This window comes from Paenibacillus sp. FSL R7-0128 (assembly GCF_038002245.1).
GTDB lineage: Bacteria > Bacillota > Bacilli > Paenibacillales > Paenibacillaceae > Paenibacillus_AQ > Paenibacillus_AQ silagei.
On the sequence record NZ_JBBOCD010000001.1, the window covers coordinates 7,606,613 to 7,662,932 of the forward strand.

61 protein-coding genes and 4 pseudogenes (2 of these 65 cut by a window edge) are annotated in these 56,320 nt (G+C 46.8%); 17 read left to right on the plus strand and 48 right to left on the minus strand.

From position 1 onward, the window contains the following. The 8 genes and pseudogenes from NST26_RS32635 to NST26_RS32670 form a co-directional block, all read right to left on the minus strand. Positions 1-2,120, minus strand: partial view of an ATP-binding response regulator gene (locus NST26_RS32635; RefSeq protein WP_340980893.1) — the 5' portion only. Its footprint begins 994 nt before the window's first position; 2,120 of the gene's 3,114 nt are visible here — the first part of the coding sequence; its start codon is at positions 2,118-2,120; the stop codon falls past the left edge of the window. Between the two features lie 238 nt (positions 2,121-2,358). Further along, entirely contained in the window at positions 2,359-3,120 is a 762-nt protein-coding gene (locus NST26_RS32640; RefSeq protein ID WP_340957042.1) for a DUF3600 domain-containing protein, read from the minus strand. After that, positions 3,107-3,694 carry a sigma-70 family RNA polymerase sigma factor gene (locus tag NST26_RS32645; protein ID WP_036722972.1) on the minus strand — a complete coding sequence of 196 codons (588 nt, stop codon included), beginning with the start codon at positions 3,692-3,694 and terminating at the stop codon, positions 3,107-3,109. The genes NST26_RS32640 and NST26_RS32645 overlap by 14 nt, the downstream gene beginning before the upstream one ends. A 152-nt stretch (positions 3,695-3,846) precedes the next feature. Next, a complete protein-coding gene (locus tag NST26_RS32650) occupies positions 3,847-4,515 on the minus strand; it encodes a hypothetical protein (RefSeq protein WP_155991243.1) in 669 nt (222 codons plus the stop codon). Between the two features lie 177 nt (positions 4,516-4,692). Continuing rightward, on the minus strand, positions 4,693-6,072 hold the full coding sequence (locus NST26_RS32655; protein WP_036722975.1) for an FAD-binding oxidoreductase: 1,380 nt from the start codon (positions 6,070-6,072) through the stop codon (positions 4,693-4,695). A gap of 223 nt (positions 6,073-6,295) precedes the next feature. After that, the gene (locus tag NST26_RS32660) at positions 6,296-7,783 is read right to left on the minus strand and encodes an aldehyde dehydrogenase family protein (protein ID WP_340958188.1); all 1,488 of its coding nucleotides are present in this window, start codon (positions 7,781-7,783) and stop codon (positions 6,296-6,298) included. Then, positions 7,775-8,857: pseudogene (locus NST26_RS32665) on the minus strand (5-methyltetrahydropteroyltriglutamate--homocysteine S-methyltransferase); the annotation flags it as partial. The gene NST26_RS32660 and the pseudogene NST26_RS32665, both read right to left, overlap by 9 nt. Before the next feature lie 104 nt (positions 8,858-8,961). After that, positions 8,962-10,170, minus strand: coding sequence for a TerD family protein (locus NST26_RS32670; protein WP_340980723.1), 1,209 nt, complete (start codon positions 10,168-10,170; stop codon positions 8,962-8,964). A 303-nt stretch (positions 10,171-10,473) separates the two neighbouring features. Here NST26_RS32670 and NST26_RS32675 point away from each other — a divergent pair, with 303 nt between their 5' ends. Together NST26_RS32675 and NST26_RS32680 are read left to right on the plus strand one after the other, a co-directional pair. After that, entirely contained in the window at positions 10,474-10,713 is a 240-nt protein-coding gene (locus NST26_RS32675) for a hypothetical protein (protein WP_209869054.1), read from the plus strand. A 55-nt stretch (positions 10,714-10,768) separates the two neighbouring features. Continuing rightward, positions 10,769-12,196 (plus strand): MDR family MFS transporter, encoded by a 1,428-nt coding sequence (locus NST26_RS32680; protein ID WP_339252500.1) that lies wholly within the window; start codon positions 10,769-10,771, stop codon positions 12,194-12,196. A gap of 109 nt (positions 12,197-12,305) precedes the next feature. On the opposite strand, the gene NST26_RS32685 is transcribed toward NST26_RS32680, so the two are convergent. Continuing rightward, positions 12,306-12,665, minus strand: a complete 360-nt coding sequence (locus NST26_RS32685) for a MerR family transcriptional regulator (RefSeq protein ID WP_339252502.1) — start codon at positions 12,663-12,665, stop codon at positions 12,306-12,308. 132 nt (positions 12,666-12,797) lie between these two features. Here NST26_RS32685 and NST26_RS32690 point away from each other — a divergent pair, with 132 nt between their 5' ends. Continuing rightward, positions 12,798-13,436: a nitroreductase family protein gene (locus NST26_RS32690; RefSeq protein ID WP_339252504.1), complete on the plus strand. Its 639-nt coding sequence runs from the start codon at positions 12,798-12,800 to the stop codon at positions 13,434-13,436. A 16-nt stretch (positions 13,437-13,452) separates the two neighbouring features. On the opposite strand, the gene NST26_RS32695 is transcribed toward NST26_RS32690, so the two are convergent. Continuing rightward, positions 13,453-13,788 carry a winged helix-turn-helix transcriptional regulator gene (locus tag NST26_RS32695; RefSeq protein ID WP_036722981.1) on the minus strand — a complete coding sequence of 112 codons (336 nt, stop codon included), beginning with the start codon at positions 13,786-13,788 and terminating at the stop codon, positions 13,453-13,455. Between the two features lie 105 nt (positions 13,789-13,893). On the opposite strand from NST26_RS32695, the gene NST26_RS32700 reads away from it, so the two are divergent. Continuing rightward, positions 13,894-14,277: a RidA family protein gene (locus NST26_RS32700; RefSeq protein WP_076085715.1), complete on the plus strand. Its 384-nt coding sequence runs from the start codon at positions 13,894-13,896 to the stop codon at positions 14,275-14,277. A 47-nt stretch (positions 14,278-14,324) separates the two neighbouring features. Here the strand turns inward: NST26_RS32700 and NST26_RS32705 are convergent, their stop codons facing one another. From NST26_RS32705 to NST26_RS32715, 3 genes are all read right to left on the minus strand, one after another. Next, positions 14,325-14,651, minus strand: coding sequence for a hypothetical protein (locus NST26_RS32705; RefSeq protein ID WP_339252508.1), 327 nt, complete (start codon positions 14,649-14,651; stop codon positions 14,325-14,327). A gap of 92 nt (positions 14,652-14,743) precedes the next feature. Then, positions 14,744-15,184 (minus strand): hypothetical protein, encoded by a 441-nt coding sequence (locus NST26_RS32710; RefSeq protein WP_339252510.1) that lies wholly within the window; start codon positions 15,182-15,184, stop codon positions 14,744-14,746. A 30-nt stretch (positions 15,185-15,214) separates the two neighbouring features. After that, the gene (locus tag NST26_RS32715) at positions 15,215-16,012 is read right to left on the minus strand and encodes an APH(3') family aminoglycoside O-phosphotransferase (protein ID WP_340980725.1); all 798 of its coding nucleotides are present in this window, start codon (positions 16,010-16,012) and stop codon (positions 15,215-15,217) included. Between the two features lie 79 nt (positions 16,013-16,091). Between NST26_RS32715 and NST26_RS32720 the strand changes: the two are divergent. After that, a pseudogene (locus NST26_RS32720) lies at positions 16,092-16,232 on the plus strand (GyrI-like domain-containing protein); the annotation flags it as partial. Here the strand turns inward: NST26_RS32720 and NST26_RS32725 are convergent. Further along, a complete protein-coding gene (locus tag NST26_RS32725; protein ID WP_340980726.1) occupies positions 16,206-16,862 on the minus strand; it encodes a nitroreductase family protein in 657 nt (218 codons plus the stop codon). The pseudogene NST26_RS32720 and the gene NST26_RS32725 overlap by 27 nt on opposite strands. 111 nt (positions 16,863-16,973) lie before the next feature. On the opposite strand from NST26_RS32725, the gene NST26_RS32730 reads away from it, so the two are divergent. Beyond that, positions 16,974-17,336 carry a winged helix-turn-helix transcriptional regulator gene (locus NST26_RS32730; protein WP_340980727.1) on the plus strand — a complete coding sequence of 121 codons (363 nt, stop codon included), beginning with the start codon at positions 16,974-16,976 and terminating at the stop codon, positions 17,334-17,336. A 179-nt stretch (positions 17,337-17,515) separates the two neighbouring features. Here the strand turns inward: NST26_RS32730 and NST26_RS32735 are convergent, their stop codons facing one another. From NST26_RS32735 to NST26_RS32790, 12 genes are all read right to left on the minus strand, one after another. Then, positions 17,516-18,436, minus strand: a complete 921-nt coding sequence (locus tag NST26_RS32735) for an MBL fold metallo-hydrolase (RefSeq protein WP_340980728.1) — start codon at positions 18,434-18,436, stop codon at positions 17,516-17,518. A gap of 25 nt (positions 18,437-18,461) precedes the next feature. Continuing rightward, entirely contained in the window at positions 18,462-19,508 is a 1,047-nt protein-coding gene (locus tag NST26_RS32740; RefSeq protein ID WP_340980730.1) for an ABC transporter substrate-binding protein, read from the minus strand. A 27-nt stretch (positions 19,509-19,535) separates the two neighbouring features. Beyond that, a complete protein-coding gene (locus NST26_RS32745) occupies positions 19,536-20,228 on the minus strand; it encodes an ABC transporter permease (protein WP_340980731.1) in 693 nt (230 codons plus the stop codon). Between the two features lie 4 nt (positions 20,229-20,232). Further along, positions 20,233-21,072 carry an ABC transporter ATP-binding protein gene (locus NST26_RS32750; protein ID WP_340980732.1) on the minus strand — a complete coding sequence of 280 codons (840 nt, stop codon included), beginning with the start codon at positions 21,070-21,072 and terminating at the stop codon, positions 20,233-20,235. 29 nt (positions 21,073-21,101) lie between these two features. Beyond that, entirely contained in the window at positions 21,102-21,785 is a 684-nt protein-coding gene (locus NST26_RS32755; RefSeq protein WP_209869093.1) for a Crp/Fnr family transcriptional regulator, read from the minus strand. 327 nt (positions 21,786-22,112) lie between these two features. Further along, positions 22,113-22,586: an EVE domain-containing protein gene (locus tag NST26_RS32760; RefSeq protein ID WP_339252516.1), complete on the minus strand. Its 474-nt coding sequence runs from the start codon at positions 22,584-22,586 to the stop codon at positions 22,113-22,115. Between the two features lie 169 nt (positions 22,587-22,755). After that, a complete protein-coding gene (locus NST26_RS32765; protein WP_339257668.1) occupies positions 22,756-23,172 on the minus strand; it encodes a hypothetical protein in 417 nt (138 codons plus the stop codon). Between the two features lie 217 nt (positions 23,173-23,389). After that, the gene (locus NST26_RS32770) at positions 23,390-24,691 is read right to left on the minus strand and encodes an XRE family transcriptional regulator (RefSeq protein ID WP_339252517.1); all 1,302 of its coding nucleotides are present in this window, start codon (positions 24,689-24,691) and stop codon (positions 23,390-23,392) included. A 103-nt stretch (positions 24,692-24,794) separates the two neighbouring features. Next, positions 24,795-25,127, minus strand: a complete 333-nt coding sequence (gene csaA, locus NST26_RS32775) for a chaperone CsaA (protein ID WP_339252519.1) — start codon at positions 25,125-25,127, stop codon at positions 24,795-24,797. A gap of 31 nt (positions 25,128-25,158) precedes the next feature. Continuing rightward, positions 25,159-25,482 carry a putative quinol monooxygenase gene (locus tag NST26_RS32780; RefSeq protein ID WP_209869100.1) on the minus strand — a complete coding sequence of 108 codons (324 nt, stop codon included), beginning with the start codon at positions 25,480-25,482 and terminating at the stop codon, positions 25,159-25,161. A 100-nt stretch (positions 25,483-25,582) separates the two neighbouring features. Further along, complete coding sequence (locus NST26_RS32785) at positions 25,583-26,434, minus strand: SDR family oxidoreductase (RefSeq protein ID WP_339252522.1); 852 nt, start codon at positions 26,432-26,434, stop codon at positions 25,583-25,585. Between the two features lie 242 nt (positions 26,435-26,676). Then, on the minus strand, positions 26,677-27,243 hold the full coding sequence (locus tag NST26_RS32790) for a TetR/AcrR family transcriptional regulator (RefSeq protein WP_339252524.1): 567 nt from the start codon (positions 27,241-27,243) through the stop codon (positions 26,677-26,679). A 339-nt stretch (positions 27,244-27,582) separates the two neighbouring features. Here NST26_RS32790 and NST26_RS32795 point away from each other — a divergent pair, with 339 nt between their 5' ends. From NST26_RS32795 to NST26_RS32810, 4 genes are all read left to right on the plus strand, one after another. Further along, positions 27,583-28,122 carry a PadR family transcriptional regulator gene (locus tag NST26_RS32795; protein ID WP_339252526.1) on the plus strand — a complete coding sequence of 180 codons (540 nt, stop codon included), beginning with the start codon at positions 27,583-27,585 and terminating at the stop codon, positions 28,120-28,122. An 11-nt stretch (positions 28,123-28,133) separates the two neighbouring features. Then, the gene (locus tag NST26_RS32800) at positions 28,134-28,952 is read left to right on the plus strand and encodes an SDR family oxidoreductase (protein WP_339252528.1); all 819 of its coding nucleotides are present in this window, start codon (positions 28,134-28,136) and stop codon (positions 28,950-28,952) included. An 85-nt stretch (positions 28,953-29,037) separates the two neighbouring features. Beyond that, positions 29,038-30,108 carry a bifunctional transcriptional activator/DNA repair enzyme AdaA gene (locus NST26_RS32805; RefSeq protein WP_209869115.1) on the plus strand — a complete coding sequence of 357 codons (1,071 nt, stop codon included), beginning with the start codon at positions 29,038-29,040 and terminating at the stop codon, positions 30,106-30,108. Further along, positions 30,092-30,871 (plus strand): isocitrate lyase/PEP mutase family protein, encoded by a 780-nt coding sequence (locus tag NST26_RS32810; RefSeq protein WP_339252531.1) that lies wholly within the window; start codon positions 30,092-30,094, stop codon positions 30,869-30,871. Before NST26_RS32805 ends, NST26_RS32810 begins: the two co-directional genes overlap by 17 nt. A gap of 141 nt (positions 30,872-31,012) precedes the next feature. Here NST26_RS32810 and NST26_RS32815 read toward each other — a convergent pair. Next, positions 31,013-31,183: pseudogene (locus NST26_RS32815) on the minus strand (winged helix-turn-helix transcriptional regulator); the annotation flags it as partial. On the opposite strand from NST26_RS32815, the gene NST26_RS32820 reads away from it, so the two are divergent. Beyond that, positions 31,107-31,487, plus strand: coding sequence for a RidA family protein (locus tag NST26_RS32820; protein WP_339257670.1), 381 nt, complete (start codon positions 31,107-31,109; stop codon positions 31,485-31,487). The pseudogene NST26_RS32815 and the gene NST26_RS32820 overlap by 77 nt on opposite strands. Positions 31,488-31,614: 127 nt before the next feature. Here the strand turns inward: NST26_RS32820 and NST26_RS32825 are convergent, their stop codons facing one another. From NST26_RS32825 to NST26_RS32835, 3 genes are read right to left on the minus strand one after another with little or no spacing between them, the layout of a single operon-like run. After that, entirely contained in the window at positions 31,615-31,959 is a 345-nt protein-coding gene (locus NST26_RS32825) for a putative quinol monooxygenase (protein WP_339252533.1), read from the minus strand. 9 nt (positions 31,960-31,968) lie between these two features. Further along, positions 31,969-32,964, minus strand: a complete 996-nt coding sequence (locus tag NST26_RS32830) for a helix-turn-helix transcriptional regulator (protein WP_209869123.1) — start codon at positions 32,962-32,964, stop codon at positions 31,969-31,971. 44 nt (positions 32,965-33,008) lie between these two features. Further along, positions 33,009-33,506: a DinB family protein gene (locus tag NST26_RS32835; protein WP_339252536.1), complete on the minus strand. Its 498-nt coding sequence runs from the start codon at positions 33,504-33,506 to the stop codon at positions 33,009-33,011. A gap of 192 nt (positions 33,507-33,698) precedes the next feature. Here NST26_RS32835 and NST26_RS32840 point away from each other — a divergent pair, with 192 nt between their 5' ends. Further along, positions 33,699-34,295 carry an MBL fold metallo-hydrolase gene (locus NST26_RS32840; RefSeq protein ID WP_339252538.1) on the plus strand — a complete coding sequence of 199 codons (597 nt, stop codon included), beginning with the start codon at positions 33,699-33,701 and terminating at the stop codon, positions 34,293-34,295. A gap of 237 nt (positions 34,296-34,532) precedes the next feature. Here NST26_RS32840 and NST26_RS32845 read toward each other — a convergent pair whose 3' ends face one another. After that, entirely contained in the window at positions 34,533-35,477 is a 945-nt protein-coding gene (locus tag NST26_RS32845; protein WP_339252540.1) for an MBL fold metallo-hydrolase, read from the minus strand. Between the two features lie 188 nt (positions 35,478-35,665). Between NST26_RS32845 and NST26_RS32850 the strand changes: the two genes are divergently transcribed. Continuing rightward, on the plus strand, positions 35,666-36,079 hold the full coding sequence (locus NST26_RS32850) for a MerR family transcriptional regulator (RefSeq protein ID WP_339252542.1): 414 nt from the start codon (positions 35,666-35,668) through the stop codon (positions 36,077-36,079). Positions 36,080-36,263: 184 nt separating this feature from the next. Here NST26_RS32850 and NST26_RS32855 read toward each other — a convergent pair whose 3' ends face one another. The 7 genes from NST26_RS32855 to NST26_RS32885 all read right to left on the minus strand — a co-directional run bounded on the left by NST26_RS32855 (position 36,264) and on the right by NST26_RS32885 (position 45,341). Beyond that, the gene (locus tag NST26_RS32855) at positions 36,264-38,432 is read right to left on the minus strand and encodes a U32 family peptidase (protein WP_340980734.1); all 2,169 of its coding nucleotides are present in this window, start codon (positions 38,430-38,432) and stop codon (positions 36,264-36,266) included. Positions 38,433-38,599: 167 nt separating this feature from the next. Further along, on the minus strand, positions 38,600-39,142 hold the full coding sequence (locus tag NST26_RS32860) for an alpha/beta fold hydrolase (RefSeq protein WP_339252546.1): 543 nt from the start codon (positions 39,140-39,142) through the stop codon (positions 38,600-38,602). A gap of 177 nt (positions 39,143-39,319) precedes the next feature. Beyond that, positions 39,320-41,911 (minus strand): FtsX-like permease family protein, encoded by a 2,592-nt coding sequence (locus tag NST26_RS32865; RefSeq protein ID WP_340980735.1) that lies wholly within the window; start codon positions 41,909-41,911, stop codon positions 39,320-39,322. Further along, the gene (locus tag NST26_RS32870) at positions 41,908-42,591 is read right to left on the minus strand and encodes an ABC transporter ATP-binding protein (RefSeq protein WP_036723022.1); all 684 of its coding nucleotides are present in this window, start codon (positions 42,589-42,591) and stop codon (positions 41,908-41,910) included. Before NST26_RS32870 ends, NST26_RS32865 begins: the two co-directional genes overlap by 4 nt. Before the next feature lie 24 nt (positions 42,592-42,615). Then, positions 42,616-43,554: a VanZ family protein gene (locus NST26_RS32875; protein ID WP_339252550.1), complete on the minus strand. Its 939-nt coding sequence runs from the start codon at positions 43,552-43,554 to the stop codon at positions 42,616-42,618. A gap of 101 nt (positions 43,555-43,655) precedes the next feature. Then, positions 43,656-44,657: a sensor histidine kinase gene (locus tag NST26_RS32880; RefSeq protein WP_339252552.1), complete on the minus strand. Its 1,002-nt coding sequence runs from the start codon at positions 44,655-44,657 to the stop codon at positions 43,656-43,658. Further along, positions 44,658-45,341, minus strand: a complete 684-nt coding sequence (locus NST26_RS32885; RefSeq protein WP_339252554.1) for a response regulator transcription factor — start codon at positions 45,339-45,341, stop codon at positions 44,658-44,660. Between the two features lie 222 nt (positions 45,342-45,563). Here NST26_RS32885 and NST26_RS32890 point away from each other — a divergent pair, with 222 nt between their 5' ends. Then, on the plus strand, positions 45,564-46,406 hold the full coding sequence (locus tag NST26_RS32890) for a sialate O-acetylesterase (protein WP_339252556.1): 843 nt from the start codon (positions 45,564-45,566) through the stop codon (positions 46,404-46,406). A gap of 149 nt (positions 46,407-46,555) precedes the next feature. Here NST26_RS32890 and NST26_RS34145 read toward each other — a convergent pair whose 3' ends face one another. The 7 genes from NST26_RS34145 to NST26_RS32925 form a co-directional block, all read right to left on the minus strand. Next, positions 46,556-47,242 (minus strand): CD3324 family protein, encoded by a 687-nt coding sequence (locus NST26_RS34145; protein ID WP_445165055.1) that lies wholly within the window; start codon positions 47,240-47,242, stop codon positions 46,556-46,558. 11 nt (positions 47,243-47,253) lie between these two features. After that, on the minus strand, positions 47,254-47,958 hold the full coding sequence (locus NST26_RS32900; RefSeq protein ID WP_339252558.1) for a hypothetical protein: 705 nt from the start codon (positions 47,956-47,958) through the stop codon (positions 47,254-47,256). A gap of 205 nt (positions 47,959-48,163) precedes the next feature. Continuing rightward, on the minus strand, positions 48,164-48,574 hold the full coding sequence (locus NST26_RS32905) for a hypothetical protein (RefSeq protein ID WP_339252560.1): 411 nt from the start codon (positions 48,572-48,574) through the stop codon (positions 48,164-48,166). Between the two features lie 345 nt (positions 48,575-48,919). Beyond that, complete coding sequence (locus tag NST26_RS32910) at positions 48,920-49,786, minus strand: SDR family oxidoreductase (RefSeq protein WP_340980737.1); 867 nt, start codon at positions 49,784-49,786, stop codon at positions 48,920-48,922. Next, entirely contained in the window at positions 49,783-50,292 is a 510-nt protein-coding gene (locus NST26_RS32915) for a hypothetical protein (protein ID WP_340980738.1), read from the minus strand. Before NST26_RS32915 ends, NST26_RS32910 begins: the two co-directional genes overlap by 4 nt. A gap of 128 nt (positions 50,293-50,420) precedes the next feature. Then, positions 50,421-50,966, minus strand: a complete 546-nt coding sequence (locus NST26_RS32920; protein WP_339252566.1) for a MarR family winged helix-turn-helix transcriptional regulator — start codon at positions 50,964-50,966, stop codon at positions 50,421-50,423. Positions 50,967-51,122: 156 nt separating this feature from the next. Further along, complete coding sequence (locus NST26_RS32925; protein WP_339252568.1) at positions 51,123-52,028, minus strand: helix-turn-helix transcriptional regulator; 906 nt, start codon at positions 52,026-52,028, stop codon at positions 51,123-51,125. Between the two features lie 73 nt (positions 52,029-52,101). On the opposite strand from NST26_RS32925, the gene NST26_RS32930 reads away from it, so the two are divergent. Beyond that, positions 52,102-52,635, plus strand: coding sequence for a dihydrofolate reductase family protein (locus NST26_RS32930; RefSeq protein ID WP_339252570.1), 534 nt, complete (start codon positions 52,102-52,104; stop codon positions 52,633-52,635). A 158-nt stretch (positions 52,636-52,793) separates the two neighbouring features. Here NST26_RS32930 and NST26_RS32935 read toward each other — a convergent pair whose 3' ends face one another. Further along, positions 52,794-53,906, minus strand: coding sequence for a serine hydrolase domain-containing protein (locus NST26_RS32935; RefSeq protein ID WP_339252572.1), 1,113 nt, complete (start codon positions 53,904-53,906; stop codon positions 52,794-52,796). 158 nt (positions 53,907-54,064) lie between these two features. Between NST26_RS32935 and NST26_RS32940 the strand changes: the two genes are divergently transcribed. Continuing rightward, positions 54,065-55,000: an AraC family transcriptional regulator gene (locus NST26_RS32940; RefSeq protein ID WP_339257672.1), complete on the plus strand. Its 936-nt coding sequence runs from the start codon at positions 54,065-54,067 to the stop codon at positions 54,998-55,000. A gap of 61 nt (positions 55,001-55,061) precedes the next feature. Here the strand turns inward: NST26_RS32940 and NST26_RS32945 are convergent, their stop codons facing one another. Both NST26_RS32945 and NST26_RS32950 read right to left on the minus strand, forming a co-directional pair. Next, a complete protein-coding gene (locus tag NST26_RS32945; RefSeq protein WP_339252573.1) occupies positions 55,062-55,466 on the minus strand; it encodes an effector binding domain-containing protein in 405 nt (134 codons plus the stop codon). Further along, positions 55,463-56,044 (minus strand): MerR family transcriptional regulator, encoded by a 582-nt coding sequence (locus tag NST26_RS32950; RefSeq protein ID WP_339252574.1) that lies wholly within the window; start codon positions 56,042-56,044, stop codon positions 55,463-55,465. The genes NST26_RS32945 and NST26_RS32950 overlap by 4 nt, the downstream gene beginning before the upstream one ends. Before the next feature lie 196 nt (positions 56,045-56,240). Here NST26_RS32950 and NST26_RS32955 point away from each other — a divergent pair. Continuing rightward, a pseudogene (locus NST26_RS32955) lies at positions 56,241-56,320 on the plus strand (sialate O-acetylesterase) (its annotated part continues 189 nt past the right edge of the window); the annotation flags it as partial.

A 56,320-nucleotide genomic window follows, 5' to 3' on the forward strand; every position in this document is an offset into this window, starting at 1 on the left:
CGGTCGGAATCCATCTTGAAGAACCTTGCCGGTGTCTCATCACTCAGAGGGTTTGCGTTGTGCATTTTCATTGGAACAGGTTCTTGAATTGCCACAGCAGATATGGGTAACGGTTCAAAAGATTTCGCCGGCGCACTCTCCGCCTCCGCTTCCAAGCCTGCCAGTTGTAAAGAGAAGCTGAATTGCGAACCTTCTCCTTTAATGGAGGTTACATCCAATGTGCCCCCATGAAGCTCCGCCAGTTGTTTGCTTATACTCAGCCCTAACCCGAAGCCGCCTTCAATCATGGTCTCCGTTGTGTTGGCTTGCTCGTATGGATGGAATAGGCATTTAAGCATGTCCTCATCCATTCCAATTCCGGTGTCAGCAACAACGATATAAGCCCTCCCGTCGTTTACATAAGCCGAAATCAAAATAAATCCATCATTTGTGTATTTCACAGCATTATGAAGTAAATTAAAGAGGATCTGAATAATCCGGTTCTCATCTGCATGGACCAGAGGAAAATCTTTAGGAATTTGATTTGTAATTTGTATAGATTTCACCTCTGCATTCAATTGCAGCATATCAAGTACTCCCGTCACGATCGGCTGGATCGGTATAACCTTTTTGCTGATACGGGGATTGCCTTCCCGCAGGCTCATCACATCAATCAAATCGTTTAATATCAAGGTTAGCCGGTGCCCTACAGAAGAAACAGTTTCAAGCTCTTTGATGCTTCTTGCCTGCATTACATGCTGTTCCCGTTTCATAACAGATTGTGATAGGTTGAGCATGCTGTGCAGCGGATTTTTGAACTCATGTGAAACATTCGCCAGGAATTGATCCTTATGATCATTCATTCTTTGCAAGGTTGTTGCTAGCTCATTCGTGTTTTCGTACATTTTAAAATAATTCCTAAACCATACTGAGGCCAAACACCCCATTGAAATAATCAAATCAAACGGATAATAGAGAAGATTATAACCGCCCTCCCGCCAGAAGAGCATCCAGATCACATGATGGATCAACGCAAGGATGGAGAACAACAATAACAGATTCCCTCTCATATCCTTGACCACTGTTCTACAGATCGCAATCGTTGCAACGACTCCAGCAGTACCGCCTAGCAGATTATACACAGGGAAGATGCTGGTTAACTGATATGTATCCAACAATAGCGTAATCCCTGCGGTCCCCAAGATCAGTGCCCTAAATACAGGATATATTCTGTGCCAAAGAGCTAGTTCGCGATGATTCGTACACTCCAATAATGCATAGGCTCCAACTAAAAAAGCTACATTGGATAGCCGGAAATCCCATACGTTGCCGATATAAATGATTTGATGGAACAGCTTCTCATCACTGCTTAACGCACCGCTTAGTGTGAAAGAGAATGTCAGCAAAGAGAAATACAGCAACTTTGTCTGCTTGTTACCCAATACAAATAATATAAACGCATAGGCAGAATGGATCAGAAAGATAACCGTTGTCAGAACCTGCATAGATACCGAAAGTTTCATCTCCTGGATAATTGCTTCTTCTGTCCCGAATTTAATAGACCGGACAATGCCACCGCTCCGGCTATCCACATAATTGGACGCTTGAATTACCAATTCGATTACACCATCTTTGTCGGCCCTAAAGGTTGTAGAATACGGAAGATTCTTAGCGATAGAGATTTCTTCTGAATCTGCTACCCGCCCGGATTTAGCCAGTAACCGGCCGTTTACGTATACTTCCGACGAAGTGCGTATACTTGGCACACGAATACTATAGTTGAGATCCTGCTGCGGATTCACATATATTCGTAAGCGGTACGAGCCGAATCCATATGGAGTAGAGGTCCCGGGATGCACAGCTTGGTTCCATCCCCCTGGAACTTGAATCATCCTTGGCTCACTCAAGGCCAAGCCCTGCTGCTTTTTGCCATCCTTGAACCAATATGAGGAATACAATTCCCATTCCCCGTCAAGCAAAACAATCTGCCCGTCTTCTGCATTCCAATTACGCAAATGGAGTTCCCCGTTTTTTATCGAATCCTGTTGTAAACCGCCAAACAACTCCATCCATAATAAGCGTGAGCCTGATAGAACAACTAATAGTAACCCCAGGAATAAAAAGATGTACTTCATTTTCATTTGGTGACCCCATGAAAAATTAGCCAAGAGTATCCCTCTCCTACTCATTTCTTCTTCTTTATCTATCGGCTTCATGTAGTTTTTTGCTAAGAAATTTTGTAGCACAAAAAACTCGCAAAAGCCCATTTACGCACCCTCCCGACCTACCCTGCTCTATGGTCAGTTTGCTGATAAATAAAGCTCCTGCGAGTTTTGGTTTATAATGACTGATTTTTAAGCCATGCTGAGAGAGTAAGGGTTAAGAGCTCGGTTTCATCATTGTGTCTATCTTATCAACGTAAGGAGTGAGCACCTCCAATAACTTCTCTTGCTTTTGTATTTCTTCTGTCGACAACCGATCCATATGAACACTTCCGTCTGCATCAGTTACCTTGGCATCATAGCTTTTCAACTCATTTATTATGGATTCAAGCTCCCTATACTCCTGTTTAGTGAGTCTCTGTTCAGCCTTCTCAAGCAAGCTATCCCAGAAAGCGCCACGATCTGTGCCAGATACCTTTGCCTTGGATTTATCCGTTTCGTTCATTTTCTTGAAATACGGTTCAAGCTCCACCAGTAATTTCTTGTAAGCCTTCTGATCTTCTGCATTAAGCCGTTCTATGTGAAAACTCCCCTTGGAATCTGCCGCAAGCAGATTGTAATCGCCTAATTCCTTCAATAAGGACATAACCTTGGCAGCTTCTTCCTCGCTAAAATTATGCTTCAACCTCTGCAGCTTGGCCTCTAACTCCTCATATTTCTGCTGGCTTAGGCCAATCGTAGCAGCTGCTTCTTTCGAACCATACATACTATCCGCCAGATAATGATATCCGGCAAACGCTCCAGTAGGAATTAATAAAGTAGCTGCCAAAACGCCTGCTACGATCAACTTCTTTTTCATTCGTTTTCCCCCTTGTCCGGTTACGGTCTGATTTAGTATTCTCTCCTTCAGTTCCGGTGTGGCATTTAAATTTCTGGCCTCTTCCTGCAGAACTGTTCGCAGCTTTTCATTGAAATTCATGCAGATCCTCCACCTTTCCCTTAAAAAGAGTCTGATTCTCTGGCTTCTGACGAAGCTTGCGCAGTGCAGCATGAATACGGGATTTCACGGTACCTAGAGGAATCCCGAGGATTACGGCACTTTCCTCCTGCGATAATTCATTTAAATAATGCAGAATAATCACCTGCTTCAGCTTATACGGAAGACTATCTACGCTAGCAAGCAAGGAGTGGTTAGAGATCTTGTCGACAATCTTACTTGTGAATTCAGGCTCCACCACCAAATTGACCTGCTCTGCCTTCTTAAGAATTCGGAGATGCGTCCATCTCTTTCTCCGGTAGGCATGAATTTGTCGCACTGTTATTCCCATAAGCCAGGGTCTAAAGGGACGACTGATGTCAAAATGGTCAAGAGATCTGCGCATTTGAATATAAATCTCCTGAACGATATCATCCACCTCAGTTGTTTCGCGAACGAGGAAATGAACGGTTTGATATACATCCCTAATCGTAGCTTCATATAGCTCACTAAATGCTTCACGACTGCCGGCTAGCGTAAGCGTAATGAGCTGAGAATATTCTTTTGGATGCTCCATTCATCACCCCTCCCTTCGGTCTTACACTATATATTGGGGAATAAAGAATATTTCGTTCGATTTTTCTTCGGAAAAATACGGAATAAACCGATCAAAGTCCACTAAGGATTTTGATCGGTTTAATGTTGTCTGCCTAATGTTCACATTCCCCGTTAGTTGAGCAACAAGCTCTCGAAATGTATTATCAGTGAATCCAACGGATTCCCGATTTTCACATTTAATTCTTGCTCAACTTTAACGGCTGATTCCACCATAGATAATTGTGCAACAGAAATTTTCTTGTTTTTTTCTGATGCAAGTATCCCCTTTATGTACTTTGATAATTCTTCAACGTATTGCTCATTTTTACCTTGCATGATTAGCTCAAATGTATTCTCTATGACACGTGCCTCAATATGAATTGGCTTATCCTGTATAGAAGCAAATTCATTAAGCCTGCTCATTGTCCCTGCGACGGTTGCTGGATTAGTGAATAATAGAACTTGTGGTTCTGTAATACTGCAGACCGAACTAAAGAAAGGCTCATCAATTTTTATTATGGGAATAGATGTATGAAGCCGGTTTTCTTCAAGAAGAGCAATATAATTAGTACATGTGATAAGAATAGCCTCAACATTTGCTTGTGATATCCATTCTATTTGTTCGATGACTTTATTTTTGGCTTGTCCTTCATCGAAATTTTTATCTGATGTAATTCTACTCATCAAACCAGGATCCACAAAATGAACCAATTCCAACTCATCAGAGGTAAGAGCGTTTTGAATATACTGGATATTTGAATAGTGGGCGTGTAAACAAGCAATCTTCTTTTTCTTCATGATTTTATCTCCTTAAACCCGTACTTTGAGCAGTCCCGCTCCTTAATGATATCATGTTTCTCCAAAAAACTGCCCGTTTGCTTAATGATTATTAACAAAGATACGACCCGATTTAGTGTACTACGCTCCAGCCGCATCTTTGTTGATTAGTTTTCTAAACTCACCGTGGAGAACATATTGTCATTTTCTGATCTGTTTACCGACTGGAATACTCTGAGCAAAACGAAACACATTATGAGGATCGTACTTTCGCTTCACCTGCTTCAATCGGCCAAAGTTCTCGCCATAGTACGCCTTGGGCCAGTTCTTAATCTGCAAATCGGGAAAATTCACATAATCCCCTTTAACAAAGGGACGCAACGCTCTGCGGAACCTTTCCACCCACTGAATATTCCGCTCCTGCTCCCTGCTGTTTCTCCACCGGGCTGACAGTTCGTAGATTGTCTCAGCCTTCCGGTGAGGATAGGCCGTTTCAGCAGGCGATACTCGACTCACCGCGCTTCCTGCACCACCTAAGCTCTGGCTCCACACGCTAGAGTGCCTGTTGGGTGCTTTAGATAAAAAGTCGCGTATAATTCGTACTCCTTCAGGCGGCAATGGTTGGAATCCGTAGGCCCCGGTTATTTTAAACTTTGGTTCCAAATTCAGGTCCGCTTCGGCAAAAAATTTGGTCGCTTCAATAAAAGGCACTGTCTTCACCATCACCTTCACCGGAGTGCCTGCTCGCAAGAGCGGTCTAATCAATCGGCGCAGCTCCTCTGCACCGCCAAGCAATTGCCCGGTAGATACAATGGTGCCCACTTGTTTGGCAGACACCTCGATGGTTGAGGTTAGACGGTTCGTGACAGATGGGGCCCAGCGTTGCCATGCCGGGAACACCTTCTCAAGATCACGCCATTTCCACGTAATACTGTATATAGAAACTGATGAAATCGGTCTAACCCGAAATGTATATTCTGTAGCAGCGCCAAAGTTCCCTCCCCCTCCGCCTCGTGATGCCCACAACAGATCGGAATGCTTTTTCCTGTTTGCCACAATCGTCTTTGCCCCATATCGCCCCGAAGCTACGACCATCTTCACTTGCTTCAAGTTATCGCACGTAAGTCCAAATTTACGGGAAAGTAGTCCAATGCCCCCTCCAAGGGTAAGCCCCGCTACGCCTACATCCGGAGCAGTCCCCGCCGGAATTGCCACCCGCTTATTCCACAGCTTTTTGTACACACGGGCAAGCGGATTACCCGTTTGGACAATGGCCACTCTGTTTTTCCGATCAACCCTAACCTTATTCATCTCGCTCACATCGATAATAATACCGCCACTTACAGCCGAGAAGGCTTCATAGCTATGCCGTCCACTACGTACCCGCAGCCGTATGCCCCGCTCACGTGCCCATTTGACTGCGTTGATCACATCCTGAGTTCGTTGGCAAAAAACAATGACCCTTGGAAATTTAGAGAAGCGCCTATTGAACTCCATTCTAGCCGTATTGTACGACGGATTGCCTGGAATAACGATCCTTCCGGTTAACCGCGTACTTCTCTTTTTCAACTTTTGTGCCATCTATATTACACCATCCCTACACATGACATAAGCATTTCTCATCAGCTTATGTCTATGTTGGGAGATCTGTCCTAGTAACGGCAAACGCCCAGTTTGCAGCAGCTTTCCTATATCGTTCGTAATGCTGGTCTACCGGGTAACTCACTCTAGTTGCCAACGCAAAAAACACCTCCAAGGATCTCTCTATCTTACGACAGAGCTCATTCTCTTGAAGGTGTTTTGTTCACTCTGGGATATAAGGAAGATCCAGTGTCTTCGGAACATTGATCACATGCAGCTCTGTATACGTACGGATGCCCTCTGCGCCGTATTCACGGCCGATACCGGACTGCTTGAAGCCACCGAACGGGAACCGGACATCGAGCCCTTGCACAGCAGCTGTATTGATCATGGTCGTGCCCGCTTCGAGCTGACGTGCGACCAAGACGGCATCCTCTTCCCGCCCCCACACCGAGCTCGTCAATCCATAGATGCTCTCATTGTGCAGATGAATGACCTGCTCTACATCGTCGAATGGCAGAATTGGAACGGTAGGACCAAACTGCTCCTCCACCACAATCGGATCATGGTAATCGCAGTCCAGAACAAGCGTAGGCTGCAGGTAATACCCTTGTTCAAACCGCTGCTGATCCAGAATTTGGCCGAGCGGAATGACCTTAGCTCCGCGCTGGCGCGCCCCCTCAATCAGACCCTGCACGTAATTCTTCTGCTTCAGGTTATTCACCGGACCTACTGTCGTATTGGCATCAAAGGGATCACCGATGCGAATCCAGCGGTTAGCCGCCTCGATATATTTTTCAACAAAACCATCATAGATAGAACGGTGTACATATACACGCTTGGCAATCATACAGATCTGGCCTGTCGTCAGGAAGTTAGAAATAACAATCCGGCGCATGGCCCGCTCATCTTGAACATCAAAGCTATCCAGGAAGATCGCCGCATCATTGCCGCCCAGCTCCAGCGTCATATCCTTAATCGTTTCCGAAGCCGCTTTGATGATGTGCTTGGCTGTTGCGGTTCCGCCTGTGAAGGCGATTTTGCCGACAAGAGGATTACTAGTCAGTTCAACGCCCACATCCGCATCCCCATGAACGACATTGATGACACCCGCCGGGAACTCACCTGCGATCAGCTCTGCTACCTTCGCCGCCGCCAGCGGCGCAAACGGACTCGGTTTGAGCACAATCGTATTGCCCGCAAGTAAGGCAGGAGCAATTTTAATCGTAGATAACGCAATCGGATAGTTCCATGGACTGATCGCTGCCACCACACCCATTGGATCATAGGACAGGATGGTTTTACCATGGTCATGCTCCTGGACCTCTTCCTGTAGAACGGATGCAGCTTCATTACAAGCGAACTCCATCCACATTAACGAGACATAAATCTCACCATGGGCATCATATAGGGGCTTGCCATGCTCTCTGGACAGCAGATGGACAATTTCATTCTCCGCTGCTCTAATCTTCTCTATTGCCTTACGCATCCGGGTAATACGTTCATCAATCGAGGTCTTCTTCCATATTTTAAAAGCTTCTGCCGCCGCTTCAATCGCTTCCACCGCTTGTTCCTTCGTAGTGACAGGGAAATAGCCTACGATTTCAGCCTGGTTCGCCGGATTCTCTTTGGCTGACTGCGAAAGGGAGGGCACATGGTGACCATTAATGAAGGCCTCCACAACAACGGTCTCTTGGTCTGCCTTCCACACTTCTTCGGCAATTTCCTTCACATAACGAAGCTTGCGCCACTGTTGTTCTTCCGTAAGAATATTGCCTTCCTCTGTAGAGGAGAACCCGCATTGCGGGCTCAAGCACAGCTGCTCAAGGGGCACATAGGTTGCTGCTTCGGCAATCCGGGCTTTAATATGCTCTTTATCTTCTAGTTCGCCTGTTTTGGATGTGAGCAGACCCAGCACGATTTTCAAATCCGGCCGGTTCACATATTTCAGTGGCTCGAAGCTGCCTGAACGCTCATCATCAAATTCCAGGAATAAGCCATCTACGTCTAAGCCTCCAAAAATGACCTCAGAAGCATAATCATAACCACCGGTTGAGAAATAGTTGGATTTATAGTTCCCCCGGCAAATGTGCATCGTCACCACTAGGTCTGCCGGTTTATGGGCCAAGGTTTCGTTAATCATGCGCTGCATGATTTTGAGCTCTTCCGCCGGTTCCAGCCCCTTTGCACGCAGCTTATCGTGACCCGCTTCGGAGAACAGGTCGGCCCAGGCTGTATCATCCAGTTGCAGGTACCGGCATCCGGCATCATAGAACGCTTGAATGGCTTTTTGGTACGTCGCAATCGTATCTTGAAGGAATTGCTCCCGGTCGTTATAACTATTGGCCCCAGGCTCCAGCCGGTAGATCAGCATGTTGGGACTTGGAATGGTCTGCTTCGCTACGGCGTCACCTGCATGCTTTAGCAAAAACTCAAAATGCCCGATAAAGGGGTGGCTGGAGAAATCTACTTTACCCACCACACGAATGCCACCCTTACGGGTCTGCATATTATGGAACTTGGGCCCGTCGATCTCCTCATACAGCTCTACGCCGTCTAGGCCGCCCAGAAAGTCAAAATGCCACCAGCTTCTGCGGAATTCCCCATCCGTCACTGCGAATACGCCATTCTCCTTCTGCTTCTCAATAATTCGGATAATCTCTTGATCTTCCACCGCTTTTAAGGATTCATATGTGATGTTGCCTGCTTTATATTGTTCACGCGCCTGGCTTAAGTTCGCCGGACGCAGGAAGCTGCCTACATGGTCATTGCGAAAAGGTATCATCGCTACATCTCCTTACAACTTTTTAGTGTACTGAGTATAGCATGAGGGCAAAGAATGCAGGTTATATGAAAAAGGCATGATTGGTCATAGCTTTTCGCGATAACCTATTTATAATCATTTAAAGGTCCTTGATCCATTATCACTTCTACCATATTGGAGTCCCCTACCTTAAGAATCGGCCTATACTCTGAATTTGGACTACTGTAAAGCTCTAGCGGACTAATAATTACGCCATTTGGCGTATTATGAAGTATCCCGGGTACACAGGTATAGATCGTATCATTATTATTTGCATTCTTGGCGGAGATCGTAACTGAGGTTCCATTATGATTATCTATACTCATGGACACCTTATATCTGTAAAATGAACCGGTTCCATTGGATTGCGCTGAATAAACTACAGGAACAACCGCAAGAACATCATCTCTTAGTCTTAACTTGATGACCTCTGTCTTCTTTGATTTTTTACCTCTCCCCACATCGCCCATATGCTCAACTGTCCCTTTACCATAATTTTTGAGGGGAGGTGTTCCCGTTGCACCAAACATAGCTACATCAATCTGCTTTCCATCCTTTGTATAGACTAAAGCATAAATGTCATAATCCGTTCCAGTCTCCCAAGATACCGTAGCCGTAATTTCTGGTGTTTTCTCAATGATAACCGGCTTCTGCCCTTTATCGAGATTGATCTTCCCCTTTACCTTCTCAAGGTTGATGGACATAGCCGAACCAGGTTCCTTTGATACAGGCTCTTGAATGATCTGAGGTTTAGAATGCTCACTTGGCTCATCCGCTTCTACTTCAACACCATAGTTTTTGCATAACCCTTCAAGCCCGGAATCAAATCCGCGCCAGATTGATTTTACCTTGGTCTGACCGTTCCTTAGATATAATTCAAGCACTACAATTCCATTCTCGTTCGTGAAACTGGATGGGGATAAGTGAATGATCGTATTTTGCGTACATATCTCTGCTTCCAGATTCTTCACATTCGCGAATCCTGTGCTGTTATCCTCTGTCAGAGTTACAGCTATTTTGGTTATACCTTCAGGGACCTTATCCATGTCGAAATTCAGCTTATAAACTTTGGTATTACCGGCTTGCTCGGCTGGTAAAAGCGTGGCTACACCTGAGGAACTTGTGGGCTGATTATAAAAGATGATTCCGCTATCTCCTTGCACCTTATCAGCATCCGTTAAGAGGAAGGCTGTTAAAGAAACGTCTACCAGAGTAGAGATTTCGTGGCTAATCGTAATGCTACCTTTTGCGGCACTTAAAGTTGTATTTGCTCCCATTTGCAGAAATTGATTCACTCCAACCACTCCAATCCATTTAATGGCTCGTGCTGTCTCAATAATATTAACACAGGGAGGAAATACTTGGGATATAAAACTATAAAGGGCCCCGTTGAGTTAACCGGCACGTTATAATACTCCCCTAATCGCGTCCCGTCAAGAAATAATTTGAGAATGAGCGGCATAGCGAGGGAGACCCCCTTATGTTATTAAAATAGGAATGGATTTCCGAGTATGCAGAGTGATATCGCTTTTTCCATTTGAGACGGTGTCACGTAAAATAGTCTTCAGATTAATGAGAAATACGGAAGGGAGATCTGTATGAATAGCGTGGACAAAATCAGATTTTTACTCTTTTTCGGCGAAGAGCCCGAGGCAGATTGTTACGGGTATATGGAACGGAATCAGGATGGCCATAGAATCGCCCTCTACAATAGTAATGGTGAGGAGATCGATATGTATGGCGGACATCAATTTGTCAGGGTACAGGCGCTTGGCAAATTTGATGATGAAGACCGCGATAATTTCTACTCCTTGTTAGAAGGTGATGGTGTAGGATAATCAGCACAATCAGACAGGTGAAGATTTGATAATGAATATTCTCTGGAGGTGGAAGATGGACGAACAGGTTCAAGAGACAAGCAGAATGAAGAGTGGGGCGATGCTAGCCGCCCTGCTCATCGGTGCGTTTATTGCATTCCTTAACGAAAATTTACTTACTAATACTTTTCCCGGATTAATGCGTGAGTTCAACGTTACCGCTTCAACCATACAATGGTTATCTACCGGTTATATGCTGATGATCGGCATACTGGTGCCGGTGACCGCATTGCTGCAGCAATGGTTCACGACTCGCCGGATGTTTATGTCCGCAATGACGTTATTTTTAGCAGGTACCTGCTTGTGTGCAGTCTCCCCTGGATTCGAAGTCTTGCTGATAGGCAGGGTTGTTCAGGCTTGCGGGACAGGATTATTGATTCCGCTGATGATGAATACAATTCTTGCCCTCTATCCTCCAGAACGCAGGGGGGCTGCCATGGGTCTCATGGGGCTTGTCATCATGGTCGCCCCAGTCATCGGACCGGCTTTGTCAGGTTTAGTTATCGATACCTTGGACTGGCGGTGGCTGTTCTACATGGTGATTCCTGTCGTGTTGTTTTCAATTATTTATGCATTCATAAATTTAAAGAATGTTACAGAAATAACAAAACCACGGGTCGATCTTCTATCCATTGTGATGTCAACCATCGGGTTTGGTTTTATCACCTACGGTTTTAGCCAGACCGGTGTCGGGGCTAGTCCTGGGAGTTACAGTTTGATTGCTATAGGCGGGCTCTTCTTGCTCTTACTTATTTGGCGGCAACTCAAAATTAAAGAGCCTTTGATTGATCTTTCCGTATTCCGGTATCCCGCTTTTTCTTTGGTAGCTGTATTGATAGTGGTGCTCATGATGGTTTTATTCGCCACCACGACATTGCTGCCGATCTATATGCAGGATGTGATGCAGTTAACGGCCTTCGGGACAGGGTTACTTCTGATGCCAGGCTGTATTTTGAACGCAATACTGATGCCTGTAACGGGAAAATTGTTCGATAAATTCGGGCCGAGATTCGTCATAATGCCCGGACTGCTCATGATCGCCCTATCACTGTGGCTGTTTGCCGGTATCGATAGCGATACAACCCGAGGCTCCGTTCTGTTCAATCATGTTCTATTATTCTTAGGCATATCGTTTGTCGTCATGCCGGCTCAGACAGCAGGAATGAATCAGCTTCCGCGTCACCTGGTCCCCCACGGCACAGCCATCTACAATACGCTCCAACAGATTGCCGGAGGAATTGGCATCGCTTTGTTCGTCGGCATCATGTCATCCAGAGCCAATCGTTATCTTCACCATTCACCTGATCCCGCTGCGATTCAAGATAGAGCACACAGTATTGTTGCCGGTTTGCAAACGGTTTTTGGGATTGAATGTATTCTCACAATTCTTGTTTTGGTGCCAAGTTGGTTTATCAATGGCCGTCGTCTTGAAAGGACTCATTAAAACTTATTTTTTATCTCACTACGTAGCATAGAGCCTTCACTAACATAAAAGTGGCGGCTCTTTTTACTATGCTTTTATCGGGCATACTGCTAATACAAAATAAGCACCATTATTGCGATTTACATCCGGTCTGAAAATGCGCTCTGCCCTCCAGCACATCACCCAAAAACTTTTGGGATGCATTCAACTTGGCTTCTAACTCCTGGATTTCTTTGATTTTCTCCTTTACCAATGCTTCCTTCTTAATATACGAGCTCTCATTGATAAGTAAAACTAAGTCCTGGATCGTTAAACCTAAAGTAAGTAGCATTCTCACATCCTGCAAATAGGTGACCACTCCTTCATTGTATACGCGGTAATTATTTTCATCCCTCGAAATAAACTGTTCAGGAATCAACTGTTTACGTTCATAGAAGCGCAAGGTGGATATGGGTAATTCCGTCAGCCTGGAAACTTCATTCGCTCTCATATTCTGCTCCTTCTAAATCAATCATTCATTTATATTTGCTATAAACCAAGGTTCATAGTTCAAAATAAAAATATGATAACCCGGGGCAGCGCTACTGTCAAAATAATGGGTTACATCAGAAGGAGTGCATTTATGCTGGAATCTATTCAAAATAATGATTTTGTCAACATTCTAACCGGCCGCCGTTCCATACGACAGTACGATGAGGACGTCAAAATTTCGGAGGAAGAGCTGCACGCTATGATTCAAGAGGCAAGCCTTGCGCCCTCTTCTGCGAATATGCAGCCATGGCGTATAATCGTGGTTCACTCCCCTGAAGGGAAAGACAAGCTTCGGCCTCTGGTCCAGTTCAATACGCGGCAAAATGATACATCTGCGGCGATGCTCATCATTTTGGGAGATACGCAGAGCGATTTATATGTAGAGAAAATCTATGATACTGCTGTGGAGCAAGGAAAAATGCCCAAAGACATACGCGACAAGCAGGTTGCGCAAATTCTGGGCATGTATCCGCAAATACCTAGAGAATTAAAGGTCGAAATTTCCAAAATTGATGCAAGTTTATTCGCGATGCAACTGATGCTGGTAGCCCGTGCTCATGGGTATGACACCAATCCGATGGCAGGCTTTGAACGTGATCAGATCGTTAGCGCCTTTGATCTGGACGAGCACAGGTATGTTCCGGTCATGATCTTATCCATCGGCAAGGCCAAAGATGAGGGCCATGAGTCCGTGCGCCTGGGTAGCGAGGAAATTACCTTTTGGCGCTAATGTGAATGTATGAACCTTACCGGTTCTGTGCTCCCCACTCGCACAGCTGCTCCAACACAGGTAGCAGTGTCTGCCCTTTCGGTGTCAGCGAATACTCCACTTTGGGCGGAATCTGCGGATACTCCACGCGCTTCACCAGCCCGTCAGCCTCCAATTCCTTAAGCTGCGCGCTGAGAACCTTGTATGTCACCGCTCCGAGCTGTCTATGCATTTCATTGAATCGAATCGAGGGTTTGGCGGACAGCAGATACAGAATCGCCATCTTCCACTTCCCGCCGATCACCGACATCGTATAACCGAATGGTGTGTCTTGGATCACCGTCTCCTTGCCCTTCAAATCTGAAATGCCCATGTTCACGCTATCCTTTCGGATAGTAGCCCACTTCTTTGTGCGTACTATCCCTTTATTTTTGCTCAGTCTATAATAGCTTTACTTTGAAGTAAAGGGGCTAAAGCAATGACAACCATCCGAACGTACAACCATACCCTCTGGGATCACGGGATTTCGCAGGGGTACCTTGTCGACAACACGCTGTATATCTCGGGACAGTTCTCCCATGATGCGGAGGGCAGCTTCGTTGGAGCAGGCGATATTCAGGCACAGATGACACAGACGCTGAAGAATTTGGATACCGTGTTACAAGAGTTCGGAGCAACCAAGGATAATCTGGCTTACGTGGAGCTGTATCTGACGAATGCGCAAGAGCACGGGGAAACCGCGATCGGACTGTTCAAAAAGTATGTCGGAGAGCATCGGCCGGCGGGGAGCATGATCGGGGTGACTTACCTGGCATTCCCGGAACAGTGGGTAGAGGTACGGGCTGTGGCGCATGTTGGTTAAGAAAAAGAGGTAGGGTTCAACTAAACAACGCTACTGGCAGAGTAATGTCAGTAGCGTTTTAGAATTTGCGGAATCTCTCCATCAGAGTAGTAGCGGATGGCCTTACCCGTTTTTCCAGCATACTCAATCTCATTTCTTGTGCTGTTGCCAATGTAGCCATTTACATCAATCACGAAGATTTCGTCAGAAAGATCAATCTTTCTAAAATGCAGATCTCCCAGTAACTCCGCTTGTTCTTCCGTGATTTCAAAACCTTCAGATTGTTCAAAGAAGGCTACACTAATCACTATGTTTCCTTGTAGTGTAAGAAATGCATTAGCCTGTTCAAATTGCTTCTTGAATTTTGTAGAACCGCATAATGTAATTATTTTCATAAGCATATCCTTCCTGAGCCGTTTTAGATGTTTTTCAGGTAACCCGTACACTATTCGAATTCTTGCTGAAGCTTGGTTAACCACTTGCCCAGTTACGGAAAATCCAACTCCTCATCGAGGATACGGAATATCTCCCTACTCCGCACCGGATAACGGGCATCCAGTTCCTCCCACTTCCGCTTCGGTAAAATCAAAAATTCGTGCGTATCCGAAAAATATGAGGCCTCAAAAAGCCGGATTTCGTATTTGTCCCGGATCAGCTCCTGAAAGCCGCGAATCGTGATGTAGCGGTCATCTCCGCTAAAGGTAAGCGCAATCGAATGCATCTGTCCATTGTAGGTAACATCCAGTCCTTTGTCCGTAGGCGTCACCTCGACCGTTTCATCGGGAAGCTGTTTACCGAACAAGCGGACGATCTCCTCGTCCTCCTCTCCCCAATCTACAATGACGCTGTTCGCAAAAACAAATTGCTGCAGCTGTTGCTCATCTCCTTCGAATAGCAATGTCAGCTCGCTGTCGCTTGGCATTCTCATCCCCGTATCCTCCTTGTGTTCACTTAATGATCAGGCCCAAACCAAATGCTCTACAACTTGGTAGAATCTTATTTTTGCATAATCAATCTCTGATACACCATAGGATGAAAAAAATAACTTGACCCATTGCTCGCCGAAGTTTCTGATAATGCTCTTCTCAGCTACTGCCAAATCGTAATAACGCTCCGCAATCCCGCAATTTCCCAGATCGAAAAATCCACTTATAGAGTCATTAGCAATAATGATGTTTGGCAGGCTGTAGTCACCATGTGTGAATACTAAATCTTCTTTGAGTTCCCGAGAATAATTGTTGACTTCAAGCAGCAACTTTTCAACATTGTCCTCACCAAATCTTCTGTGCAGCTCCTTTGAATCAAACTTAATCCCTCTACTCAACTTGTACTGAATAGTGCTCATCAGCTGTTCAAATGAATGATCAAAAGGACAATCTTTAATTGAAACTTCATGAATTCTCCGAAGACCTTGTGCCAATAAAGAGATCATTTCTTCTGTATTTGAAGAATATTGCATGTTGGAAGCTTCAACGCCTGGCAATTCAAGTGTTAATAAATACTCATAATTCCCGATCAAACCGAAATCAATAACCTTCGGAACAGGTAACTTATTGTATAACCACAATAACCTTTGGGCTTGTCTTTCTAAAGATTCGGCCTTACCGACTTCCTGAATTTTCAAATACTTATTTAATCCACTTTTACTCTGAATATAATAAGTCCTAGCCGTATTTACCCAAATCAATGAAGTTGCGTCATCTCCAACCAACTTAAGGAATTCAAAGGGTACTGCATCTTTTTCTCCAAAACTCATAATGTTCGCCTCTATGGCTCAATCAATATCGTTTCAAAATACATATCATATTCCTGCAAACTTAGGCCCCAACGATAACGTTAATGCTTGGCAGCGCTTATATACAGAATGGCTTCCTACATCTGGATACGAGCTTGCCAATCTTCCTTGTATAGAGAACTATTTGGCTCCAGGAGATAAAATAGAGCAGGAATTATGGGTTCCCATCATTGCCAAGTAGCAACGAAGGTACCCTATCTATAAACGTTATATCCTCAATATCATGTCTTACAGTGGAATGACCCTCTTGAATCCCTCTGCCCACACTTAATAACATAATATCTTCATAGTGCTGGGGAATATTGAGCTCTTCGAAAAGAGCAGCTTTATCATAACCTGACATCGTGATGGTCTGGTAACCTTTTTCGTTCAAAATAAGGACTAAGGTCATTGCAGCCAGACTGCCATCGCGGACCAACTCTTTTAAATAATCTTGCTTAGACATGTTTCGATAATAACCAATGGCTGCATTTGTTAAATACGTTTTAGTCTCTTGAGTGAAATAACCTTTCTCCAAAGCCTTGTCTTGAATAGCATAGATATTCTCAGCATGAAAAGTACGGTAATCCCCCAAGATCAAAATCAAATAGCTGGAGGTTTCAACCTGCTCCTGGTTATATGCAAGTGGTTTAACTTTGGCGCGCAACTCCTTATCTTCAATGAGTAAATAACGTGTACTCTGAATGTTATTTCCGTTGGGTGATTTGGCAGCCAGTTCAATCGAATCAAGTATTTCCTTTCTTTCAATCGTATAGTTAGGATCATAATGTCTGACTGATTTCCTTTGTAAAATAATATCTTGCAGACTCATTTTAACGCCTCCCATATCTTAGATTTGTTATAATCATATTATCTGGAGCGTATACAATTGAAAATACTGCACTTTATAGTCACTAGGTTACTTCAAAGTAAGGAGGATCTCATGAATACAATAAATACAGGATTTGATGTGGTACAAAATATCATTAGTGGTAAATGGAAAAGCATTATTCTGTATCAATTAGGATATGAGCAAAAGCGTACAAAAGACTTACTCAAGATTTGTGAAGGCGTCTCACATAAAGTTTTAAACGAACAATTAAAGCAAATGCAGCAGGATGGATTAGTGCATCGCGCGGTATATGCAGACGAGGTTCCCATTAGAGTAGAATACTCAATATCAGACTATGGCCGGACATTCCTTCCATTATTAAAAGAAATGTGTGATGCTGGCGACAACCATCTTAAAAGAGAGGGGATCCCCGCAGGTAATAATACAATCTGTGAACATTCTAAATCACTGTGATCGATAACCATGAAACCCTTTTAAGACCTTACTTAAATGAAAACAGCACCATACTCTTCACTAATGAAGAACATGGCGCTGTTAATATTTAATATTTCGCAGTTATGCGACTGAAGAGACATTGGTAGCTAGATTTAGTATCATCTTTGGGTTACCTACGTTCCTTATCTGATTGTCCGCTACTTTAATTCGAAGACCATCAAGTCACGGCCGACTGTGATCGGACCGGCGTAAATTCCGGCCATCCCCTCGATATACGCTTCCTCGGCCGCCTTATTCGCCACCGGGGCAGGAATATGATGCGTGAGCAAGAGATGCTTGACTCCCGCCCGTTGCGCGATTCCCGCTGCTTCCAGCGTCGTTGTATGATACTTCGCGGGATTTGACAGCGCCTTCCCGTGCTTCGGATATTGCCTGATCAGGGCGTCAAGCCACGACTTGTTGTACGCTTCGTGAACAAGCAGATCTGCCCCGGCCGCATGCTTCTCCGTGTTGGTCACCGGAATCGTATCACCGGAGATAACAACCGTCTTGCCGTTATACTCGAACTTGTAAGCGATAGCCGGATAGACCGGGCGATGGTCCACTTCAAAGGCGGTAATTCGGATGCCGTCCTTATCATAGATAACACCTTCGTTGCATTCCGTATACTCGATTAGTGAGCCCGCTTCATCCGACAGGTTATAGCTGATTCTTAGATTGACGTCGAACTCAAAGGACTCCCGCATTTTGCCGATGATCGTCTTCGTCGTCTCTGGTCCGTATACCTGCATGGGCACTGAACGACCTTCGAAGACATGCTTTGCAGTAATATGTGTGCGCCAGCTCGTGATGAACAAGTCGAAGAATCCGCCGTTATGATCATAATGGTGATGGGTAAACAGGACATCCGATATCCGCTGAGGCATGATCCCCGCTTTGATCAGTTGGTCCACCGTAGAGCCCCCGCAATCGACGAGGAATGTCTTATCTCCCGCGAGCACCGCTGCTCCGGGCTTCGCTCGCCCATAGAAGGCACGGGGAGAACCCGTCCCAAGCAGAACGACGGTCAGGTCCGGGTGGTAGTCTGGCCTCAGATTCATTTGTGGCTGGATATACATCGCTGTCAGTCCTCTCCTCTACGTTTTATTTGCCTTCTTGTATCTCCTTCAACAGCGACAGATCGTACAGGCCTGCCAGATCCAATCCCTCTGCTCCGACTCCCTTGATATAACCGGCATCCACCGCAACCTGCGCCATTAACTTCAAGGCATCTTGGTCGATGTTCATCGTCAGATGTAAATGGGACAGCGTGGCCTTGATCAATTCAGCGTCCAGGCCCTTGCCCGTCAGTTCCTTTAACTCATCGCTGACGAGAGAATACGTATCATCAGGACTATCCTTAATGAACTTGATAGCGTCCTCGTTGGCCAGAAGAACGGATTTGGCCAGATCCCTATGATCCTTCAAGAAGCCGTCGCCAGATACGATAATCGTAAGTGGATAATTCCCCTTGTTCGGCGGAATCTGATCCCAGTCCATGACGATATCACCGATGCCTTCGTTCATGATCTGAGTACCCCACGGCTCCGGCAATAGCGCCGCATCTACCTGGCCTTGCTTCATGGCTGTCAGTGTATCCGCTGGAGCCATTGCAATAAGCTGAACTCCGCTCTTGTCTGCCGACACCTGTAGACCCTGCTCCTGAAGAAGAAGACGCAGAGAGATTTCGTTCGTGCTCCCCTTGGTCGGGATGGCAACCAGCTTGCCAGCCATTTCCTTGACACTTGTTACACCGGAGCCCTTCCTCGCCACTAGTACGGCGCCGCCGTTATTTGCTCCTGACAGAATCCTGATATTCTTGCTCCTTATATATTGGTTGATTACCGGGCTTGGCCCGACGTAGCCGATGTCGATCTGGCCTGTCGCCATTGCGGTCGAGAAGTCAGAGCCGTTGCTAAAGCCCTGAACTTCGATCTTCACATTAGCGCCAAGACGCTCTTGCAGATAACCCTTCTTGATCGCTACAAAGGCCGGGGCATGGGTCACGTTCTTGAGCACGCCGAGCTTCACCGTAATGGGATTGTCCGACTTGGAGCTGCTGTTACTCCCCAGGCCAGGGGTGCCGCAGCCGGACAACAGAGTCAGAATCAAGACAATCATAAGACTCAAATAAGCCACTTTTCTATACATGCATTTTTCCCCTTTTCCTAGTTGAGCTTAAGTTTTGGCAGTATTTAGACCGTACTGGGTCCAGATCCTGTCCTCTATACGTTTGAAGACGAGGTGGTCGGAGATCGTGCCCAGAATGGCGATCACCAGCACGATACAGAGCATTAGCGAGGTGTCACCCAGGCTTCTCCCCTCCTCCAACAGCTGCCCCAGACCGATTCCGCGCGCAATGAGCTCACCGGAGACGAGTGCCCGCCAGGCGAACGCCCAGGCCATGCGCATGCCTGTAATGAGCTGCGGTATGGCTGCGGGGATCATCACTTGGTACAAAAGCCGGAACCCGCGGCCTGTTCCGAACATTTGCGCCGACTGCAGATAGATGGGAGGAATGTTCTTGATCCCGCTCCTGCTCGCAATCGTCATTGTCCACGTCGCCCCAATCGTCGTAATGAACACTACGGCGAAGTCATTCAGGCCGAACCATATAATGGAAAAAGGCAACCAAGCGATACTCGGAACCGTCTGCAGCGCAACGACGACAAATCCGAATGTCTCGTCCAGCAGCCGGCTCCGGGCGAACAGGACACCGAGTGTCATGCCGATGACGCACGAGAGGACAAACGCAATGAGGATTCGCCTCAAGCTGCCGAGCGTCGCTTCAAGCAGCTGCCCATTCGCCATTCCCTCGTAGAACGTATGAACCGTCTGCAGCGCTGACGGGAATCGCCAGCCCCAATCCATTGCTCTATATGCCGTCTCCCAGATTATCAGCAGTAGGATAAGAAAGAGGGCTTTTCTCCAAAATGTAGTCATTGCCGTATTCCTCCTTCGCCACTTTCTCCAGCTCAGCGGCCAACGTATCCATGATCTGACTCTCGATATGGTGCAGCAGGGAATCACCAGGCTCTCGCGGCCGTGCCGCCTGTACGCGGAACTCCTTCTTCATCCGTCCCGGCCGGGTGGACATGACAAGCACTCTGTCTGACAGTGTGACCGCCTCCCGGATGTTATGCGTGATGAACAGTATGGTCTTCCGCGTGTTCAGCCAGATCTGCTCCAATTCCTTATGCAGCAGTAGCCTCGTCTGTTCATCCAGTGCAGCAAACGGCTCATCCATGAGCAGAATCTCAGGGTCCATGACGAGCGCCCGCGCTATCGCAACCCTCTGCTTCATCCCGCCCGAAAGCTCATGGGGGTAGCGGTCTGCGAACTTGCCTAAATGAACTGTCCGGATCTGCTCCATGGCCCGCTCACGGCGCTCCTTCTTTGGGATTCCCTTTTGCTTAAGGCCAAATGCGACGTTCTCCAGCACGGTAAGCCAAGGATACAATGCATGGTCTTGAAATACGACGATCCGATCAGGCCCTGGAGCCGTGACTTCCTTTCCGTTTGCTTCGACACGGCCGAGATCCGCCCGCTCCAGCCCCGCCACCAAGTTAAGCAGTGTAGACTTGCCGCAGCCGGAAGGGCCGAGGATCGAGACGAACTCCCCCTTTCCAACCTCGAAGTCGATGTCCTGCAACGCAGTGTAGCCCGCTCCACCCCGTTGGCCGAACGTCTTACCTACTCCTTCTACCTTGATCATGTTCCCGCCCCCCATGGCTCTCTTCATCGTTACAAGTGCTGCTGGAATTCGTCTGTATCGTGGATGACAACCCTCTTCTTCTCATAGCGGATGCTGCCTTCGTCCCGCCATCGGCCTAATGTCTCCGTAACCGTCTGCCTGCTGCAGCCGATGACAAAGGAGAGCTCCTCATGGGTAAGCGAGAGCGTCACGACCGTCTCCTTCCCCACACGAGCTCCGAGCTGTATTAATAGTTGCGCCAGCCTCCAGGCAACCGGCCGTGAAATCAGCGTCTCTACATACCGCTGTGTCTGCAGCAGACGATGGGCGTTGGCTACCGCCAGCGCGTAAAGGGCATCCGGGTGACTTTTCAGCAGGCCGGTGAATTGGGAAGTCGGAATCGAGAGAATACAGCTGTCCGTGATACATCGTGCATAGCGTTGCCTCTTCTGCCCCGTCAGCACCTCGGCCGCACCGAATACCTCTCCTTTTTGCCGCAGGAACAAGGTAATGCTCTGGCCCTCTTGCGCAAACTGCGAGATCTTCACCAGTCCGTCCTGAACGAAATAGATCTCCTGACTTTCTTCCTCACTCCTGAAGATATAGGCGTTCTTCTTCATGCCGCGAGAAGTGCCATATTCCTGAAAGAGCTTCGCTAACGCGAGTTGCTCGGCTTCGCCGTTAACCGTTAACGCTCCTCCCCAATAGGAGGACATTCCCTCATCCTGGTCCATCGTCGCTGCACTCCTCTCTGGCTTTTGAATAATTCAAAGTTTACCTATCGGTATTTAATATTATATTTCATAGCTTATAACAAAAAAAGTCGGCAAGCCGACAAATGATCAGGTGTATCCTTGTTTATTTTGTATTTATCCGTAATCTATACATTTGCGTGGGCTGCATCACTGCTTTATGAAAGCAAAGACAGCCCCCATCTTGTCCGTTATTAATATAATGCGGGAGTTGGAGGAGCAAGTGGAGGAAGCGATGTTTTTCGCCGTCATTGAGATCAGAGCAGTAGCCTATGTAGATTAAGCAAGTCAAGTTAAAAAGGCCATCCTTTACGGGATGGCCACATGCATTGCTTCCGCGATAATCAAGAAATCTTCACGGCTTATCCCGAAGTGGCCGGTACGGAAGGGGTAGCCCCAATTCCGCTGGCCGCGTGTGAAGGCCAACCGATCCAGTAAGCCCTTGATTCCCGCCTCCTGGCAGGGAACATATTCAATATTCCTGCGGTAAGGTACGAACGTCGCGGACATCGCATATTCGTATACACGGTCGTCTATAACCCGGCCAATGGCGGTAAATGCCTGCAACGGCTCGCCGCCTCCCATCTCCATGCGGGGAGAATAATACACAAGCCAATCCCCCGGCTTCATCCTGCGCAACGGTGCTGCTTTTCCGTGACACATCTGAGCAAAGCCGCCACTAACGCCCCCCTGCGCGTGGTTCGCTGAGACGACCCCTATCCAATATGAAGGACTTCCATTTTCCGTATCCTCGAATTTACGCAGCGTTTCCTTCGTATCCATTGCCGAACGCAACTCCTTTTTACTTAAGCTGAATCCAGTATACTAAAACGCTACTGACAGCGGTTTGTCAGTAGCGTTTTAGTATTTTGAGAATTCTTGAAACTTTCCTTATCATTAATAATGGAACGCGGCTCAATCCGCCTCTCCACAGAACTGCTCCTCACAACTTCTACAGCAGCAGTCCCATATACATAAGCTCGGACGGATTAGCTGGGTTGTGGCCCAAGCCGACTCGATCTCCCGCCCGCGGAATTTGGATTTTTGATACGAGTGTTTCCAAAGTCTTCTGATACGTGCTTCCATCGTTCTCCGTCACGTTCAACACAAGGACGACGATCGGATCGAAATTGATGAGCTTTCCGGTATCCGTCACGGATATGACGATGGCAGTTGCGCTAAGCGGCACGGTGCCGCTCGATGCCAATTGCGCCTGTTTTGCCGTATCCAGACTTTGGTTGATCAGATCCCTCTGTTCTTTGGAGACCATAGTTTTCATAACCAGCCCCGACATTCCTTTGTTCATTAGCTTTTCTGCCTGCTCCAGACGATCCTGCGGTTCCTTCTTCTTTCCGAACAATCCCCACATACGCTTCACGCCTCTCCTCGTTTGATTTGTCGTTGTATTTCCAATGTATACGATTGCCAGTAAACCTGACAATAGTATCAGCGACATACAAACAAGTGAGGGATAGCGCGGGTTTTCCTTCCAATTTACGCTGCGTTTTTCCCCAAATAGGGCTTTCTTGCAAAACTGCGGGCCTCAGACGTTATTGAAGGCTCCACTTGGTTCAACATTTTTGTATTTAAACCTGACGGGAAGGCCCTCCCCCGCCGTTATTCCTTAATAGATACACCAGCTTCCGATAATACATGGACGATTCCTTATAGCGGCGGCCTTCCTCACACACGACCGCCAACGCTTCGTACAACTGCTCAAGACGCATTGAATGCTGGTTGGATTCGAAATAAGGCAAGCATTCCAGCGCGCGGTTCTGAAATCTCTCCATGTCCCCTTGGGACAGCGCCAGCTGGCTCTCATAGAAAGCCAACGCCATCTCCTGATCCGTATTGGTTCCGGATATTCGCAACCGCTCAATCCCTTGCAGGAGCAATCCCCAATTTTTCTGGGCAAAAGCGGCCTCACACCGATAAATGGTCGTAACCGGATCAAGCTTCTTCCGGGTTTCCTCCGGCTCATTGGCGATCATCGCCTCGAAACGGGCGATTTCGTCCAACGCTTTATCCAGTTCTCCAGTCATCGTCAGCATAACAATCCGGTTGTTCATAATCGTCGTGACCACATCGCCCGGTTGCTGCAAATAAACGAGATTGGCTTCGGCCATCGAAAGCGAATGCAACGCTTCCTGCACAAGGCCCATCGCGAAACAATAGCCGCTGTATGCCACATACAGGCCGGATAGACGGTGAAACAGCCGATCATCGACGACTTGCCGCATGGTCTGCTCGAATACCTGTTTCGCCTGCTCGAACTGCTTCAGCAGGATGCATGCTTCCATCCTGATATTTTGCGCCATCAACCATACTTCCGTCCCCGGTTCCACAAGCCCGCTTAAGCGGTTCACATCATTCAGCACATCGTAGTAACGGCTTTTGGAGCGGAAATACTGGATTTTGTACAGCAGAAGCGCTTTTTTTAAGGGTACCGGCAGATCAACTTCGTCGGGCCTTCCGTACTTCTCCAAATAATGATTCAAGTAGGACTGATGCAAGTAGTCGTAAGCGGTCAGATCGTTGATTTGCTGATAGTATACGGCTTTCATAAGGGCAGTCGTCAACTCTACGACGAGCGCATCATCCCGATCGTCCAGAGCATCCACGTAGCTATCGGATACCGCCCCCCCGGACATCGTCTGGAAAATGTGCTCCGCCCGCTGCAGTGCCTGCTCATCAGCAGTTGCTGCGGCAGTCAAATAGGTGACGTGGACGCCGAGACGCCCTGCGATATGCTCCGACAAATCGTCCGCCAACGGGTACCTGCCTGCCAAAATGTTGGCAAAATGGGCCTGCGTAACGAGTCCCTCCACGAGGTCTTTCCTCGATATTTGCTTCTTCTTGCACAGAAGCTCGATGCGTTCCTTGAGCATAAGATTCTCCTCTGCCCTTTCTTCAGTTATTCATATAAGCAAGTATACTATAACTTTTTAGGGATCAACATTTTAAGGCTGAGTCGCTCTTAGAGTCTTATTTTCACGCAATAGAAGTACCATTAGGTATTTCAATATCCGGCTTTAATAGAATAACATCTCCTTTTTCCGGGACTCCTCCCAACACTAATACTTCTGATTTGAATCCCGCAATGCGCCGGGGAGGGAAATTGACGATTCCTATAATTTGCTTTCCTACAATCTCCTCAGCCTTGTAACGCTTAGTTATTTGTGCACTTGAGGATTTCATCCCGATTTCCGGTCCAAAATCAATCTTAAGCTTGATCGCCGGGATCTTTGCTTCTTCAAAAAACTCCGCTTCCTTAATCGTTCCGTCACGAATATCCAGTGCTGCAAAATCATCGATCGTTGCCAACGTTTTGCCTCCTCTACTAAATTTTTTTGTTTTACTGCGCTGGACGGAATGGCTGCAGGAGCCGAATCCCTTCCTCAATGGATCCCTCCATCATGTCCAAGAGCTGGGGCACCAGTTCCTGCATCCGGGGGGCGCTCAGGTGCCGGTCGAGGGCATCCCGGTTCTCCCAGCGCTCGTAGATGATGAATGTGCCCGGCTGGCCTTCTACCTCATAAGCCTCGTAGTCAATGTTACCCGGGTCGTTGCGCGACGGGGTGACAGCAGCAGTCATAAATGCCTTCATCTCGGCTTCTCTTCCTGCCTTAGCTCTCGCCTCCCAGAGTACAGTAACGTAACGGTTCTTTGTATCGTTCATGCTAATTCCTCCTAATTTATTCACCCAAAGCTTTTGTTATCGAATTCGGATACTGTGTAATGGAGTCCATAATGATAACAGTATCTTCGTGAAACGCCCGTTACTGCAGCTTCATCTGGCTGCGGAGCATCCGGTCGAGGACTTTGTCCGGGAGAATACGGACCAGCCGGGTCAGCAGTGCCGAATCACGGCCAGCCGTATAGCGGGTGCGTGGCTTTCTTGCGTGGATTGCGCGTGAAATCACTGCTGCTACCTTCTCAGGGCGAATACCGTCCTTTGCCCATGTTTCAGCCTGAGCCTTCACGGCGTCAAACAGACGATCATGGCGCCGGTGCTGGTCCGGGGTCATCAACCTGGCCAACCGCTCCGCTGTTGTAATTCCTTGCTCCGACAGGCCAGTGCTGACCCCCCCCGGAGTGATCATGATAACCTTGATTCCAAACGAGGACATCTCCCTGCGAAGGCTGTCATTGATCGCTTCCATCGCATACTTCGCAGCCGAGTATATTCCGAATCCAGGCATGGAGACCTTGCCGCCAACGGAGCCGATATTGACCACGCGTCCGCCGCTGTTCAATAAGGCCGGGGTGAGCGCCTGAATAACTGCGACCTGTCCGATCACGCTGACTTCAATCTGACGGCGCAATTCATCAAGCGGGACCATCTCGAGAGGCGCATTAACAGCGATACCGGCATTGTTAACTACTGCCCGCAAAGGGCGGCCAAACGGATCTTGCTCCACCCGTTCGGCCAGCGTCTTAAGTGTGCCGACATTGGTAACATCGACGATCACCGGCTCGATATTATTGCGTTTGATTTTGTCGGCGTCTTCCTGACGGCGAACACCCGCCAATACGTGAAATCCTTCAGTGGCGAGCTGCTCTGCGGTAGCCCTCCCGATGCCGCTGGACGTACCTGTGACGACGACCAGTTCTTGAGTATTAAGTGACATCGTACCCCTCCTGAGTTTGATAAGATATGGTTCGCTGTATAGCACCGCTATACGTATATTATAGCGCCGCTATACAAAGTTGTCTATAGCGGTGCTATATATTTTTTCGAAGTGTTATCCTTCGGCCTGGACATTGGTTTGGCGGGCATTGCATGATGCACTCGGCGCACACGAAGTACCCTGGCAAAACATAAAAAAGATCGCCCTCCTCCTGAAGGTCCAGGTTGGATAGGCGATCTTTCTTATATATCTCCAGGCTCTGTCAAAATGATCTGCATTACGCTTTCCCGAATAAGATCAATAACGTCGGGTTGGGGCGGGGGTGACTTACGAAACTGGGCCGTCACATACAGCCAAGCGGCCGTATTGGCGGAAGCCCAGACCAGATCTGCGGCTGCTTGAGCGGACACAGCCAGTTTGCCCTCGGCGGCAACTCTCTGAACATTTTGCACTAGGGCTTGGTGCGATTGATCTGCCGCCTCGATATGGGCGCCCTCGAGCAACCGCCCCATCATCGCCGCATAAATCCGGGGACGGGCAGCCGCGAAGCGGACATAGTCATCCCATCCTTGACGAAGAGCCATCTCTGAAATGGTGGACTCCACTGCGGTAATCTTACTTTCAAATAACTGTTTGAATGCTTCCACTATAGCTGCACTCAGGAGTCCATCGGCACTGCCGAAATGGTGGTAGAGTGTAGGAGCCGTAACCTGCGCGATCGCAGTTACGGCCCGCGTCGAAAATTGGGCTCCGCCCTCCTCCTCAAGTACCTTAAGAGCAGCCGCCAATATTTTGTCATATGTGTTCATACGCCTATTATAGCAGCGCTATACTCGTATGTCCATGATGAACGCTTATCCGCTCCCGCTGAGATAGCGATAATGCGCCCAACCTATCATTGCCCCCATCTTGTCCGTTATTAATATAATGCGGGAGTTGGGGATGGATTCCAACACATGTACAAGTGCATCCGCAAGTGAGAATTGGCGGTTAAAATCTTTTCGGTTGAATGCTTATTAAGCGCGGAGGTTGTATTCGCCCAATAAAACGTTATATATCTAATGAATATATATTGACTTGATATATATCAAGATGATATATTGTGGTTGTGATATACAAATTTCCCCAACCTATAAGGAGGCCAAATTTTGAACAGTCAGGATGTTATTTTAGGCATACTTATGAAAGAAGCGTCGACTGGGTACCAAATAAAACAGTCATTAGAAAATGTATTCTCTAATTTCTATAGTTCCAGTTATGGAACGATCTATCCCACTCTTGCCCGAATGGAAAAGGAGGGGTTAATCACTAAGGAAAATGTGCTCCAGGACGGTAAGCCTAATAAGAATCTTCTAACTATAACGCCTAAAGGCAGAGAATGTTTTAACGCCTATTTACTAGGCCCGCTAGAAGCAGACAGCATCAGGAAATCCGATTTTATGATGAGGCTTTATTTTGGTGAATTCGTTGGATATGACAAAGTGATTGCTTGGTTGAAGCAAGCTCAAGAGGACTCTCATACAAAATTAGATCAATTACTTGAGCAATATTCGCTATATAAAGATGAAATGCATCCAGCACAGATCATCTGCATCCAAATTGGGATAGAAGAATACAAGGCTAAACTTACAACCATTGCTGAGGGATTGGTAAGCCTGGAGAAGTTAGTGCAAGAGCAGAATTTATAGGAGGAATGGATATGAACACAATTTTTATCACGGGTGCTTCATCAGGCATTGGGAGAGCTACAGCAAAGCATTTTGCTGAAAGAGGATGGAACGTAGTAGCCACGATGCGTTCACCTGAACAAGAAACTGAGTTTATTACACTGGATAATGTGTTAGTGCTAAAGCTTGATGTTGAAAAAGAAACTACTATTCAAACTGCGTTAGCGGAAGCGATTGAGCGGTTCGGTACTATTGATGTTCTTCTCAATAATGCCGGATATGGAACAATGGGTCTAATAGAAGCCGCTACGGAGGAGCAGATTAGAAGACAGTTTGAAGTGAATGTTTTCGGTCTGATCCGTATGACTAAAGCCATGCTGCCACATTTCCGGTCTAATCAAAAAGGGATGCTGATCAACATCTCTTCTATGGGTGGGAAAGTTACCTTTCCTACGATGTCTCTGTATCATTCGTCCAAGTTTGCAGTGGAGGGTTTTTCTGAGTCCGTATCTTATGAATTAGCATCACAAAATATCAAAGTAAAGTTGATTGAACCCGGTGCTATTCATACGGACTTTGGTGGAAGATCGATGGAATTCTTTTTTGATGATGCGTTAACAGACTACAAGCTATTTACTGCTGCGTTTCGGGCTAAATTGGGTGATATGGAAAAACAACCGGCCTACGCCTCGCCTCCAGAAATGGTTGCCGAAACCATATACCAAGCGGCCACAGACGGCACAAGTCAATTCCGGTACATCGTCGGAGATGATGCAAAGATGCTCATTCAGATGAAAGAAAATACGGATGAAGAAGAGTATTTAACTAATATCGCCCAGCATTTTTCTTGAAAAGAGAATAAGTGCCTGATTTTCGGCTATGGACGTGGTTAGCAAGAGGTATACTATACTCATCCTAAAACATGCAGGTGTAATCATGATTCAAAATGAGGAACGCAAATTAGAGTATTATAAAGCCCTTATCGAGAAAAAATCTGACTATGAAGGCGTCTTCTATGTGGGGGTCACCTCCACCGGCGTATTTTGCCGGCCTACTTGTCCAGCCAGGAAACCAAAGTACGATAACTGCGAGTTCTACGAGACAGCACAGCAGGCACTTCTAGCTTCCTTCCGCCCATGCCAGCGCTGTCGGCCCTTGTCCCATCCGAATCAAGTCTCCGATATCGTCCGGCTACTTGTCGAGGCCGTTGAGCAAAACCCGGAGAAGCGGTGGAAGGGACAAGACTTCAAGGCACTATCCATTGATGAATCGACCGCCCGCCGTCAATTTAAAAAGCGCTTTGGCATGACATTCGTTGAATATGCCAGGTCCCGTCGAATGGGATTGGCTTTGAAGAGCATCCGATCGGGGGGAAAGCTAATTGATACACAATTAGCTTCTGGCTATGATTCCAGCAGCGGATTCCGGGACGCCTTCTCCCGCATTATGGGCGCAACGCCTACGCGGTTAGATGATAGCCTTATTCTTAGAGCATCGTGGCTGGACACGCAACTCGGCCCTATGATGGCAATAGCGGACGACAATGAGCTATATCTCCTGGAATTCGTAGATCGCCGGGGTTTAGAACGCGAGGTCGAACGGTTAAGGACAAGACTACAAGCGGCAATTATACCTGGGGAGACCACCCCTATTCAGTCAATTGAGAATGAACTGAGTCAGTTTTTTGAAGGAACGTTAACCGAATTTAAGACGCCTCTCCATCTAATGGGATCTCCATTTCAGAAGAGCGTGTGGGAACAGTTAATGAAGATTCCACCGGGCGAAACCCGCTCTTACGCTGATATCGCACTGGCGCTTGGCAAGCCCACCGCATATCGTGCGGTAGCACAAGCGAATGGGGCCAATCAACTGGCGATCGTCATTCCCTGTCATCGTGTAATTAACGTCAGTGGTGAACTGGGCGGGTATGGCGGCGGAGTCGCACGCAAAGAATGGCTGCTAAATCATGAGAAAATCGGGGGTCAAAAAAATGAAAAATCAACTTGAACAGGCACAGAAGTTACACGATCTGCACAGAAGCGGCAATCCGCTAGTCCTTGTCAATGCCTGGGACGCAGGAAGCGCGCAAATTATTCAAGGAGCAGGGGGCCAAGTCATTGCCACCGGCAGCTGGTCTGTAGCTGCTGCACATGGATACGAGGATGGAGAGAAGCTTCCTTTCGACCTCGTTCTATCCAATCTTCAGCGGATAAGCAATAGCGTAGATCTGCCCATTACAATTGATATAGAAGGCGGTTATGGATCTTCTCCCGAAATGATCAAGAACAATGTGCTAAAGATCATCGGGTGTGGAGCCGTAGGAGTCAATCTTGAAGATCAAAAGATCCATGAGCCGGGATTATACGCCATAGATGAGCAAGCCTTGCGTATCGCAGCTGTGCGGGAAGCCGCTGAGCATACTTCGATTCCCCTTTTTATTAATGCTCGAACTGATGTCTTCTTAGAGACACCAACAGATGAGCATGACGAGGCTCACTTGGATGCTGTCCTTCAAAGGGTACATGCCTATACAGAGGCCGGAGCTCACGGAATTTTTGTGCCGGGTTTGTGTAACGAGAGGCTGATCGAGAAATTATGCCAGCAGTCTTCAATCCCTGTTAATGTTATGATTTCCTCGGACTCACCCCCACTCCAGAAGCTGGCATTATTAGGCGTCGCTCGCATCAGCTACGGCCCACATCCGTATTTGATCTTGATGGGTGCATTAAAACAAGCTGCTGTAAGAGCCCTAGCATTACAGGAATTGTGAATGAGGCAGGACTAATTAATCTGGTACCCTTTCCATACACTTTATAAATTGGAACTCCTATGTTGTCTATGAAATCCCCAGCCCTAGCTGGTAGCCCGTGCCCATGGGTATGATTTTGGCGCTAATGTGAATGTAGGAACCTCACCGATTCTGTACTCCCCACTCGCACAGCTGCTCCAACACAGGTAGCAGGGTCTGCCCTTTCGGTGTCAGCGAATACTCCACTTTGGGCGGAATCTGCGGATACTCCACGCGCTTCACCAGCCCATCAGCCTCCAATTCCTTAAGGTACCTTGTCGACAACACGCTGTATATCTCGGGACAGTTCTCCCATGATGCGGAGGGCAACTTCGTCGGAGCAGGCGATATTCAGGCACAGATGACGCAGACGCTGAAGAATTTGGATACCGTGCTACAAGAGTTCGGAGCGACAAAGGATAATCTGGCTTACGTGGAGCTGTATCTGACGAATGCGCAGGAGCACGGGGAAACCGCGATCGAACTGTTCAAAAAGTATGTCGGAGAGCATCGGCCCGCGGGGAGCATGATCGGGGTGACTTACCTGGCATTTCCAGAACAGTGGGTAGAGGTTCGGGCTGTGGCGCATGTAGGTTAAGAAAAAAGAGGGGACCTCCTAACCTTTGATCGCAAATATGGCTTCGCTTGGTGGATTCAGGATAAGCCTTAGAGCTATTTCTGAAATAGGAAACACACTCCCGCCCGGGTCCTATCAAATACTAGGACTAACTGGCTGTGCCTGTTTGGTTATTCCTGAACATCGATACGTCTAACCCCTTCCCGCCAACGGGACGGAGTCTAACCTGTTCTGCGCCTGCGATTAAAGGACGTGCGCGTTGAATAACGGCCAGCACTTCTTCGTTCTTGAGAGAGCCGGCATGAGCCTCTCCATCGCTCCACAGCTCCGTGACCCAGATCGTATCGGGATCATCTACGGATTCATTGATAATATAGAGCTCACAGCCCGCCATATCCTTCAAGCTACGCGAAGCTTCCAGCAATATTAGAACGAGTTCATCCCGTTTCCCGGGGCTGGCCGTCAATTTTCCGTACATCGCAAATTTGCTCATACCCACTCTTCATCCCTTCTGATCCTCTGATTTTATTTGCATCGCTTCGTAGTGTTTAAACATTTCGAGGCTGACCTCAGCCATTCGATCAATTAGTATTTGCGGCTCAAGTATCTTGAGTGACTTCCCATACGGAAGAAGAAAGTACGGAACATATGTTTTTAGCGACAGTTCCCCCAGCTTAAAAAGAGCTTCGCCGGGCCGCCTGCGTTCGATCAGCGCATGACCGAACAGCCAATGCTTGCATAGCTCGTTAAGCGCATGTTCGTGTCCCTGAAGCCTTACGGTGACTAGCGTCTCAGCTTCGAGCGAATCCGGAAGTAAAGAATGCAAGAGGAAATCCCTCGCGGAAAAGGCAGCTGGACGTTCGAAGCGGGTATCCGCCGCCTCCAAACGGATAATGCGATCCACCCGGAAGCTTCGGATCTCTTGCCGCAACCGGCAAAACCCTGCAACGTACCATAGTCCCTTCCAATGCACGATGCCGTAGGGGTCGAGGACTCGATGGCTTGGAGTAAGCTCCGGTCCTTTGGCATAGTCCATGTTCAGCGACTCTCCCCGGGCTATGGCCTCCTCTAACCCTCTGAGCAATTCAATTTCTCTCGCGTCCGTGGGTGTTTGGATGACGGCAAGCCCGCTGCTATGTCTATTAATCCGCTCAAGCTGCTCTTCATTCGTGTATCGCTTCAGCTTATCGACCGCTCGGGAAAGCGCATCCGTGAACGGATAGCCCGCTTCCCGTGCGAAGACGGATGCATGTACGAGCGCCTTCTGCTCTTCGGAATCGAAGAGCAGCGGAGAATCAACGAATTCACCGAGAAGCCGGTAACCGCCGTTCGGACCGGCATCGGCAATAATAGGGGCTCCGCTCGCGCACAATGAATCAATGCACCGGTATACAGTGCGAACATGAATCTCCAAATCGTCCGCAAGCTGCTGCGCCGTCACCCGCTTTCCCGAACGAAGCAACCATAGTATGGACAGCATATTATCCGCTTTTGACAAACCGTTCTTCACTCCCTAGACCATTTATTTCATTGTAAAGGAACTTAGATCAGAGGCGCTATCCCTTTCTCGACCCAAGTATCGTAAGTCGGACCGTAAACATTAGGCGTTCGAAGTCCGGCCTGGCGCATGAGAACGGTCATCTGTCCGCGATGATGCACTTGGTGCATAATTGTATAACGAAGGGAGCTTCCGTTCAGCCAGGCTTCCTTCTCAATCATGACCGACTCGCGCAAGGATTCGTCATTCCACTGCGTTCGAACCGCGTTCAGCAGATTATTGCTGATCCGCCGATACTCCGAAGCTATAAATGCAGCAGAATCCGGAGCTTCTTCGCCTCTGGAGGGAGCTTCGAACGCGAGCCCCAAAGATGTCATGTAGTGCAGCGATCGAACCAGATGCCAGGAGATTTGTCCCAGCGTTCGTCGGCCTTCGATAACCTCCTGTCCAAGAGAATCATCCGTAAGTGCATCCAGTACGGAAGCGGTTAATTCCGCCTCGCTAGTCCATTCCGCAGTAAAGTCTTCAATTTTCGTAAACATTTTTGTTCCTCCATTCCATTATTGACTAACACTCGACAAGCATACAAAAAAAACACTGACAGTTACGGTCAGTGTTTTTGACTCACCCTGAAATTTTTTTGAAGTAACTGATATACAGCATGAAACCTTAGTAAATGGTACTCACAAAGCTTATGACTGAGACAATATTCCTTTAACAAACAATGAGACACTGTGCTTGTAGAACTCTTCCTCAGTGATGAGATGGGACTGATATTGCCGGTGAATCAGCTCGCTCATCTGAAATCCGTAACACATCGAGAGAAAAGACATAGCGGTAAGGCGCTCATCCTGTCTAGCGATCACTTTTTTCTTCTGCAGGCGTTCAAAATATTCAACCAGCAGGGAGTGCAGCTTCACTGGCGGATCATCCAAAAACCCAGCGTCAAATTTTTTGAAGTCGCAGCTGGCGTCTTTGCCGGTATTTCGCCGTATCGCGGTATCAGTTGGGCTAATGCCGGGTTCATCAACAAGGGTGAAGGGCTGGTGTATGACACGTTTTTCGATTTGTTCCATGCACGGGAAATGCGGGAGGCTTATAAGGAAGTAAGCAACGGCGGCTCTCCCGCATATGTGGTGAACTCGCACTATAACAGTGATCATGCCTGGGGAAACAAAGTGTTTGAAGATGCTTGCATTATTATGCACAAGGAAGCCTCCAGAGAGCGTCTCACCGAGAATATCAGCTGGATGGACAACGTCATCAGAAGAGGTAAGGATTCTCTGGAATCGACTTCGGGTGATCAGCGAGTTCAACAAGCATTACAATGACGAAATTGATTCCTTGTCCTTGACCAAGCAAATTGATATTTCCCGCTTCCTTCATTGGATTCAGCCAGAACGCTTGTATGTTAATGTCAGTTCGCTGTCGCTTGGCATCTTCATCCTAGTATCCTCCCTGTGTTCATTCATTTATATACTATATAAATAGAGAATAACCTTGTTGATCAGGACCAAACCTGATGTTCTACAACTTGGTAGAATCTTATTGTAAGATTGCCGGCTGTCTCATCTGTTGTTTTGAACAAGCATACTGTTAAAGAGCCAGCGAAAGTTCCATCTGAAATACTGGGGCAGATGCCAATCCTCATACCCTTTTAATACACCTTGCTCCAGCCAGTAAGACTCTGATTGCCCGCTTGTTACAGCTCCAGCAACATAAGCGATCATTTTCTCCAAAAAGTGTATGACATCTGTGATACGATCTGAATTAGATATATCTCCATGTCCCGGAACGACAGTGTCGATCTTGAGATCTTGCTGCATGCGTTTAAGGATGCGTATCCAGGCGTACGGATTACCGTAGGGGATGACCGGAATGGTCTTAGTCGATACCAAATCACCTGTAATCAAAGTCCGCTCCTCTGGAACGTACACCACAGCATCACTTAAAGAATGACCGCCTCCATAAGACAACACTTCGATGGTTCGCTTTGTTCCCCGAATCACGAGTTTATCATCAAAGGTTATCTTGGGGATCACCCTGCGCAGGGAAGGGACCGTATCATACAGCGCACGCTGCACGGAAAGATCATAGCCGATTCCAGTGAGCATATGAGGATCTCTTTCCTGTGAACGCATGTGATCTAGACTAGTTATTAACCTGCGAATATTTTGTTGCATGACATCAATATTCACTTCACCCATATCAGCAAGCAAATCTCTTGTCCACACGGTAGATATCAATTCGCTGCTCATAAATTCCTGATTGCCGTTGACATGATCTCCATGGAAATGTGTATTCACTACATATTTGACCGGTTTGTTCGTTAATTGTTCGGCAGTATGACGTAACAAAGCAGCAGAGTGCGGCAGGTTGGTTGTATCCACTACCACGGTTAAATCCCCAAGATCAATAATGGCTGCATTCCCCAGAGAGCCGCTGCCGGGAACCGAAATAGCCCCCCAGATACCCTCCGATGCTTGCTGAATCGTGAAATATTCGTTGTTCATTGTTACACCCCTTTAGTGTTTGTTCCTGCATTCGAATGAGTAACGTTAACTTACAAGTTAGAGTCAACTGGAAGTCAAGAGTTTATTCAGTATAAGGTTGGGGCGAAGGTACACATTGGCTTTGAGCTAACTAAAGGCTGTATAATATCTTTCAATATCAGCTTTCAAAAAGGAGGAACAGAAATCCGATGCTCACCATCAGTCAAGTGTCAGAACAAACAGGACTAACTCCGTATACCATTCGTTATTATGAAAAAATCGGCGTACTACATGAACCCATGCGTAACAATGGAGGGGCACGTGTCTACCAAGAAAGCGAGGTTTCCTACATTCAATGTCTAAATAAACTAAAAAAATTGGGCTTATCGCTTGAGGAGATTACGGAATTTACTCGTGAGGGCTGTGTCATGGATAAAATTCAACAAGGGGAGAAACCTTCTACTTATAGTCCTACTTTAAAAAAGCGGATTGAAATCCTTGAGCAGCATCTGATGGAACTGGAATCCAAGCGACAAGAAATTGATTACATGATTTCTCTAGCCGAAGAGAAACTCACCCTATACCAGAAACTTACGAAAGAAGACATAGTAAATACTAGATAATCGCCAGTACAAATAAACCCGCAGAAGCCCGTTTACGCATCGTTCCGACCGGAGTGGGACTGCCCTGCTCCTATCGTCGATATGCTGTAAATGTAAGCAACTGCGAGCTTTTCTTCGAATGACCTTCTTTCAACCTACCTACACAATCTCTTTATTATAATGCCCTCTTGTGTCTGTTTCCTGATTAAAGACAGCATGATTCATGGAGCCGTTTAATTTGCCTGCGGCCATATGAAACGGTGAAGTTTAATCTCAGCGCCTCGATTCCTTGGATGTTCGGCAGCTCATCTAACAGATTAAGCGTCTTCCCGTTAAGAAGAGTCGCTGTGCAATCCTCATGGGACAGGATCGGGAACGTTCCTTGCTCATCTTTTAACTCATAGCTCTTCGTTCTGCAGACTCTGCATTGATTCATCTTTCTCATCGGACAATATTTGGTGAACATCAAAGGGGTCTTGCCATATACGATCATTTCCAGCGCGGGATAGCCGTCATTTTCTTCAACATAGGCATTCATTAAATCTTCAATTTGGCTCTTATTCAGTTCATACGATAAAGTGACCCGCTTGGCACCTAATTTATATAATTCATAGCAGCTAGTCGCATTAATAACATTTAGAGAATAGTCCGTAACAAACGGATTGGTATCTCTATAGTGATAAATTCCGCCATATCCGCCGATCAGCAGCTGCCCTTCTTTTTCCTCATAATCATTCTGATTTCGTCTAACCACATTCTCAAAATAGATCTCCTGAATTCCACAGCTCACGCAGGCATCATACTGTTCCTGATTCGTTACAGTGGCCGTAAGGTACGGCGTTACAGGGGCAAAGCTTATTTTCTCTTTTGCGTTCGCAGTCTTGGTTCTTCTCTGCTGGCTGTTAAGCTTCAAATCATATAAGCCCAGTACAATATCTCTTCTTGCGGCGTTTAACAGTTTAGCTGGAATAAACGCATTGCATTCCTCATAATCGACCTGATTAAGCTCGAATATCGTATCATTTAATCTGGAGAATTGCTTGATGACCTGGTCTTTGGTTGTTGGATTATTAATGGCTTCGCCTAGTGTTTCCTCGCTTTCATAGGAATAATTACAGCCTAAGCCCTCCGCCTCTATGACAAGCTTTGAACCTGGATATGCATATACTCTAATATCCAGGTTGAACCGCTTAAATTCTTTTTCCAGTGAGGCTTCTAATTCTTTGTTATAGAAATAATCCTTCGTTTTATAGACTACATCTCCCACAGACATCTTTTCTTTGATTTTGATATAGCAGACATCATCCGCTTTGTTGATTAATTCGCCAGCTTTATCGTACAGCTTGGCAACCATTAGATTAACATCTTCATTGTTGTGACTGATTCGGATGGTATCGTTCTGATTCAAAGGGCGGGTAAGTGTTATTTCATAGGTATCTTTAATCATCTTGCTGATGGTTCCAATCTCATAACCAAAGTTATTAGGTCTTGAGATGTTTGTAATATTTCTCCGGTCTTCGTGAAACAAATAGCCTTTGGTAAAGGTTCTATTGAAGGTTTTTTTCAGATGTTCTTTATCTTCTGCGGTGATTTTATGATCTAAGGCCATGCGGTATTTGGATACCACATTAGCCACATACGTAGGCACTTTCATCCGGCCTTCTATTTTCAGAGAATCAATTTCTTGTAAATCATGGGTATAATCGATCGTGTTCAAGTCCTTAGTCGATAAAATATAGCTTGTCCCTAAAGAGGTGCCTGTTGTCTTATCGATGAGCTCGTAAGCCTTACGGCATGAACCCACACATCTTCCGCGATTTGCGCACCGGTACCCGGTTAATCCTGACATCAGACAGTTTCCCGAATAAGATACACATAAAGCACCGTGCACGAAAATTTCTAAAGGAATGTCAGCCACCCTTTTGATCTCTTTGACTTTTTCAATCTCAACCTCACGGGACAGAACCACTCTTTTCGCACCAAGCTCTTTAAATAATAAAGTTCCGTCTACATCGTCGATTCCCATCTGAGTGGAACAATGCGCTTCCATATCATGAAAGTTGTTAACGATATAATTGAAAGCCGTCAGGTCCTGCACGATAATGCCATCCACACCGATTTCATTTAATTTGCGGATCTGCTGTTTCATCTCTTCAACTTCGTTTTCGTACACGATGGTATTCATCGTAACATAGATTTTAATGTCCCTCAGATGCGCATACGTCACAGCCTCTTGTAACGATTCTACATCAAAATTAGAGGAGTAGGCGCGTGCACCAAATTTTTGCATGCCTAAGTATACTGCATCACAACCATTAGATATCGCAGCCTTCAAAGCTTCCATATTCCCTGCCGGCGCTAATAATTCAGTCATAAATGATCCTTACCTCCTGCTTCAATAACTGCTTAAACTTAGCACCATTGATCATAGAATAAGAACTGCACTTAAGCTGCGGCAAAAAGCACAAGCCAATGGTTTGCAGCTTGTTACGGATATATGGAGCGGAATCGGGATGGCCATATGATCGCTCTCTACAATAGTTACGGTGTAGGATAAATCTCAGTAAGCTTCGCTTTTTTCAACTTCTCCATGAGTGTATCTACGGCCTTCATTACCTCTTCTGGCTGATGGTGCGGAATCATATGCGCCGCTGTGGGCAGTACCTTAAGCTCAGCATGAGGTAGTCCGCGGTTAAGCTTAAAGCTACATAAGGCATAGACCTCGTCCTCGTAATCCGCCGGAACGGGCTCCGGCGCAAAGGTAGCCTTCATTATGCTCCGCACCATGATTTTGCCCACCAAGGGGAACAAAATGTTCATCATCCCATGTCCCACAACAGGCATCATCACCAACCGGGAGAGGGGATCTCCCTTTTCAGCCGGATACCCTTCCTTATACATCCCGCCCGCCACCGTGACCACCCCTGCCACTTGATTGGGATATAAGGACGCATACATCAACACCAATAGTGCGCTCCAGGAATGGCCGACCAGAACCGGCTTCTCCACCCCCATGCAAGAAAACAATCGGCCTCCCTTCACCTTCATCCAGATAATGAACTGGAAGGCCATTGACCCTGACAAACTTCCCCGCCGGGGGGAACCGGAGCTCCCTTTTCTTGTAGCTATAACGGTTGTATAGATATACAACAAGTAACATCACCAACGCGATGATAACGATCATTGTCCTCACGCATAGTCCTGCAAACTTAGGCAAGCATTGCAGGGTATTTTAAAGATGGTTGCTGTATCCCAAGTAAATCATATATTCTCTTGCTTTAATGCATCAATAATATTCTCCTTTTTTATTTTAGCTCCGGAATAAACAACCGCAGAGCTGACAATGACAAATACACACACAATGACAGACAGAATGCTCATCCAAGGCAGGGTGAACCCATAGCTGAATTTGTTCGCAAAGGCTCTATAGATCAGAACCATCACGGCGAAACTGACAGGAAGCCCATACAAGAGCGACTTGACCCCATAATAAACACTCTCATAGTTCAGCATTTTGGCAAACCCCTTTGGCGTCGCGCCTACGGATTTCAGCATCGCAAATTCCCGTTTGCGAAGAGCCAGCCCTGTTGAGATCGTATTAAAGATGTTCGCAACGGAAATCACAGAGATTAATACGATAAATCCGTAAGAAAAGACGTTCATCAGCAGAATCTGTTGTTCTTCTCTTATTCTGAATTGATATGCATTGTAGACATTCAGATGGGTCTCGTTCATCGCTTCAATTTCCTGCTGCGTTTTCACCGGTTCCGTGCTCTTCAAATGGAGGTACATCGGAGCGTTAGCCAGCTCCTCGCCGTCTGCCAGCCGCTTCATGACGCGTTCCGACACGATCATATTTAACCCGCCTACGCCTAACGGGCTCATCCCCATCGGTGCCTTATCCGTCAATGCGGCAATTATCACTTGATTTGTCTTCGCTTCTTCCCCGCTCGCTTTAAAAAAACTCGTTAGCTCGATAGGTTGTCCGATATTCGCATATATGGACTTCGTCTGAATATATTTCCCCGTATCTATATCTTTGTAATGAATCGTATCCATCACGATTGCGGCGGGATGATCCAGATCCGTAAGCTGTTCGTAATCTGCGTGAGCCGCTCTGGCATAGGCTTGCAGGCTCGAATCATTCAGTGCATAGAGCTTAATTTCGTAAGGGTATTTCCCGTCTTGCAGCATACTCCTATCCTGCTTAACCTTCTCCTGCAATTCGTCGGCGATGCTTGCTGCATCGACCCAAGCGTTCCTGACTATTTCATGACTCACGTTGTATTCCGTGACGCCATCCAGAGATACAAGCGATTGCATCAACCGCTCATCTAGTCTTTCGCCATTACTGGGCGACACTTCAATATCGTAATCGATGCCTTGCAGCGACAATGCCAGAGATTGTGTCAGGCCAGCCGTGAAAAACGATATCGTCAAAAACAAAACGATGCTGATGACAAGCGAAAAAAGAATAACATGATGTCTTCGTTTGTTCCTTTTTAAGTTTTTCAGCCCGATTTCGGCTTCGATTCCGAAGAGCTTACGAATGATCTCGGGCGTCTTCACTGCTTTGCCCGTAAGCTTTACGTCAGTGGTTTGGCGAATCGCGTCCATGGGAGATACCCTGGAGGCTTTAACCGCCGGGAGATACGCCGAAACGAAAATCGTCAGCATCGAAACAAGACAAGTCATCAAGAGCAATAACGGCGTGACGATCAGCCTCAGCTTTTCACTGGTCCATAATGCCCCTTCAATCATTGTGTTCATGAACGAGAAGGTGATTCCGATGCCGGCAAGACCGCATAAGATGCCAATAGGAATGCTGATCAAACCAATGATGATCCCTTCAAAGAATACGGAATTTCGCTTCTGCCTTTTCGTCGCCCCCACGCTCGCGAGCATCCCTAAATAGCGGGAACGTTCCGAGACGGATATCGCAAAGGCGTTATAGATGAGTCCAACCGAGCCAATGATAATGGTCCCCATAAGGATTGCCGATAATGAGAACATCATGCTGGATGAGGCTCCGCTGCTGGACAAGCCATAATAATGAAGCAAATCGTTATTATATTGGACAGTGTGAATTTGGTTTGTCTCAGCCAGCTTCTCCGCATGTGCGAACAAGAACGGATTGACCTGCTTCAAGACCACCGACGCATCGACCCGATCCTCTCCCCCGATGATTTGATCATCGACATAGCTAATGATCGTATAAGCCGGGGCCCAAGCCGTTTCCGACACCGGACGTTTAATGAAACCTACCACCGTATAATCCTTAATTACGCTATGTTGTAATGTCTCGGTCAATGTGCCGTCTTTCCTGCGCAGCGGTGCCGTCTGATCCAGGGGATGATCGCCCCCTTGTTCGAATCGGTCGCCGACGCGAAGCGTTAGACGGTCACCGATTTCGTACTTCACTTTGCCATTTGTTGCAACAGACTCGGAGATCACAATCTCCTTGTCCGTGTGCGGAAGACGTCCCTTGCTTATTTCAATCTGAAATTGTGTGAACCCTTGCTTATCATATTCCTTAATGAACAAGTACGGCTTATTGGAATTTTGTCCCCCTTCTAATGGGGCATACCCAAGGTCTCTTGTGATGGCAACCGTTTTGGTTGCATCATCGCCCTGTATCGCTGCAAGCTGTTTCTTGGTTATATCCTGATACTGAATATGCCACTCCCCTGTATCTGAGATCGTTTGTCTGATCATTAAATCTGCAAAGGAAAAAATAAGCGTAATGACAGCGGTCATCATGGATACCGAAATAATTACGCCAAAAATAGTCACAAGTGTTCGTCTCTTGTTCTGCTTCAGATGCCGGATGGTTAATGTGTTGACAATATTCATCGCCTGATCACCTCGTTTTTGGCAATCCTCCCATCTTCAATCGAAATGATTCGGTCGGCTTGCAGGGCAATCCGTTCGTCATGCGTGATTACGATCAGTGTCTGATGATACGTCTTATTCAGCATTTTCAATAAAACGATGATCTCGCTGCTATTCCTGCTGTCCAGATTCCCGGTGGGTTCGTCGGCCAGCATGATCGCAGGATTGCCGATGATCGCCCTGCCAATCGAGACACGCTGCTGCTGTCCACCGGATAGCTGATTCGGCAGATGGTTTAACCGATGCTGCAAATTCAGCGTATTCACAAGATCAGCCAATTGCTTTTGATCTACCTTTTGTTGATCCAGCAAGAGCGGCAGCGTAATATTCTCTTCCACCGTCAGGACGGGAATCAGATTGAAAAACTGGTAGATCAGCCCGATTTGCCTGCGTCTGAAGATGGCCAGCTGTGTTTCGTCCAAGGTATACATATCCGTATCCTGAACATACACTTTCCCGCCAGTCGGTCGATCCACACCGCCCAGCATATGAAGGAGTGTCGATTTCCCCGATCCGGAAGGTCCGATAATTGCGACGAATTCACCTTTTTGGACCGAAAAGGAAACATCATCAAGCGCCTTTACCGCCGATTCGCCTGTGCCGTATATTTTGGACAAATTTTCAATGGTTAATATCTCCATTCCCATCCCTCCTTCCCCAGATGCTCAATTCCAGGTATACACCATCTCTCTATATCCAACATCCCACAGGGTTTCATTCCCCTCAATGGTTATCTTAAGCTCATTAGCCCCGGTGAGATGAAGGATCCTATTATCCGGCTCATGGGACTGATCTTCTGCAGATACAGACAGGAGCTCCTGCCCGTCAACGGTAACCTTTAGGCTGCCCTGAACATCCTTATGATCAGGAATTCCATAATTCAAGCTAAGATACAGTTCTCCCTTATTGTCTAGCGAATACGTATATGTTTCCTTCTTGTTACCTTCGGTGCCATACACATTATACTTAGGTGTCACGTCTTTACCGCCAATCTTAAGACGGTCCTGTTTGGTTCCCGTTAATCGATTTCCAGTACTATCTTTCCATTCGTTTATCGCTACAAAAGGGGCCAACTCTTTGGTGAACACTTGATCAACTACTCCGAAGACCCCCCACACGCCGAGCATTAAGACAGCACTGGCAATTCCCGTAGCAGTGATATTTCTCCAGTAGTTTTTTGTACGGAAGCCAATCTTGTAGCCCCCGAATCCAATAGCAGCGCCCACTGAGTTCGTTATGACGTCGTTCATGTCAAAGCTGCCGAGGAATGTTAGGGCCTGGATGGTCTCCAGCACAAGAATGGACAGGATAAACCCTGCCATGAAGCGAACAAAGCTGGTGCGGTATAACAGCGGAAACAGTATGCCAAAAGGTATGAAGGCTGCAAAGTTTCCAATACCTACCAAGTCCATCAGTGTCGGATGTAGAAGATCGGAAAGACCCGGCACCCTAAAAAAACCGTCCGGCAAAAAAATAAAGGTGTACTGACTGGTTTGATCTACCGTATCCGCTCTGCCGAAAGCAAAAAGCATAAAATAAAGAATAATCAGGGTGTAACCTATCGTGATAAAAAAAGTAATCTTGCGCTGCTGCTTCATTTGCATGGTTGTACCTCCATCGTTCATCTGATGAATATCATTTTACCTGTCCAAAATGACTTTACAGTGACGATGGAGGTGACAATTCAGTCACTTACGGAGTGCTGTTAAATGACATGCTTATAAAATTTGATCCGAAACTCTGTACCGGTCCCGCTGTCGCTCGTTACATCAATCACGCCGTTCTGGCTTGCAATGATGCTGTGAGCCATCGCAAGCCCTATACCGATGCTTCCTTCATTAGCATTCTTTCCTTTATAAAAACGTTTGAATATATAAGGCAAATCCTCTTTCGGTATGCCCACTCCGTTGTCAGCAATAACGATTTCCGTAAATAGCATGTTGTCGGAAAATGTGATGGTAATCGCACCGCCCTCAGGGGTATGCTCCACTCCATTCTTCAAAATATTGATAACCGCTTCAGCAGTCCAATGGAAATCGCCGTCAAAAGAGACGTTGTCATCCCCTGTGATGGAGACGGTCTGGCCCTTAATATCCATCGGAATCATAACCGGCTCCAGTGCCTTTTGGATTAGGGTTTTCATGTGTATTCGATCTTTTTTGAACGGGATCGTTCCCGCATCCATTTTCGCTAGCTTTAATAAGGATGAAACCAGCCAATCGATCCGTTCAAGCTGAATGCGGATATGATGGGTGAACTCCGTTCTTTTGAGTGGAGGCAGATCAGGGGCACTTAACAGATCTGCCATGACTGTCATAGAGGTGATCGGTGTTTTGAGTTGATGTGAAATATCGGAGATGGCATCGGTCAGTTGAAGCTTATCCTGCTGCAATAACGAACGATGCTCGGAGAGCATGCGTGTCACCTTGTAAATATCATTCTTTAAGATGCTAAGCTCCCCTTCTTGATTATCGCGAGGGTCAAGGGAGGCCTGGCCGCTGCTAATCTCCCGCAAATAGACGGACAGCTTCTCTAGCTCGTAATATCTCCGTTTTGTGAATAATACAGCGGTGCCGGTAAGCAGCACGGATACAATAATAACCAGGGCTGCGGCGGCAGACGAAATGAAAGCAGCAATGACGATCGCCGATAAGCTGATTGAGCCCATGACGAGCAATAACAATAGATTTTCCCGATTGCGCAGCATCTAATCACCAACCTTATAGCCTAAACCGCGTACCGTTTTGATCAGAGCCGGCTGCTCCGGATTATCCTCCAGCTTTTCCCTTAGCCTTTTGATATAGACCGTTAACGTGTTGTCATTCACGAAGTCGCCCGCCACGTCCCAGATTTGCTCCAAGAGCTGATTCCTGGTGAGGACCTGTCCAACATGGTTGCCAAAGATCAGCAATAAGCGGTATTCCAGGGCGGTTAGCGAAATTTCGGCACCGTTTTTATATACTTTGCCTTCCAGTGTATGGATGCGCACATTGTCAATGTCGATGACCGCTCCGGCGTGGGACAGCTTCTGGTATCTCCGCAAGACGGATTTGATCCTGGAGAGAAGCTCGCGAACCCGAAATGGTTTGGTAATGTAATCATCGGCTCCCATATCGAGCCCCATCACGACATTGACCTCATCATCAATCACCGTTAAGAAAATGACCGGAATATCCCGCCGTTCCTTCACCATCTTGCATAATTCATAGCCAGTTCCGTCTGGAAGCTGTAAATCGAACAGGCACAAAGTGAACTGATCGATGTCTTCGGCGAGCATCTTTCGGGCTGAAGCGGCATTATGGCAGAGAACAGTCCAATAACCCTCTTGCTGCAGTGAATATTCCAGTCCCGACGCGATCGTCTTATCATCTTCAACTAATAATATTTTCATCTGAAGGTCATCCTTATGATTGATTTTAGAACATTTAATGAATTCCACGGATTCGTTTCTTTATAGTGATAAATGCCGCCATATCCTCCGATTAGCAGCTGCCCTTCTTGCTCATTATAATCATTCTGATTTCTTCTAACCACATTCTCAAAATAGATTTCCTTAATTCCACAGCAATGATCCAATTAGTCTATAATAGTTAGGTAAAGGAATGAGGATTAAATGATAAAATCATTTTTAATGTTAGGTCAATCTAATATGGCAGGCCGTGGATTCTTGCATGAAGTCGACCCTATATATAATGAAAAAATCAAAATGCTGCGGAATGGACAGTGGCAGATGATGACAGAGCCGATTAATTATGACCGTCCGGTCTCCGGTGTAAGCCTGGCGGCGTCTTTCGCCGATGCCTGGTCGAACGCCAATCCTAATGAAGAAATTGGTTTGATTCCTTGTGCAGAAGGCGGCAGTTCTTTGAATGATTGGCATCCGGAGGGCATCCTTTTTCAGCATGCTTTGTCCGAAGCCCGCTTCGCCTTGCGGTCCAGTCAAATCTCCGGAATTCTTTGGCACCAGGGTGAGAGCGACAGTTATCATTCGCTGCATGAAACTTATTACGAGAAATTAACCCTGATCATCGAGACCCTAAGAAACGAATTGAAGCTTGATGAGGTGCCGTTGATCATTGGCGGACTTGGTGATTTCCTTGGGAAGACTGGTTTTGGACAGCAAGCAACAGAGTATAGACAGATCAATGAACAATTGCAGCGCTTCGCTAACGAACAGCCAAATTGTTATTTTGTAACAGCGGCAGAGTTAACCGCGAATCCTGATGGAATTCATATAAACGCGGTATCGCAGCGCAAATTCGGCTACCGCTATTTCGAAGCTTTTTCGAACAAGTGTCATGTCTTGGAGCCCCTCCGGGGAGAGGAGCAATCGCTGAAAGTGGAGCGCGACTATTCGAAAACAGAACAGATCTACCTTCATAGCATGGATTTGGCTTTGGGTAAAATTACTTACGCCGAATTCGAGGCGCAGATGGTGAAGGTTATGCAGCCCTGATCCCTTTCGCTTAAAGGGTCTATCGGCGAAAACAAAGGGCGGCCTGGAAGGCCGCCACTGTTGTTTATACTATGAATAGATAGGCTTGATTCATAATGATTCTTTATAGTAATTCCTTCAGTCCTTGGCGGGATGACCCATTTCATGCTTTATTTGACAAAAAATAATACAGTTCCAAAATGATTCGTAAACCTCTTATAATCGGTAACCTCCCGCAACACGATAATGGTCGGGTACGAATTAACCTTGCGTTGGATTAGTCCAGCCAATATCTCCTTCTGTTCGGTACAGTAAAACTTCCCTTGATGATACTCAATGATAAGAGGCGGTAGAGCGGAATGATCTTCGGTTACATTCACATGGGAGTTACTGATATCGAATTCATCCCTTTGAATAAGACGCAATGGAAACTTTACGACCCCAAAATAGATTTGGTCTACAACGGCATTTTCTGTATGGACAGATGCGTTTTTAGAAAGCTGCCAATAGCAGTACATCCACTCTTCAAGTATCCCGCCATTCGCATATTCCACAGCTGACTCAATAGTCGGGGCATATGCTGCGTAGTCAGTCTGTTTCTTCGAGTAAAGGATTTTTTTAATTGAATCCAAAGATAAGAAGTATTCGTCAGCAAGCTCCGACACGGTACGTCCATGGGCGTACTTGTTGCGAATCATACGATTTCTTCTCTGCAACTGCTCCCGGTAACCGGAGGCTGCACCCCAAGCTTTCTTTTCCTCTCCAGCGGGGATGTAAATAAGTTTACCTGAGGCGTACTTTTGAACTTCTCTCAATAGTTCCTCTGGAAGGATGTCACTGCCATTCTCATATTTCATGTTATCACCGTCTACAAAGCGTAAATTCGATCTTTTAGTTCGCTGATAGATTTCATCATACTTGTACACGATTCTGTATCGTCGATCGATGCGTGCCAGCGCAATCCATCTATCCCTTTATAATACGCCATACATAAGAACCTTTCCTTGAAGTCGGGAATGATGATTTTCCGATTCTTGCAGTACTCCATGAGAAGCTCCGGTATTCGCAGATAAGGCTTGTTTAAGTCCATGATTGCAAAATCGATCAGGCAGTCTCCAATGCCAGAGTAGCTCCAGTCGGGAAACCCCACCGTGGTTTTCCCATCCGTAATCATGTTGATGAAAAACGTAAAGTTATTTACTAAATAACGTCTGCCCTCGCAATAAGGAATTCGCGCCTCCATCTCTTTGTAGTACTGTTCAAAGAAATCCCGTTGCAAAACCGTCGTTCCGAACATGTCCCTCCAATTATACCAATACCCTTCTTTGTGCTCAGCAAACGTGTCGATCAGAAAATCTCTGCAACTCTCATATTCAGGTGTGCCATCCTCGTTGAACCGTCCGTAGCCCCCTATTCCCGATATGTCAGACGTATGAATTTCAAATAGACTGTCAAATATCAGCTCGTGACAATCCTTGAATTGTTCGGGGCTTAATTGATCGGCCACGAACCCATTTGGGGTCATATTGACCTTATCGGATAGCATGGACCGCAAAAAATCATCTTTACTCATCTTCTCATCTCCTTAACTTGATTCACAACTCACTGCCATCAGGTGCGCATCTGATATGTAAAATCATAGCATTGGATAGATTTAGGGAATAGGCAATCAATGGCTTAAAGCGACTTTACACAGGTTAAAAAACTTGCCCCTACTTATAATATGTACTGAAGGCCACCGAAGTAAATCGGCAGCCTTTGCAATTATGCATTCAGCTTCAGTTCTGCTTGCTCCTAAAATACTCTGCTGTTTCATGAATTTCATCATTTTCTGAGAATAATCCTCGATCAATAAATACTTTTAATAATTCTGGAGCTACCTCTCGTGTCACTTCTAGTAATCTAATGTATTGCCATTCGTCCGCCCAATCAATACTTCTATTAACAACTTCAGGATAGTATTGTGTCAACCACTTGAGTGGTATTTTCTTAATAGCATCTCTTGCTAAAGTAATTACAGTTATGTTCTGACTCTCGCAAGCATAATTAACAAGAACCCCAAGCACTTTCATTCCAATTTCAATTGGCATCTGGTCGAGGGTTTTTAGACTTTCATAGGCATCCGGGAGTACTTTGTCAAGCGCTTTGCGTAACTGTAACTCGTAGGGATCAACTAATTGGCTGTCCATTATATTCACCTCCTGACGTTAAAGAAATACCGAACATTTTAAACGGATTCGTTTAACCATGTTTCCGTTCCCACCTTTGATGTTATTTTAGAATGTTTTTCTCCAAGTGTATATGAACCCAAAAAAGATAATACTCCGTAAAAGTACTTTATTTAAAATCCTCCATTATTTTGTAATTCCAAAAAGCTCGCAAAAGTCCGTTTGCTCCATCTTCGCTGCTACGCGTGACCCCGCCTCAACCCATGTCCTTCAAGGCTCCGTTCCAAGCCTGCTGCGGGATTTTCCGAAAAACTTGCCCCTACTTATGATACGGTTCACCGGAATGTTCCTTAAACTAAGGTACCTCTACCGGAAATTGTTTACACACTCCTGCAGAAAGGCTTCCAGCTTACGCGGCTCTCTGCCGAGCAGGCGACTCACAGTGTCATTTGGACTTTCTGGAACCACCCTGGACATGGATTGAATCTCCACAACATGGTTCGCAAGCCATGGAGGCATATTCCCGTGTTCAATAAGATTACGGAGTAGTTCTTCGGGTTCCATATTGATGTAACTTATTGGCCGATTGAGCAAGGCGGATAGTCGTTCCGCGATCTGTGGATAGCTGAAAAGCTCTGCACCCGTAAGCGTATATATTTGGCCTGAGACCTCAGGGTTAGTTAGAGCTTCTGCGGCAACATCTGCGATATCACGGCAGTCAATGAAGTTACACGGAGAATTGCCCATGGAGCCGAAGAAAACATTTTGAGTTGTAATCGTTGGTGCAAAGCGCATTAGATTTTGCATGAATGCATATGGGCGCAACACGGTGGAGGTAAGACCTGATTCCCTTAGCACTTTCTCAATTTCTTGATGCCAGCCCGCCACTGCTACTGGGGAGCTCTGCTCAAAGGCAGGGCTGGATATTTTCACGATGTGCTCGATTCCAGATTCGCCTGCAATCTGAATGATTGAAGTTTCCAATTCGATTTGTCTTGGACTGTTGGACATAGCGAGGAAGAGCTGGCTGGCACCTGTAAAGGCGCAGCGCAGCGATTCGGGGTCAGCAGCATCTGCCCATACGACCTCGATAGCCCACGACCCCTTTTCTCCGATCTGCTTACGCAACTTCTCTGGCTCTCTGCTCAGAGCCCTGGCGGGCACGCCAAGATCAGCCAAACGTTCCACCAGCGCACTGCCTATCGTACCTGTTGCTCCCATAATAACTATCATTTTTTTCTTCCCCTTTTGGATAAAAAATTATTTGTGACGGCGAGACGCCACCGCCATGTCACTATCGTGCTGGCTATGAATCCAGACAACGGGAAATCGATCCAGGCGCGATCGACCCAGGCCATGTGATGGCCCGGTATCATAAGTTCTAGTACACCAGATGTCACCCATGCCGCGCATAGGCCAAACAAGGACCCGGCTATTGCTAACCCTCCTACCACAACCAAGCGAGGTGCACCTGTGACCCATCGCATATGGCCCACTCGGCTGCGCAACAAAAGGCCAATTATCAAGGCCATCAAGGCCGATGCACCGCCGATTGTGGTTAATGCTCCGATTTGAAGCCCCCTATCAGCAGTAACCAATCCCCCAATACCTGCCATGATGGCAGGAGCAGCATAGGCCATTACAACTTCACGCCATAGTGCAAAGGGCTTTTTCCTGGAACCCACAGTCTTGATACCGTAAGCATCATCTGTTGGATTCGGGTATTTCATCTGGTTCATTTCGTTGCCCCTTCTTTCTTCGAGATCAATCCATTTGAGTGCTTTCAGCGAGATATAATTAGGAGCCTAACTATATAGGAGTAAAAATAGGCTAGCATGACTAGCCCATTCTACTCAATACTGATGTTTCACTTTGGTTTCGAGCCTGGTTCGTCCGTAAGTGCAGAGATGCCTTGTGTAACCCGGCCTAGCAAGTCGAGGAATACGGTGCGCTCGTCTATACTGAGTAAGCCCACCGTGGCCTCCAGCCAAGCGAAATGCTCAGGAGCCATTTCACGTAGCTTCTTCGCTCCTTCTTCCGTCAAAATAACCGATCTCTGGCGGCCATCCTTTGAGCTTAACCGCCTAGATACTAGGCCATCTCGTTCAAGAATGTCGATCAGACCAGTCACTGTAGCACGTGTAACGCCTAGATGCTCTGCTAATTGCGAAGGCAGCTCTTCTCCTTCGTAATCCTCGAGATCTGCCAATACACGATATCGACCTGTTGATAAGCCGAATCTGGAGAAATGAATCTCCGAGGCCTGACCAAGCTGGGCTCCCGCTGCCATTAGCCTAGATGCGACGAGTATAGCCTGTGCGTCTATGTCTAGGTTATAGCGATCAATCTGACGCTGAGATTGTACAAGGGAGGGAATAGCCTCCATGTCATTTATTTTTCTATTGTTGTTCATAGATATAGTATGGTACCTAATTACTTTCGTGTCAACCAGCTATCTTTAATTCATGTCGTCTGCGATCCGCTCATGCGCTTTTTGACCACTGATCCCGACAGGAATGATCGCATCAGCATCACTGTCAACACCCCGAGAAAATGGATATTGAGTATTTTATGAATACTGACTTATAGTCTTCTCTAGTAACTCTCTGACGGATTCCTGCAATTCCCTTGGAGAGACCACCTTTACTTCCGGTCCGTATGCAAGCAGCTTCTGCGCCGTGAACGGGAACTCTTCCACAGGAATATAGCCGCGCCATTCCCTGTCCAGAACTGATGCGAATAACCGGTCCGACTCCGCTAGCCTTACGCCCATATCCGTAAAATGTAATATGACTTCGGTGCTATCCCTGGTCTCCCCGGCCTTCATCCATGCTGCGAGCGTCGGAAGTGAATCCTCTATTCGGTGAGGCCCTTCCTCCAGCTGCTCCATCCGATCAACCCGATACAGGCGAATCTCACCCTGCTTGCTGGCGGGCATATACCAATACCCTTGTTCATAATAAATCCCGAGCGGATAGACCTGCACATTCTTCTTGCCGCTGCGGGAATGATAAGCAAATGTAATCTCTCTCTTCTCCATGGCTGCACCTAACACCTGGGTCGTTAACGGCGCTGGGCGTATCGAAGAGTGCTGAAGAACGGCAAGATGCTGCTTCGAACGCCTAATCAGATCCCGCACATCATCCGGCAATCCGGAATAATACTGATCTGCCAGTTGAGCCCGGATGATTCCATAGGGAAAGTCCGGAATATGCTCCAAATATTCAATCATCAGGAACAATCCCAACGCCTCGTGCTGTGTTAATTGAAGGGGTGGCAAAATCCGGTTCGGCAGCACCCGGTACCCCCCGTGTATGCCTACCTCTGAATACAGAGGAACCCCCATCTGCTGCAGATAATCCAGATCGCGTTGGATCGTCCTTAGCGATACTCCGAATCGTTCTGCCAGCTGGCGGGCCGTAAATTTGGTCCTTGAATCCAATGTCCGCATAATTTCCAGTCTTCGATTAATCAATAGCTTCACCTAACTACGTCATATTTTGTCATAGTTCAAGTGTATCATTGAATCTAGAAGGGAGCGATTAACAATGTCAAAACATAAAGTTGTGCTGTACATCGCTATGAGTCTGGATGGTTACATTGCAAGGCCCGATGGCTCTGTCGATTGGTTGTATGAGATCGAAGGAAATGGAGGGGATAACGGGTATAGTGAATTCTATGGAACAGTAGGAAGCGTAGTGATGGGGCGAAATACTTATGAAGAGGTACTGAAGCTAGCCGATGAATTCCCCTATGCAGATAAACCGGCTTTTGTCCTTACGCGTTCCGGGCACCCCCCTGCGCCACATGTTGTTTTTACAGGCGAATCCATTGACCGGCTTATCCCCCGGTTACAGCAAACCTCAGAAGGCAAGGTCTGGATTGTAGGCGGTGGATTGCTTGTCCAGAGCGTCCTGAAGCTGCAATTGCTGGATGAGCTCCAAATTGCGCTTATTCCCACCCTTCTGGGAGAAGGCATTCCCTTATTCCCTGACGGAACAGCGCCAGAGAATCTAACTTTAACCCATTCCGAGCGAATGGGTCAGATCGTGATGCTTCATTATCAAACACTTGGGTCATAATCTCCATGATCGAGGGGTAGTTATGATATGGTTCACCGTAACACTCTAACAGCGAAATTAAAGAGCATTCGTGTGGGTGCCCTTTAATTGTCGTATAAATTCGAATTTCAACGTTGATTGGAGTTCAATAAAACAGCGGCAGGCTAGGACTATGTCCTCTATTTGTTCTTCACCGCTTTAACCAAGCTCTCGATAAACTGGATAGGAAGGAGGGTATCCTGGGGATTCCCGGTAGCAGCCGAGTTCACGACGATCACTAGATTCAGGTCGGGTACGATGGTCAGATATTGGCCGGCATAACCCATACCGAAAACTGCCTTGTGCCCGCCGTACTGATTCATCCACCAATGGTGGCCATATTCGCCGAAAGACACATTCCCCTCCGAATGCCGAGAGGTCGATTCCCGGATCCATGCTTCCGAGACGATGCGCTTGCCATCCCATACGCCACGGTTAAGCACCAATTGGCCAATCTTGGCCAGATCCCTTGGCTTCATCTTCAGGCCGAAGCCCCCTGAATTCGAATCGTCCGGTGAACGGGGCCACTTCACGCTATCAATTCCGAGAGGACCCAACAGATGCTCCTTGGCAAAATCGAGTTCGGATTGCCCAGTCGTTTTCCTGAGAATCGCCGCCATTAATTGGGAACCGCCTGTATTGTAGTTCCATATTTCACCTGGCCTAGAATCCATCGGTTGGCTGAGTACAAATTGGTTCCAGTCCTTGGTCTCCGTCATAGGCTGGATCATATAATTCCAATCAGTCCATTCCGGGAAATGCAAGCCACTTGTCATGCTGAGCAAGTGCTCTAATGTAATGGATCTCTTATCGGGTGAATCGAACAACTCCTTATATTCGGGGAAAAATGACTCTATCGGCTCATTTATTCCTTTCAGATAACCTTTGTCGATAGCTATCCCGATCAAGAGCGATGTCACGCTCTTGGTGATCGAGTTTATAGCCAGCTTGGAATCCGACATGCCATCCTTGTAATACTCGGAGACAATTGTGCCGTCCTTAACAACTAGCATGGAGAGAACCGGCGATTCCTTGGCATATTGCATCACTGCTTCGACTTCCTTGGGATCCATCTCAACCTGCTCTGGAGTGCCGATCGGCCACTCCCCGTTTGGCAAGTTGATCACCTTGGAGTTGCCGGGGGACATCACAGGGGCTAAGGACTTTTCGGAAGAGCAAGCGGACATGGTAAGGATCATGCTAGCTGCCCCTGCCAACATGGCCAGCTTGGCATAACGGAATAATTCGGTCATACATTAACACACCCTTTAAGGTTATTATTCTTGCTTCCCTTATGGTAGTGTAATGGGCGAGTATCATCTTCCAATTTCTTGCTACCCGATTAACAATTCTTGCTATAATAGAGATAGGATTGAATCAATAATGAAAATAAGGGGGGACGGTGAAACGGATGGTGGTAGCCAAAGCGTTGGAATTGGAATACCGATACCGGGTCAACCATGTCGTCAACTACATGGAGGAGCATCTTACGGAGCCTTTAACCCTTAAAGAAGTGTCGGACGTGGCCGCCTTCTCCCCCTTTCACTTCCATCGGGTGTTCAAAGTGGTGATGGGCGAGAACGTGCACGGGTTTACCCGGCGGATCCGCATCGAGAAGGCAATCAAGCTACTGTTGTTCCACCCAAACCGGAGCATAACTGATATCGCCTTGGATTGTGGTCTGCAAACCCCGGCCCACTTTTGCAGAGTGTTCCGTGAGCATACCGGGCTGAGCGCTTCCGAATGCCGGGACAGGTTTCCTCTCCAGACGATTGCGGAACGGTTCAGGGCCCGATTAACCTTTGAAAAGTCCACTGAACTGTCCCGCAAGCTGGCGGATCTCCCGATTGAGATTCGCAACCTTACTCCAATGAATGCTATCTACGCCCGGTATAGGGGAACCATCAATGAAGGAGAAATCAATTCGGACATTAAAGGGCTCTTTGAGCGGTTAGCCTCGTGGTTGGACGCGAGAGAAGCACTGAAAAAAGGATGTTTGACGGTCGGACTCATCCTCGACGACCCTTTCATCACGCCGGATGGCAGACACAGGTATGATGCCTGCATTACAACGGAGCAACAGATGACGCCGACTGGCGATCTGGGCATCCGGACGATTCCTGGAGGCAAGTACGCCATGGTGCGGATTTTAACAGACAGACAGGATATAGCGAAAGATTTGCTGCACCTGGTCTCCATCGAGTGGCTTCCCCTAAGCCCGTATATATGGGACGTTTCACGTCCGGCCCTGGAGATTTACTTCCCCAACTCCCTTCACCATCCGGATGGACAGTGCGAAATGGAATTCGGCATCCCGATCAAACTAAATGAAGCAAGCTTCTGGTAGCTGAACGCCCTCTCTCTTCAAAAGTTTTAAGGCCATCCTTTACGGGATGGCCTTGTATCATTTACCGGTTCAACTTTGACTTTATCGGAAGTAGTAAATCCAATTGTACCACCTTGTCGATTTCCTCATTGCTTAAATGATACTGGTTGATGTAATTCAAATGCTCTTCCTTTGAACCATACATACAATCGGGATCTCCCCAGTTCGGTTCATACTCCTCATGGTGCTCGACCCACTCGGTCAACCATCCCCATTCCTCGAAGTTGCCCATGGGAATCATGTGAGCTGCGTATAAGCCACCGGTAAAATGCTTCTTCACGAACGGTTCACGTACCTCTAGATCATCAGGTATCGTTACCCATCTCTCGTACCCATGGTCCGATCCATCCGGTTGGACTCCATTCGGATGATTAAATCCATAATGCCGTAGATCAGGCTTGAGTTGGGCCAGCTTCGTGTCCATCATAAACTTTTGCAACTCATCCCCGTTTCATACTCCGGTAATTTTCCAATTACTTGGATCGAAGCCACTGGTGAAGGCGGAAGGTAAACAATCCGTACATCCTTAAGCGTGGATAAATGTTGATCTGCCTTGATCAAATCGTTCATGGATAGGTCCTCCTTGAGATTACTTTTGGATAAAGGAAGGGCTTCAACGATCTGTAGCAGAGTTTTATCCATCCAGACTCCCGGGTTCAGCTTCACTTCGGCATGGAGCTTGAGTTGATCTACCAAGTTTTGCAGTACATTGTGAATGACAGACAATGCCGTCATTTCGCTGGATAGTTCATAGATCTTTTCTTGGAACACAGCAAGTGCGATCCTGGACTCATCACTCTGCAGAATCCTTTGAATTTCCTTCAACGGAATTCTCAGCTTTCTTAGAACTAAAATCTGTTCTAATCTTACCAATGAACTCTCCTCATACGTGCGGTAAGCATATCCCTCCTTCTTCACACTTTTAAGCAGCCCGATCTGCTCATAGTATCGAAGCATTCTTGTGGAAACTGGATAGTTTTTGGTAACCTCGCTAATGGTTTGCATTCCGTGAGCCCTCCTTTCCATCAAAAGCATAAAGTACGACACGGCGTCAAAGTCAACATCCCTATGAAAAAAATAGTGTAGAAATCCTGTGGACCTTGATGCTCTAATTCCAGGCATAATGATCATTAATTAGTCTAATCAGACTATATAATGACTCAATTAGTCTATATTAGTTATGTAAAGGAATGAAAATCAAATGATAAAATCATTTTTAATGCTGGGTCAATCTAATATGGCAGGCCGTGGATTTTTGGATGAAGTGGCCCCTATATATAA

Excerpts from the sequence above, each read along its gene's own strand:
- NST26_RS32640 (WP_340957042.1), bottom strand. The coding sequence starts at position 3,120 with ATGAATTTCAATGAAAAGCTGCGAACAGTTCTGCAGGAAGAGGCCAGA.
- NST26_RS32645 (WP_036722972.1), bottom strand. The coding sequence starts at position 3,694 with ATGGAGCATCCAAAAGAATATTCTCAGCTCATTACGCTTACGCTAGCC.
- NST26_RS32655 (WP_036722975.1), bottom strand. The coding sequence starts at position 6,072 with ATGGCACAAAAGTTGAAAAAGAGAAGTACGCGGTTAACCGGAAGGATC.
- NST26_RS32675 (WP_209869054.1), top strand. The coding sequence starts at position 10,474 with ATGAATAGCGTGGACAAAATCAGATTTTTACTCTTTTTCGGCGAAGAG.
- NST26_RS32680 (WP_339252500.1), top strand. The coding sequence starts at position 10,769 with ATGGACGAACAGGTTCAAGAGACAAGCAGAATGAAGAGTGGGGCGATG.
- NST26_RS32685 (WP_339252502.1), bottom strand. The coding sequence starts at position 12,665 with ATGAGAGCGAATGAAGTTTCCAGGCTGACGGAATTACCCATATCCACC.
- NST26_RS32690 (WP_339252504.1), top strand. The coding sequence starts at position 12,798 with ATGCTGGAATCTATTCAAAATAATGATTTTGTCAACATTCTAACCGGC.
- NST26_RS32695 (WP_036722981.1), bottom strand. The coding sequence starts at position 13,788 with ATGGGCATTTCAGATTTGAAGGGCAAGGAGACGGTGATCCAAGACACA.
- NST26_RS32700 (WP_076085715.1), top strand. The coding sequence starts at position 13,894 with ATGACAACCATCCGAACGTACAACCATACCCTCTGGGATCACGGGATT.
- NST26_RS32705 (WP_339252508.1), bottom strand. The coding sequence starts at position 14,651 with ATGAAAATAATTACATTATGCGGTTCTACAAAATTCAAGAAGCAATTT.
- NST26_RS32710 (WP_339252510.1), bottom strand. The coding sequence starts at position 15,184 with ATGAGAATGCCAAGCGACAGCGAGCTGACATTGCTATTCGAAGGAGAT.
- NST26_RS32715 (WP_340980725.1), bottom strand. The coding sequence starts at position 16,012 with ATGAGTTTTGGAGAAAAAGATGCAGTACCCTTTGAATTCCTTAAGTTG.
- NST26_RS32725 (WP_340980726.1), bottom strand. The coding sequence starts at position 16,862 with ATGAGTCTGCAAGATATTATTTTACAAAGGAAATCAGTCAGACATTAT.
- NST26_RS32730 (WP_340980727.1), top strand. The coding sequence starts at position 16,974 with ATGAATACAATAAATACAGGATTTGATGTGGTACAAAATATCATTAGT.
- NST26_RS32735 (WP_340980728.1), bottom strand. The coding sequence starts at position 18,436 with ATGTATATCCAGCCACAAATGAATCTGAGGCCAGACTACCACCCGGAC.
- NST26_RS32740 (WP_340980730.1), bottom strand. The coding sequence starts at position 19,508 with ATGTATAGAAAAGTGGCTTATTTGAGTCTTATGATTGTCTTGATTCTG.
- NST26_RS32745 (WP_340980731.1), bottom strand. The coding sequence starts at position 20,228 with ATGGATTGGGGCTGGCGATTCCCGTCAGCGCTGCAGACGGTTCATACG.
- NST26_RS32750 (WP_340980732.1), bottom strand. The coding sequence starts at position 21,072 with ATGATCAAGGTAGAAGGAGTAGGTAAGACGTTCGGCCAACGGGGTGGA.
- NST26_RS32755 (WP_209869093.1), bottom strand. The coding sequence starts at position 21,785 with ATGGACCAGGATGAGGGAATGTCCTCCTATTGGGGAGGAGCGTTAACG.
- NST26_RS32760 (WP_339252516.1), bottom strand. The coding sequence starts at position 22,586 with ATGGATACGAAGGAAACGCTGCGTAAATTCGAGGATACGGAAAATGGA.
- NST26_RS32765 (WP_339257668.1), bottom strand. The coding sequence starts at position 23,172 with ATGTGGGGATTGTTCGGAAAGAAGAAGGAACCGCAGGATCGTCTGGAG.
- NST26_RS32770 (WP_339252517.1), bottom strand. The coding sequence starts at position 24,691 with ATGCTCAAGGAACGCATCGAGCTTCTGTGCAAGAAGAAGCAAATATCG.
- NST26_RS32780 (WP_209869100.1), bottom strand. The coding sequence starts at position 25,482 with ATGAACGATACAAAGAACCGTTACGTTACTGTACTCTGGGAGGCGAGA.
- NST26_RS32785 (WP_339252522.1), bottom strand. The coding sequence starts at position 26,434 with ATGTCACTTAATACTCAAGAACTGGTCGTCGTCACAGGTACGTCCAGC.
- NST26_RS32790 (WP_339252524.1), bottom strand. The coding sequence starts at position 27,243 with ATGAACACATATGACAAAATATTGGCGGCTGCTCTTAAGGTACTTGAG.
- NST26_RS32800 (WP_339252528.1), top strand. The coding sequence starts at position 28,134 with ATGAACACAATTTTTATCACGGGTGCTTCATCAGGCATTGGGAGAGCT.
- NST26_RS32805 (WP_209869115.1), top strand. The coding sequence starts at position 29,038 with ATGATTCAAAATGAGGAACGCAAATTAGAGTATTATAAAGCCCTTATC.
- NST26_RS32810 (WP_339252531.1), top strand. The coding sequence starts at position 30,092 with ATGAAAAATCAACTTGAACAGGCACAGAAGTTACACGATCTGCACAGA.
- NST26_RS32825 (WP_339252533.1), bottom strand. The coding sequence starts at position 31,959 with ATGAGCAAATTTGCGATGTACGGAAAATTGACGGCCAGCCCCGGGAAA.
- NST26_RS32835 (WP_339252536.1), bottom strand. The coding sequence starts at position 33,506 with ATGTTTACGAAAATTGAAGACTTTACTGCGGAATGGACTAGCGAGGCG.
- NST26_RS32845 (WP_339252540.1), bottom strand. The coding sequence starts at position 35,477 with ATGAACAACGAATATTTCACGATTCAGCAAGCATCGGAGGGTATCTGG.
- NST26_RS32850 (WP_339252542.1), top strand. The coding sequence starts at position 35,666 with ATGCTCACCATCAGTCAAGTGTCAGAACAAACAGGACTAACTCCGTAT.
- NST26_RS32855 (WP_340980734.1), bottom strand. The coding sequence starts at position 38,432 with ATGACTGAATTATTAGCGCCGGCAGGGAATATGGAAGCTTTGAAGGCT.
- NST26_RS32865 (WP_340980735.1), bottom strand. The coding sequence starts at position 41,911 with ATGAATATTGTCAACACATTAACCATCCGGCATCTGAAGCAGAACAAG.
- NST26_RS32870 (WP_036723022.1), bottom strand. The coding sequence starts at position 42,591 with ATGGAGATATTAACCATTGAAAATTTGTCCAAAATATACGGCACAGGC.
- NST26_RS32875 (WP_339252550.1), bottom strand. The coding sequence starts at position 43,554 with ATGCAAATGAAGCAGCAGCGCAAGATTACTTTTTTTATCACGATAGGT.
- NST26_RS32880 (WP_339252552.1), bottom strand. The coding sequence starts at position 44,657 with ATGCTGCGCAATCGGGAAAATCTATTGTTATTGCTCGTCATGGGCTCA.
- NST26_RS32885 (WP_339252554.1), bottom strand. The coding sequence starts at position 45,341 with ATGAAAATATTATTAGTTGAAGATGATAAGACGATCGCGTCGGGACTG.
- NST26_RS32890 (WP_339252556.1), top strand. The coding sequence starts at position 45,564 with ATGATAAAATCATTTTTAATGTTAGGTCAATCTAATATGGCAGGCCGT.
- NST26_RS34145 (WP_445165055.1), bottom strand. The coding sequence starts at position 47,242 with ATGAAATATGAGAATGGCAGTGACATCCTTCCAGAGGAACTATTGAGA.
- NST26_RS32900 (WP_339252558.1), bottom strand. The coding sequence starts at position 47,958 with ATGAGTAAAGATGATTTTTTGCGGTCCATGCTATCCGATAAGGTCAAT.
- NST26_RS32905 (WP_339252560.1), bottom strand. The coding sequence starts at position 48,574 with ATGGACAGCCAATTAGTTGATCCCTACGAGTTACAGTTACGCAAAGCG.
- NST26_RS32910 (WP_340980737.1), bottom strand. The coding sequence starts at position 49,786 with ATGATAGTTATTATGGGAGCAACAGGTACGATAGGCAGTGCGCTGGTG.
- NST26_RS32915 (WP_340980738.1), bottom strand. The coding sequence starts at position 50,292 with ATGAACCAGATGAAATACCCGAATCCAACAGATGATGCTTACGGTATC.
- NST26_RS32920 (WP_339252566.1), bottom strand. The coding sequence starts at position 50,966 with ATGAACAACAATAGAAAAATAAATGACATGGAGGCTATTCCCTCCCTT.
- NST26_RS32930 (WP_339252570.1), top strand. The coding sequence starts at position 52,102 with ATGTCAAAACATAAAGTTGTGCTGTACATCGCTATGAGTCTGGATGGT.
- NST26_RS32935 (WP_339252572.1), bottom strand. The coding sequence starts at position 53,906 with ATGACCGAATTATTCCGTTATGCCAAGCTGGCCATGTTGGCAGGGGCA.
- NST26_RS32940 (WP_339257672.1), top strand. The coding sequence starts at position 54,065 with ATGGTGGTAGCCAAAGCGTTGGAATTGGAATACCGATACCGGGTCAAC.
- NST26_RS32945 (WP_339252573.1), bottom strand. The coding sequence starts at position 55,466 with ATGATGGACACGAAGCTGGCCCAACTCAAGCCTGATCTACGGCATTAT.
- NST26_RS32950 (WP_339252574.1), bottom strand. The coding sequence starts at position 56,044 with ATGCAAACCATTAGCGAGGTTACCAAAAACTATCCAGTTTCCACAAGA.